The following is a 55,156-nucleotide window of genomic DNA, read 5'->3' as shown; positions in this document are numbered from 1 at the left end:
CGCCAAGGTGCACGCCGATCACTCGCACTGGTCGGGCATCCTCTACCTGAGTGCACCGGAGCACTGCGAGGGCGGCACCGAGTTCTTCCGCCACCGCCCACCGAGCGCATGGCCCTGGATGCAGCGGAGCTGGCCGCATTGGGCTATGCCAACGGCGGCGACATGCATCGTGACATCATCGAGCGCGACAGCAACGACGACAGCCAGTGGGCAATGACCATGCGCATCCCGATGCGCTTCAACCGGCTGGTGCTGCTGCGGCCCTGGTTCTGGCACACCGCCGGGCCGGCGTTCGGCGACCGCCCGGAGAATGGCCGGCTGGTGTACCTGATGTTCTTCGAGCAGGCGCGCTGAGTGGGACAGGCATCCACGCGTGAGGTGGATCCACACGCCATGCATGGATGCTCCCATCCCGCCGCGCTCCCCACGCAGGCGTCATCGCACCGTCATTCGACGAATGCCTTCGCCGCGCCGTACTCCCACTGCCATGGCACGCCGGTATCACCCAGCACGAACGCCACCAGTGCCGGGAACGCAGCCTCCGCCCGTACATCGTTGCCCAGGATCACCACGCAGCGTTTGTGCCGCTCGATGCACACCAGGGTGTTGCCGACCGCATCGTCGTGGCCGCCCTTGTAGAAGCCTGCACCCTGGGGGCCACGGAAGGTCACTACGCCCAGGCCCGCGGCCAGATCCCTGTGCTGCTGCGCAACGGGCAGCTCCGGCTGCAGCGTTGGGAACTGGCTGGCGGTGGTGATCGGCAGCTGCGGCCGCACCAGCTCCCTGCGCATTGCCGGAGACAGCCCATCGCCACGCACATAGCCGGCGGCGAAGTGCGCCATGTCGGTGATGGTGGTATCCATCGACCCTGCCGCCCGCACACGACTGCGTTCATCGTGCGGCTCTGTATTGCCTTCGGCGGTCCAGCCATCGGCCAGGTTGCCGGCGAAATCCGCGCGCCACGACATGCTGCTGTGCGCCATGCCGAAGCGATCGAACACGCGCTGCTGCATCAACGCACCCACATCCTCGCCCAGTCGCCCACGTTCGATCACGAACTGCAGCAGGATCAGGCCCTCGCCGGAATAGCCGTAGCGGCTGCCGGGCTCGAAGTGGAACTTCAACCGGCCATCCGGTTCGAGAAAGCCGAAGTTGGCGAAGCCGCTGGCGTGGTTCAGCAGCCTTCGCGGCGTGAGCTGGCGCCAACGCGCATCACTCGCCAGGACGCTGTAGTCGGCGTACTTCTTCGGTTCCGGTGGATAGTCCGGCAATGGTTTGTCCAGGGCGGTAGCGATGCTGGCATCCAGATCGATACGCGCGTCCTGCGCCAGCTGTGCGACCAGGTGGCCGAAGGCCATCTTGGTGAGCGATGCGGCGTACATCACGGTGTCGGTGCGCAGCGGCTCGCCTGCGGCGTTGCGTTCACCGTAGGCAGCCACATGCACCACCTTGCCGTCATCGATCACCGCCAGCGCCATCCCGCGCGCATGGGCTGCCTGCATCAGCCGCTGTGCTTCGGCATCGATGCGAGTGGGCGAGGGCACGGGTGGCGGCGCGGCCAGTACCGCCAGCGGGAGCAGCGTCAGCAACATCAGGGTGGCACGGCACATGCGTGGAACTCCTGGTGGGGCGCACGGTGATGCTACGCCAGGCTGCCGCTGGCGTCATTGCCAGATGTCAGCTGGCCTGCGGCCGGCGCAGGCAGACCCGGGCCGCGCCGGCACCGATGTCCACCTGGCCGCCGCGCATTGCATCGGCACCGAGGATCAGCGCCGGCCGGCCCTCCAGGCCGATCGCCTTGAACACTGGCAGTTCGCTGATGCGGACCTCGATCGACGGATGCTGCCAGCCGCTGCCGGTCATGCCGGGCAGGGTGTACAGCCAGGTTGCCTGCTTTCCGCCGCCCAGGCCTTCGGTGCCCTTTTCACGCACCCGCACCCGCGCGTCGCTGCCGTCGGTGCGCAGCCCCAGTGCGCGGGCGGCTTCGGCGTTGAGGACGGTCTGCGCGGCACCGGTGTCGACCACGGCGATGGCGTCCACCGCGGGCGCGCCCAGTGCAAGCGTGATGAAGCCGAACTGGCGCAGGCCGCCAGTGCGGCCGGGCAGCGCATTGGGCTGGCAACCCGGTCCTTCCAGATTCAATCCGCCGGGTGTCCACAGCGCCAGTTGATTGCGGCCGAAGTCCCAGCGCGTGTCCCAGCGCCCGGTCAGATCGTTGCCGATCAAGCCGTCAATGGCCGGATCATCGTCCTTCGGCAACGACGACAGATCGGCCTTCATGGCTTGGGCCTGCAGCTGCCAACTGCCCAGCTGCCAGGACGTGCTGCGCATGCGCTGCAACCGCGCGGAAGCTGCACTGGCCCCTTGGGCCTGTGATACCTCTGCATCCGCATCCTCCAGACCATAGCGTCGCACGACGCGGTCATCGACCAGAGTGGCGCCTGCCGCGCTGTCGACCACGAAGCGCAGCGGTTCGGCACGCCCGTCCAGCGACACGGCCACGGCCGGATGACCGCCCTGCATCCACATCGGCAGGATGTGTTCGGGGGGATCGGACGCCAGCGCAGGCAGCGGGGCAGCAAGCAGGAAGAATGGGATGAGGCGCAAGGGAAGTCTCCGCAGTGATCATGGGTGACCATTGGCGCGCAGCGGCGTATCGCGGGAATATCGGCGTTGATACCGTCCTGATACAGACCTGCCTGATACTGTCCTCATGACGACTCCCGCCCGTGTCCTCGTTGTCGATGACGACGCCAGCATCCGTGATGCCATCGCCGATTGCCTGCTGCTGCACGGCTACCACGTGCGAGTGGCTGCCGACGCAGCGGCGCTGGATGTGCTGCTGCAGGTCGAACGTCCGGACCTGATCGTGCTCGACTGGATGATGCCCGGTGAGGATGGCCTGTCGGTATGCCGCCGGTTGCAGGCGCGCGCCATCCCGATCCTGATGCTGTCGGCGATGGGCAGCGCACCGGACAGGGTGATCGGCCTGGAGATGGGCGCGGACGACTATCTGGCCAAACCGTTCGACCCGCGCGAGCTGCTGGCGCGGGTACGTGCGCTGCTGCGCCGGCAGGACAAGCTGCGCGCGCAGGTCGCCAGTGAACTGCGCTTTTCTGGTTGGCGGTTGCTGCCGGAACAACGTCGCCTGCTGGCGCCGGATGGGAACGAGCTGGTGCTCAGCCGTGGTGAATTCAGTCTGTTGCTGGCGCTGGCCGAACGCCCCGGGCGGGTGCTGGGGCGCGAGCAGCTGCTGCAGCTGAGCCGTGGCGAGCCCAGTGACAGCGTCGACCGCGCGGTCGACCTGGCGATCAGCCGCCTGCGCCGCAAGCTCGGGCAGGCTTCACCCGGTGCGGAATCGCTGGTGCAGACATCGCGTGGCGAAGGCTATCGCTTCGACGCCGAGGTACAGCTGCTGTGAGCAGCCGGTGGCCGACCGCGCGTTGGATCACGATGCTGGCCCTGGCCAGCCTGCTGCTGGCGACACTGGTCAGCGTGGCCGTGGTTGGCTGGATGCCTCGGCCCGCGCCGCCACCGATGCAGTTGGACCAGGCCGTGCAGGTGCTGCGAGGGGAACAGGCCGCGGCACCACTGGGCCTGCATCTGGCGACGCAGGATGCGCCACCACAGGGCAGTGCCAGTGACTGGCTCACCCAGTTGGCGGCGCTGCAGATGGGTTTGCCGGTGGAGGATGTTCGGCTGGTATGGAGCGGACAGGGCAAGGCGCCTGATGTGCAGGTCATCGAAGGCGGCGCCCTGCTCGACGCCACGGCGCGGGCCGGGGTACTGAAGGCGCAGGCTGCCGTGCTGACCGCGATGCAATGGCCGCCATTTGAACTGGGCGTGCGCCAAGCCGATGGCCGATGGCAGGTGGTCGGCAGCGATCACAGTGATCTGGCAGCTTGGCGGCGACAGGTGATACTGGCGCTGCTGGGCGGTGCCGTGTTGTTGGCGCCGCTGGCGGCGTGGGCATCGATCCGGCTGGGGCGCCCATTACGACGTTTGGCCGATGCCAGTGCACGTGTGGACCTGCAGGCCGAAACGCCCCTGCCGGATGATGGCCCACGCGAGGTACAGATGCTGGCCGCCGCGATCGGCACCGGTCGAGAGCGCCTGCGTGCGCAGGCACAGGACATGACCCATATGCTGGCTGCAGTGGCACATGACCTGCGCACGCCATTGACCGGCCTGCGACTGCGCGCCGAATTCGCGCCCACACCACAGGCGGCGCGGATGGTGGCGGACATCGAGCGCATGGACACGATGATCGAGCAGGTGCTCGACTACGCACGCGGTGAACTGCAGCCGTTGCAGATGCGCCCGCTGGATCTGGCCGCGCTGCTGGAGGAGTGCGTGCAGGCAGCGTTGCTGCACGGTGTAGAGATCTCCAGCCAGGGACCGGACAGTCTGCCCTGGCACGGCGACGCGCTGCTGCTTCGGCGTGCGTTCGACAACCTTATCGACAACGCCGATCGCTATGCCGGGGCGGTGGAGCTGCGGGTTGCCGTGGTTGAGCGAGGGGTCCAGCTGGAGGTGATGGATCGCGGCCCAGGTATCGCCGAGGGCGACCGAGTACGCCTGCTGCAGCCCTTCCAGCGCAGCGAGAGCTCGCGCAGCCGCGCCACGGGTGGGACCGGGCTGGGCTTGGCGGTCGCCGCCAACGTGGCGCGGCGGCATGCGGGCGAACTGCAGCTTCTGCACCGGGAGGGGGGTGGACTGATCGCGCGTCTGCTGCTGGGAAGGCTCCCCTGATATTCGGCTGTGGTTTACAGGTTGCGGCTATTTTTGCGTATGATTAGGCGCCTAACAATATCGCGTACCTGAGATGATGGAAGCCAAGCACCATGCCCTGATGGATGAGGCACAGCGACGCGGCCATGCCAGCACCGCGCAGCTGCGCCTGTGCTTCCAGCTGCTCTCGTTGTCCTCGTCGATCGATCGCGACTGCGCTACCCGGCTGGCACCGCACGGGCTCAGCGAGGGTCGCTTCATCGTGCTGTTCCTGCTGCATGGGGCCGGCGGCACCTTGCCGCCCCACGTGCTGGCCGAGCGCGCAGGCGTGACCCGCGCCACCATCAGTGGCCTGCTCGATGGCCTGCAGCGTGAAGGACTGCTGCAGCGTCGCAGCGATGCCGAAGATGGCCGTCGCCTGCAGATCGTATTGACCGAACCGGGAATACGCTTGGCCGAGACCTTGTTCGACCAGCACACGCAGTGGATCGGTGGCCTGTTCAATGGTCTGGACACCGATGAACAGCAGCAGCTTTCGCGGCTGCTGCACAAGGTCTGGCAGCACACCGATGCCGGACGAGAGCCTGCAGCATGAGCCCGGCGATTGCGGCGGAACGGCTGCATGCCCTCAACACCGGCCGCGTCGCCGCCACCCATCTGGCCGAATGCCTGGCAGTGGATTTCGCCGCGCTGCTGCAAGTGGTGGCGCCTGTGCTTGCACCCGAAGCGCTGCAACGCATGCAGGATGCCTCAGGCAAGGGCATCACGCTGCGCATGGCCCTGGCTGCGCAACTGCTGCGTGAGGCGGGGCAGGGCGTGCCTGCGCTCTGGCAGCATCACCGCGCCGATACCGTGCGCGGTTGGGCCTGCTACCTGATCGGCAGCGATGCCCGCGCAACGTTGGCAGAGAAGCTGCAGCAGATGCGCACGCTGGCCGATGATCCACACTTCGGTGTGCGCGAATGGGCGTGGCTGGCGCTACGCACGGACATCGTTGCCGCGCCGGTGCAGGCGCTTGAGTACCTGCAACCGTGGACACAGGAAACATCGCCGTACCTGCGCCGCTTCGCCTGCGAAGCACTGCGTCCGCGCGGTGTCTGGGCCACGCATATCGCGCTGTTCAAGCGGCACCCGGAACATGCATTGCCGCTGCTGGAAGCACTGGCTGACGACCCGGAACGCTATGTGCAGGACTCCGTGGGCAACTGGCTCAATGATGCCGGCAAGACCCAGCCGCAGTGGCTGCGCCAGCTGTGCACGCGTTGGCAGCACGAGCGCCATAGCGACGCCAATGCCTACATCCGCAAACGCGCATTGCGCTCGCTCCGGTAGTGCCGGCCGCTGGCTGGCAACTCCGTAATCTCGTCAACCTCAAGGAAGAACCACCATGTCGCACACCTTCATCGAGCTCTACACCGCCACCCCCGCCTGGACCACGCTCCAGCCCGAGCAGCGGAATGCCTTCTTCGCCCGTATCGGTGCCGGCATGCAGCAGTTCGATCCAGCCCGCATCACACCGCTGGCGATGGGCCGCATTGCCACGGGCGTACAGCGCGGCAGCGATGAGCAGTTCTATGCGGTCTGGCGCTGTGCAAGCCGCGCGGACGCCGATGTACTGGTGGCCGGCATTGCCGCCACCGGTTGGCATCAGTACTTCACCACCACCAACGCCTTGGGCGCGGACGAGGGGATGGTCCAGCACCTGGCCGATCTGGCCGCCTTGTAGCGGCACCCCGGACGCGCATGGCACATGCGCCTGTCACCCAGACGCGGTAAACAGGACATTGCCCATGTCCATCCGCAGGGAAGTCGATCATGCAGAGCACGCTCCAGGTCACGCTGTTCGGCCCGCTTGGCGACAGCCCGGCGTTGCAGTTGCCGGGGCTGGAGGGGCCGTCGGTGGCCATCCAGGAATCGGCCCTGCGGCGGTTGGTTTCCGACCTCTACACCGCGCGTTCCCTGCTCAACCCCGAGCAGCTGGACGAGGCCCGGCAGGAACTGGATCGCGTGCTGGAACGCTGGGCCGACATCCACGAGGGCCTGCTGCTGGACGTGGAAGTGCATGGCAAATGAGCGACGTTGCGTGGTTGCCGCCGTGTAGGCCGGGCGGGCGCGTATCCCGCTGAACCGCGTCCCCAGTTGCGGATGAAACATTTTGCACTGCGCAAAAGCTGTGCTATCAATAGATCCCATGAACGCAGCTGCTACCCGCTTTTACTGGTATTACTTTCCGAAGCCACTGGCGGAGGAAGGACTGCGCTCACCCTGAAGAAAGCTTCAGACGCATTCCCGAAAGCCGCCAGCGAACCTGGCGGCTTTTTTCATGCCGCCACGCTGGGGACCCCCAACGTTCCGGAGATCTCCCGCAATGCCCCCGCACACCGACGACCTGCGCATCCGCACCATCGAACCGCTGACACCGCCTGCCCAGCTGCTGGCGATGCTGCCCTGTGACGATGAAGCCTCCGACACCGTCAGCGCCTCGCGCGCGGCCCTGCACCAGATCCTGCACGGCCGCGACGACCGCCTGGCAGTGGTGGTCGGCCCGTGCTCGATCCATGACCCGAAGGCCGCCATCGAGTACGCCCAGCGCCTGAAGCCGCTGCGCGATGCGCTGGCCGGCGAACTGGAAATCGTCATGCGCGTGTACTTCGAGAAGCCGCGCACCACGGTGGGCTGGAAGGGCCTGATCAACGACCCGGACCTGGATGGCAGCTTCAGGATCGACAAGGGCCTGCGCATTGCCCGTGGCCTGCTGCGCGACATCAACAAGCTCGGCCTGCCGGCCGGTGTCGAGTTCCTCGACGTGATCTCGCCGCAGTACATCGCCGATCTGGTGGCCTGGGGCGCGATCGGAGCACGCACCACCGAAAGCCAGGTGCATCGTGAGCTGGCCTCGGGCCTGTCGTGCCCGGTCGGCTTCAAGAACGGCACCGATGGCAACGTGAAGATCGCCGCCGACGCGGTGGGTGCGGCGTCCAATCCGCATCACTTCCTGTCGGTCACCAAGCAGGGCGGCACCGCCATCGTGTCGACCACCGGCAACCCGGACTGTCATGTGATCCTGCGCGGCGGCAAGCAGCCGAACTACGACGCCGGCAGTGTTGCCGAGGCCTGCCAGGTGTTGGCCAAGGCCAAGCTGCCGACGCGCCTGATGATCGACGCCAGTCATGCCAACAGCCTGAAGAACCCGGAGAACCAGCCGAAGGTGATCGACGACATCGCCGTTCAGCTGGAAGACGGCGAACAGCGCATCGTTGGCGTGATGATCGAGAGCCATCTGGTCGGTGGCCGCCAGGAACTGGTGGAAGGCCAGCCGCTGGTCTACGGGCAGAGCATCACCGATGGCTGCATCGACTGGGACACCACCGTGACGGTGCTGGAGCGACTGGCCGCGGCCGTGCGCGCCCGTCGCGACGTAAAGGTGTCCGAAGCCGCTTGAGTGCGGCACGTGTGTGGATGGCGGCCAGCGCCTGCGGGGGTGCGGCCGCGATCAGGGCCGGTCGGAGTTGGAGACCGGCCCATCTGCACCGGCGATGCGCCTGGCGCTGCGCATGAGCGACAGCGCCAGGTACATCGCCGGGGTGGTGCGGATTGCGCCGCGCGAACCTCAATGCACTTCGTCGTGATAGACGAACTTCGGCATTTCCCAGCGGTAGTGGATCGCCAGCAGGCGCAGCGCGAAGCCGCCGCCCAGGCAGCACAGGATCGCGGTGGCGTCGGCCACGCCCCAGTGCAGCAGCAACAGGTACGCCGCGCCGGTCAGCAGCGCGATGATCGCGTAGAGCTCCTTCTGGAAGATCAGCGGCACCTCGTTGCAGAGGATGTCGCGCAGCACGCCGCCGAACGCGCCGGTCAGCATGCCGGCGATCAGCACGATCGGCATTGCATGGCCGGCCTCGCGCGCGATCGAGCAGCCGATCAGGGTGAAGGCGATCAGGCCCAGCCCGTCGAGCACCAGAAAGGTGCGCCGGAAGTGGTGCATCCAGCGTGCGACCCAGGTGGCGATCAGCGCCGCGCACACGGTGAAGCCGAGGTACTCGGGATGTTTGACCCAGCCCAGCGGATAGTGGCCAAGCAGGATGTCGCGCAGTGAACCACCACCGAGGGCGGTGACGCAGGCGATCATGACCACGCCGAACAGGTCCATGCGGCGGCGGCCGGCAGAAAGTGCGCCGGTCATGGCTTCGGCGGAAATGGCGATCAGGTAGATGACGGACAGCAGCATGGGACAGGCTCCGGGCGCGGTGGGGCCGGCCATGCGCGCATACCGCCATTGCCTGCGAAATGACGGGATGACGATGACCGGTGCCGCTCCCGCTGTCCTTTTGCCTGAGAGTTCAGCGGCATGGGCCGCGTGCCCCTTCGGCGGATCGTCCCGGGCGTGCCCGTTGACCTCTCTCCAGCTCGGCGAGTCGAATGCATGGTTGGTGGGATTCCAGCCCACCGGCCTGAGCGATCATGGGAGCCTGCGCCTTCGGCGGGCGCCAGCGCGGCGCCTCTCTCCTGCATTCGGGCGCCAGTATATCCGCTGCAGTGCAGCACGGCATAATCCGGGCATGGCCCCGTCCCTCCGCCCGTGGTTCCTGTACCTGCTCGAATGCCGCGACGGCAGCTTTTACGCCGGCATCAGCACCGACGTGGAGGCGCGTTTCGCCGCCCACCAAGCGGGCAAGGGCGCGCGCTACACCCGGGCAAGGCCGCCGCTGCGCGTGCTGGCCGTGCGCGAGTACCCGGATCGGGCCGCCGCCTCGCGGGCCGAATGGCAGCTCAAGCAGCAGCCGCGCGAACGCAAGCTGGCCTGGCTGCAGGCGTCGGATCCTGCGCTTCTGTAGAGCCGAGCCCACGCTCGGCTGTTGTTGCTGCTGCCTGATGGTGAAGCCGAGCATGGGCTCGGCTCTACAGTAGATCCACGCCATGCGTGGATGGGCGCTTCCAGCCATGCCATGATCGCCCCGCGGCCCTCAGCGCTGGAGACCCGGATGTCCACGATCGCCCTGCTGTTCGCTCTCTCCGCAGCAACGAGCCCCGCCGCCGACCCGGCCACCCTCGCGGCCATCGAAGCCACCTGCCACGACTACATCGATGGCCAGCTGGAGGCCGATCCGCAGCGCGTCGCCCGCTCTCTGCACCCGGACCTGGCCAAGCGCGCGGTCCTCGGCGATACGCCCGACGAACGCCTGGGCCTGCGCCGCATGTCGAAGGAAGAACTGGTCTCGCTGACGAAGCAGGGCGCGCTGAAAACTCCGAAGGATCAATGGGACCGCCGCTGCACGGTGCTGGACGTGACCGGCAACGCCGCCTCGGTACGGCTGGAAACCCCATGGTTCGTCGACTACTTCCACATGGGGCAATTCGACCAGCGCTGGGTCATCGTCAACGCGCTGTGGTACCCGAAACCGAAGGCGCCGTAGAGCCAAGCCCATGCTCGGCTTCTGCCAATCCGCGCGAAGTGCAGCCGGGCATGGCTCGGCTCCACAGGAACATGCGTGCAGCCCTACCGCCTCGGCCGACGGTCTTCCTGGTCATCACCGAAGATGATGCGTGCGCTGCGCTGGTAGCTCCAGTACGCCACGGCCCAGTTCAGCAGCACCACGATGCGGTTGCGGAAACCGATCAGGAAGAACACGTGCGCGGCCAGCCAGAACCACCAGGCCAGCACGCCGGACAGCTGCAGCTTGCCCAGGTGCACGATCGCGGCCATGCGGCCGATGGTGGCCAGGTTGCCGAAGTCGGCGTACTTGAACGGACCGGGCTCGGTCTTGCCGTGCAGGCGCGCGCGGATCACCTCGGCCACGTACTTGCCCATCTGCTTGGCGGCAGGGGCAACGCCAGGCACCGGCTTGCCGTTGGCCTGGTTCAGCGCGGCCAGATCGCCGGCCACGAACAGTTCCGGGTGGCCAGGCAGGGTGAGGTCGGGTTGCACCTGCACGCGTCCGGCGCGGTCCAGCGGCACGTCCAGCGTGCGCGCCAGCGGTGAAGCGGCCACACCGGCGGCCCACACCACCGTGCGTGCCGGCACGAACTGATCGCCGAGCCTGAAGCCCTGGCTGTCGATGTCGCTCACCGGGGTGCCGGTCAGCACTTCCACGCCCAGTTTTTCCAGTTGCCGGCGCGCCTTCAACGAAAGCACTTCCGGGAACGAAGACAGTACGCGCGGCCCGGCCTCGACCAGCCGCACTTTCGCACTGGCCGGATCAATGTGGCGGAACTCATTGCGCAGCGTATGGCGCGCGATCTCGGCCAGGGTGCCCGCCAGTTCGACGCCGGTAGGTCCACCGCCAACCACGGCGAAGCTCAGCCATGCGGCCTTCTTCTCAGGGTCCGGTTCCGCCTCGGCGCGTTCGAACGCCAGCAGCAGCTTGCGGCGCAGCGCAATGGCATCGTCCAGTGTCTTCAGGCCAGGCGCATCATCGGCCCATTGGTCGTTGCCGAAATAGGCGTGGGTGGCGCCGGTGGCCAGCAGCAGGCTGTCGTAGTCCAGCGTACTGCCATCGGCCATGCGGATCTGCCGGGCCTGCTTGTCGATGGTCACCACTTCGCCGAGGCGGACTTCCACATTGCGCTGGTGGCCGAGGATGTGGCGCAGCGGTGCGGCGATATCCGGAGCGGACAGACCGGCGGTGGCCACCTGGTACAGCAGCGGCTGGAACAGGTGATGGTTGCGGCGGTCGACCAGGGTGATGCGTATGCGCTCGCGGGCCAGGGCACGGGTGGCCCAGAGGCCGGCAAAACCGCCGCCGACAACAACCAGGTGGGGAACGCGCTCGCGACTCATCGACTCACTCCAGTGGGGGCATTGGGGGAAGCGCCTGGCATCTTCGCATGATGGCCCCCTGTCACGTCAGCGCCCGTGTGGATCGGCGATACTCGGGTTCAGGCAACGGCCCGTGAGGAGCCCATGAGCGAACCGGAAAAGCGCATCGCCCTGTTGATCGACGCCGACAATGCGCCGGCATCGAAGATCGACGAGGTCCTGGCCGAAGTCGCCCGCTACGGCGTGGCGAACGTACGCCGCGCCTATGGCAACTGGAAGAGCCCGCGGTTGAAGGGCTGGGAGGCGGTTCTGCACGAATATGCGATCCGCCCGATCCAGCAGTTCGCCTACAGCAAGGGCAAGAATGCCTCGGACATGGCGATGGTGATCGACGCCATGGACCTGCTGTACGCGCGCAATCTCGATGGCTTCGCCATCGTGTCCAGCGATGCCGATTTCACCCCGATGGTGATGCGCCTGCTGACCGATGGTGTGAAGGTGTATGGCTTCGGCGAGAAGAAAACCCCGGAGCCGTTCGTCAACGCGTGCTCGAAGTTCACCTACCTGGAAGCGCTGGGCCAGACCCATGCCAGCGTGCCGGATACCGAACAGGCTTCCAGCGAACAGGCATCGAACGAGCCTGTGGCCAACGACGATGCCCGGCCACGCAAGAGCGGTGCGGAAATGCGTAGCGATACCCGGCTGGTGAAGATGCTGCGCCGCGCGGTGTCCTCGGCCGAGGGCGAGGACGGCTGGTCGCACCTCGGCCCGGTTGGCAGCCAGATCGGCAACCAGGCGTCGTTTGATCCGCGCAACTACGGTTACGGCAAGCTCAGTGACCTGCTGGCCGCGATCGGTCTGTTCGAGCTGAAGAAGGACGGCAAGTCATCCTACGTGCGCACGCTGCCGAAAAAGAACCGGTAGTGCCGGCCGCTGGCCGGCAATGCCCGGATGCCAGATCCGCATCCGCCACCCACACTCCCCACCCGATCAGGCGTATCGTTGCCGCTCGCATTGCCAGCAAGGAAAAACCCGCATGTTGAAGATCTGGGGCCGCCGCAATTCCAGTAACGTCCGCAAGGTGCTGTGGTGCGCCGAGGAAATTGGCCTGTCGTACGAATCCATCGAGGTTGGTGGCAGCCATGGCGGCACGCAGACGCCGGAGTACCTGGCGATGAATCCCAACAGCCTGGTGCCGGTGATCGAAGACCACGGCCTGCCGCTGTGGGAGTCGAATGCCATCGTGCGTTACCTGAGCGCACGCTACGCGCTGGGCACGCTGTACGCCGAAGACCCGATGGAACGTGCCCAGGCCGAGAAGTGGATGGACTGGAGTACCTCGCGGATGGCGCCGCTGTACACCGACCTGATCTGGGGCATCATGCGCACCGCCCCGGCCGACCGTGACGAAGCGCGGATCAATGCCGCCATCGTGCGCGCCGGCGACTATCTGGCGATGGCCGATGCCACGCTGGCCAGGCAGCCGTGGCTGTCGGGCGAGACATTCGCGATGGGTGACATTCCGCTGGGCTCGCTGATCTATGCCTGGTTCGAACTGCCGATCCAGCGCCCGGAACTGCCGCACCTGGCCGACTGGTACGCGCGCCTGCGCGAGCGGCCGGCCTACCAGCGCGGCGTGATGTCGCCGCTGACGTAAGCGGCAGGGCCGTTGGTAGAGTCGAGCTTGCTCGACTGCTTCTGCATGAGGCAGTCGAGCAAGCTCGACTCTACGCAGCATCGACCGGATCAATACAGGTCCATCGGATCCACATCCAGCGACCAGCGTACCTTGCGTGCTTCCGGCAGCGCGTACAGCTGCGGTACCAACTGCGAAAGCACCCCATGCAACGGCGGCCGCTGCAGCGCCGACAGCAGCAGCTGGGTGCGCTGGTAGCCGGCACGCCGCGGCATCGGCGCCGGCATCGGCCCATAGGCCTCGACTACATTCTGTTCCCCCAGCAGTTGCCGCGCCGCCAGCAGGAACGCATTGGCATGCTCCACCTGCTGTGCCTCGGCGCGCATCAGCGCCAGATGCGCGAAGGGCGGGAATCCGGCGGCCTGGCGCTGGTTCAACTCGGCCTGCGCGAACGGGTGGTAGCCACCGCTCACCAGGGTTTCCAGCAGCGGGTGCCCGGGATGATGGGTCTGCAGCCAGACCTCACCAGGATCACGTGCACGTCCCGCGCGTCCTGCGACCTGGATCAGCTGCTGCGCCAGTTTTTCGCTGGCGCGGAAGTCGGCTGAGAACAGGCCCTCATCGATGCCAACCACCACCACCAGGGTCAGCTTGGGCAGGTCGTGGCCTTTGGCCAGGATCTGCGTGCCGACCAGGATGCCGGGCTGGTCGCCCAGTTTCGCCAGCTGCTGTTCCAGCGCGTCACGTCGCGACGTGGTGCCGCGGTCGATGCGCACCACCGGGAAATCTGCGAAGGCACTGACCAGATGTTCTTCCAGTCGTTCGGTGCCGATACCCTGCGGCTGCAGCGCAAGGCTGCCACAGGCCGGGCAGGCCAACGGTGCCGGTTGCCGCGCGCCGCAGTGATGGCACTGCAGGCGACGGCCGCCGCCATGCACGGTCATCGGTGCATCGCAGCGGTTGCACGGTGCGGTCCAGCCACAGTCGTGGCACAGCAGCACCGGCGCGTAACCGCGGCGGTTCTTGAACACCAGCACCTGCTGGCCACGCTGCAGGTGTTCGCCGATACCGGCCAGCACGTCGGCCGAAAGGCCATCGTGCAGCGGCCGCTTGCGCACATCGAGGATGCGCACGCGTGGCGGCCGTGCATCACCGGCACGCTGCTTCAGGCGCAGGTGGGTGTAGCGCCCGGCATAGGCGTTGTGCAGCGTCTCCAGTGAAGGCGTAGCGCTGCCCAGCAGCACCGGGATGCCGAGTGCCTTGGCGCGCACCAGAGCGAAATCGCGCGCGTGATAGCGGATGCCGTCCTGCTGCTTGTAGCTGCCGTCGTGTTCCTCGTCGACGATCAGCAGGCCGGCTTGCGGCAATGGCGTGAACACCGCCGAGCGGGTGCCGACGATGACCCGTGCCTCGCCACGTGAGGCCGCCGCCCAGACGCGCGCGCGCTCGTTGTCGTTCAACCCCGAGTGCAGTGCATGCACGGCGATGCCGAGGCGGCCGCGGAAGCGTGCCAGGGTCTGCGGGGTCAGGCCGATTTCCGGCACCAGCACCAGCGCCTGCTTGCCTTGGGCCAGGCAGTGGATGATGGCCTGCAGGTAGACCTCGGTCTTGCCGCTGCCGGTCACGCCATCCAGCAGGAAGGGCTGGAAGCCTTCGGCGGCGTTGATCGCGGCCACGGCCTCGGCCTGGTCCGGGTTGAGCGTTGGACCGGGCAGTGGCTGCGCATGTTGGGGCGCCACGCTCAGCGCCACGCGCTCGGCCAGATCACGCTTGGCCAGGCTGCGCGCGGCGGTGCGCCAGTCCTGCATGCGTTCGCCCAGCACATCCTCATCCACCACGGCCTCGGCCAGCAGTTCTGCCAACTGCCGGGGGCGGCTGCCGGCGCGCAGCTTCCCGCGCTGCAGGCGTCCTTCGGCGGTCAGCTGCCAGCCCCAGTGGTGGGTGTCGGGCAGGGTCTCGCCATGGCGCAGCGGGCCGGGCAGGGCGGTGCTCAGCACCTCGCCCAGCGGTGCGTGGGTGTAGCGCGCCAGCCACTGCAGGCTCTGCCACAGCTCACCCTGCAGCAGCGGCTGCGGATCGCACCAGGCCAGCGCCTGGCGCAGGCCCTGACCGTCGTCGGCCTGGCCGTGGCCGACCACCACGCCGACCAGTTCGCGGTTGCCGAACGGCACCTTCACACGGCAGCCGACCGCCGCCGTGGGGGCCTCGCCCTCCGGCGACAGGTAGTCGAACAGGCGGGGCAGGGGGACGGGGAGGGCGACCTGCAGGGTCGGAATCGGTGAAAGCATCGGGCCAGTGTAACGGCCCATGCGCGCGCGAATGGCAGGAGCGGGCGTGGCCGGGCGATGCCCGTTGAAGCATAAATGTCACCTAAATATCGGAGTCCATTGGAGATTCAGTCTTATCCACATGTTCTGTGGATAACGTTGTGTGTTAACCGCCAGCGGAAACGCAGAAGGCCGATAGCGACGGCCTCATGCTCGGGTTGGTCAAAAAATAGCCACATGGTAAAAGCATTCAAAATCAACAATTTAAGTGTGAAACAAAGCTGAAACAGAGTGAATTCAGCTGGATGCCCCAGTTTTCCGCAGTCGGGTCTTGGTGCTGTGCACAACCTGCAGCACGAAGTGCCTGCTGACGCAAGTCCTACGGGCGCCGATGGCCTGCCGCTATCATGCGGGCAGACCTTTGGAGTGACCGATGACGGCTGTGCCCGCCCCTGTTTCCTCGACCGCGGCCGGCGCGCTGTCGGCGTTCCTGCGAGGCGTTGAACGCCGCGCCTTGGTGGTGGCTGAACTGCAGTGCGGCGATGCTGCCCGCGCCGAGCAGACCCTGGTGGCGGTGATGCGCGCGTTTGCGGCGGTCGCCAGTGACCTGCCGATGGCGCAGTGGCCGACCCGCTTCTGGACCCTGCTGGGCCAGCGCCAGGTATTGCGCGAGCCGGTGGGCGGTCAGTGGGCGCCGCCGTTGGCTGCGCTGGGCGAGATGGGATCGCTGCCGCGCCTGGCGCTGCTGCTGCGGGTGGGCGGCAGCCTGGATGAAGGCATCGCGATGCGCGTGCTCGACCAGGATGAGGCCGGCTACCAGCAACTGCTGGCCGACGCCTGCCCGCGCGATGTGCACGGCCAGCCCGATGCCTCGGCTTGGCGCCAGCTGGCCGAACAGGTGCAGGCGCGTATCCGCGACCTGCCGGCCAAGCGCCTGCAGCAGCTGCAGCAACCCGCCGCGCCGGCTGCCAACAATGAAACCCCGACCGCCAGCTGGCGTGCACCACAGCGCGATGAGCGTGCGCCCGCCAGCGGCAAGCGCCGTCGTGCGAATGCCAAGCCGCGCTGGCGCGGCCCACTGATCCTGCTGGTCACGGTGGCGGTACTGCTGGCCGCCGCGCTGGGCTGGCGCTACTGGCAGGGGCATTCGTTCGGCAGCGATGCCCCGTTGCCGGAAGGCGTGGTGGGTGAAGCGGGGCCGGTCACGGTGGAAGCACTGCCGCCAAGCAAGGTCAACGCCACGCCGGACGCGACCCCTGCGCAGGCCGCGGACGACGCCACGATGCTGGCCGACCGCGATTATCCGCTGGTGGCCGATGCCGATCTGTATGCGTGGACGGCGGCCGGTGGCCCACTGCCGGTGGACGAATCGCAATCCAAGCCGAGCCGGCCCGAGCCGGCCAGCGCCACGCTGGAAACCGCTGCTGCCGATGAATAAGACCCTGTTCGCCAGCCTGCTGCTGGCCCTGCCGTTGTCGCTTTCCGCCGCGCCGCAGACCTTGAACGTACCGCTGCCGCCGCCAGTGCCGGGGAGTTCGCCGGCGGCCCCGGTCCCGGCCTCCACAAGCACGACGCCGGCTGCGTTCACCCAGCTCGACGCCCCGCAGCAACGCCAGCGTCGCGCCGACTACGCGGCCTGGCGCGCCCTGCCCGAGAGCGAACGCGAGCGGATCCGTCAGGCCGCTGCGCGATTCAACGCACTGCCGGCCGAGCAGCAGCAACGGCTGCGTCAGCAGTTCCAGGCGCAGGACCAGGCATTCCGCGAAGGCTGGCGGCTGGGCCCGCAGCTGGGCCTGGAATTCCCCAAGCTGCACGGCCTGTTCGGCTTCGTGCCGCCGGAACAGCGCGAGGCCGCGCTGGCCGTGCTGCGCCAGCTCAGCCCGGCGCAGCTGGCCCAGCTCACCCTGGTCGCGCAACGCACACCACCGCAGGAACGCGACACCGTGCGCAGCGCGTTCCTCGCCGTGCCGCCCGCCGAGCGCGACACCTGGCTCAAGCGCCAGGCGGGGCAGTAAACCGGAAGGCGTAGCGTCCAGGGGTAACGTCGACGGGGTAGCGTCGACTGTTGGTCGACTGCTCTTCATACAGAACCGCGAAAACCTCGCGCTGCGCGCGGAAGTCGACTGACAGTTGACTCTACAGGGCGGGCGTTTTCCCCCGGTAACGCGATCGCAACGCGTGATGCCGGGGCCCGCTGAAACCCAGCATTCACGCCATGTCATGGGAATGCGCGCGCCGCACGCGTAAGATGGCGGCCCGCAACCCGGTGCCTGTGCCCTTCGCGCGCAACCGCAGTTCGCGTCAAGCACCTTATGTCTACTGCAACCTCCACGCCGCGCTTCAGCAAGGAAGTCGGCGCCACCGGTCTGCTCGCCCTGCCGCTTGTGCTCGGGCATGTGTCCACCGGTCTGATCTCCTTCGTCGACAACGTCATTGCCGGCCACCATGCCACCGCGACCCTGGCCGCGGTGACCATCGGCACGGCGCTGTTGTGGCTGCCGATGCTGATCCCGATCGGCACCCTGATCTCGCTCACCGCTTCGGTGTCGCAGCTGCATGGCGCCGGCCGCGAGCGCGAGATCGGCCCGCTGTTCCGCCAGGCACTGTGGCTGGCGTTGGGCCTTGGCCTGATCATGTTCACCTTCCTCACCGTGGTGCCGCCGCTGCTGCCGGCATTCGGCATCGCACCGGACATCGTGCCGGGGGCGACCGCGTTCCTGCATGCGGTGCGTTGGGGCGGCCCGGCGCTGACCCTGTACTTCTGCATGCGCTATCTGAGCGAGGGCATGCACTGGACGCTGCCGACCATGCTGCTCGGCTTCGGCGGCCTGCTGGTGCTGGCGCCGATGGGCTACGTGCTGGCCAACGGCAAGCTGGGCTTCCCGGAAATGGGTGCCGAGGGCCTGGGCATCGCCTCGGCGGTGATGATGTGGCTGCAGGCGATCGCCTTCGCCACCTACCTGTGGTTCACCAAGCGCTTCGCCCACCTGCAGCTGTTCTCGCACTTCGAAGGACCGCGCTGGTCGGCGATCTGGGATCTGCTGCGCACCGGCCTGCCGATCGGCATTACCGTGCTGATGGAGGGCGGCCTGTTCATCGTCACCGCGCTGCTGATCGGGCGCCTCGGTGCCAACGAAGCGGCCGCGCACCAGATCGCGATCAACGTCGCCCAGCTGTGCTTCATGATTCCGATGGGCGTGGCCGAGGCCACCACCGTGCGCGTCGGCCATGCGGTCGGCCGTGGCGATGGCTTCGGTGTACGGCGTGCGGCCTGGGCCGGCTACGCGATCATCATGGGCACGCAGACGCTCTCGGCGGCGGTACTGCTGTTCGGCCACGATGCCATCGTCGGTGTCTACACCAACGACCTGGCGGTGGCCGGCCTGGCCTCGACCCTGCTGCTGTACGCGGCCACCTTCCAGTTCCCGGATGGCATCCAGGTGCTGTCGGCCGGCGCGCTGCGCGGCCTGAAGGACACCCGGGTGCCAATGTTCATCGCCATGTTCGCGTACTGGGGCCTGGGCATGCCGCTCGGCGCCGGGCTCGGCCTGGGGTTGGGCATGGGCCCGCAGGGCATGTGGATCGGCCTGATCGTCGGCCTGACCGCCGCCGCCATCCTGATGGGCTGGCGCCTGCGCCGCAGCAGCCTGCGCGTCGGCCAGTCGATGTTGTCCTGATCCGTCCCGCCCGCCATGCCGACCCATGGCGGGCGATCCCCTGACTTGTGTCCGATGCTGCATCACGCGGCACCGGCTATGCTGGCACCACGGCAAGAAGCCATCCGGAGCGTTCCATGAATCAACCCGTGCCCCCGCTGCCCCCGGCGCGTCGCAACCCCGTCGCCAGTTTCTTCATCGGGCTGTGGGACGTCATGAACTTCACCCGCAGGTTGATCCTCAACCTGGTGTTCTTCGGCCTGCTGTTCCTGCTGCTGGTGATGTTCGTCATCGCTGCCGGCATGGGCGCCGGTGCCAGCAAGTCGCTGCAGGACCGCACCACCCTGGTGATCGCACCGGAAGGCCGCCTGGTCGAGCAGTTCAGTGCCGATCCGGTCAGCCGCGCGCTGGCCAAGGCGGTAGGTGACAACGGCGCCGAAGAGATACAGCTGCGTGACCTGCTGCGGGTGATCGAGTCGGCCAAGGAAGACAAGAAGATCGAGCGCGTGGTGCTGGAGCTGGACAAACTGCAGCCGTCCGGCTTCGCCTCGCTGCGTGAAGTGGCCGCCGCGCTGCAGGATCTGCGCGCCTCCGGCAAGCAGCTGGTGGCCTACAGCGAGAGCATGGGCCAGTCGCAGTACCTGCTGGCCGCGCAGGCCGACGAGGTCTACCTGGACCCGATGGGTTCGGTCGTGCTCGAAGGCCTGGGCCGCTATCGCCAGTACTTCCGCACCGGCCTGCAGGACAAGCTGGGCGTGGACGTGCACCTGTTCAAGGTAGGCGAGTACAAGTCCGCGGCCGAGCCGTACGTGCTTGACGCTGCGTCGCCGGCCTCCAAGGAAGCCGACCTGTTCTGGATGAACGACGTGTGGCAGCGCTACCTGGGCGACATCGCCAAGGCCCGTCGCCTGGACCCGGCACAGCTGGCCGCCGGCATCGACACGCTGCCGGAAGGCATCGCCGCCGCCGGTGGCGACCTGGCCAAGTTCGCCCTGCAGCAGAAGCTGGTGACGTCACTGAAGACTCGCGAGGAGTTCGAGGATCTGATGATCGAGCGCGGCGTGGCCGATGACGATGCCGACGGTGGTTTCCGCAACGTCGACTTCGGCACCTACCTGGGCCAGCTCGATGCGCGCCGCAATCCGGTCGACAACCGTCCGCAGGTGGCGGTAGTGGTGGCCGCCGGCGAAATCAGCGGCGGCGATCTCCCGGCCGGCCGCATCGGTGGCGAATCGACCTCGGCGCTGCTGCGTGCCGCGCGTGACGACGAGAACGTGAAGTCGGTGGTGCTGCGCGTCAATTCGCCGGGTGGTGAAGTGTTCGCCTCCGAGCAGATCCGTCGCGAAGTGGTGGCCCTGCAGGCCGCCGGCAAGCCGGTGGTGGTGTCGATGGGCGACCTGGCGGCCTCCGGTGGCTACTGGATCAGTATGAATGCCGATCGCATCTATGCCGATCCGTCGACCATCACCGGTTCGATCGGCATCTTCGGCATGGTGCCGAACTTCAGCCGCGCGCTGGACAAGATCGGCGTGCATACCGATGGTGTCGGCACCACCCGTTTCGCGGGTGCCTTCGATGTCACCCGTCCGATGGATCCGGCGGTGGGCCAGGTCATCCAGACGGTGATCAACAAGGGATACGCCGACTTCACCGGTCGCGTCGCCGACGCCCGCAAGAAGCCAGTCGAGGCTGTCGACGAAGTGGCCCGTGGCCGCGTGTGGAGCGGTGCACAGGCCAAGGAACGTGGCCTGGTTGACGCCTTCGGTGGCCTGAAGGATGCCGTGGCCGACGCCGCCAGTCGCGCCAAGCTCGGCAAGGCCGATGCCTACCGCGTGCGCTACATCGAGAAGGCAGCCACGCCGTTCGCGCAGTTCGTCAGCGGGTTCGCTGGCAGCCGCGCCGGTGCCTGGATGCTGTCCGATTCGGGCATGGCGCGGATGATGCTGGCACGCACGATGCCGGAAGTGGACACTCAGTTGCGCTTCGTCGAGAACGCGGCCCGCGAAAAGGGCAATGGCGCACCGGTGAAGGCGTTGGCGTACTGCTTCTGCGGGTTCTGATCGGCAACGGTAACGAATGAAAACGCCCGGCCTTGGCCGGGCGTTTTCGTTCATGGGGCCGGATCCCTCTGCAGCGCAATGGGCTCTGACCCCACAGGTCACTGCGTCGCTTCGGCCTCGGCCTTGCGCTCACGCGCGGCGGCATCGTCCACGGTTTTCTGCACGCCCTTGGCGCGGTCCAGCGGCTCATGCATCGCGCGTGCCATCGCCTGAGGTGCCGGTGGCTTCTCCGGGTTTGGCGTCGGTGGCCGCTGGCAGGCCGCCAGCAGCAGGCTGGCCAGCACGGATGTGGACAGGATCAGGATGCGCATGGCGGCTCTCCGCGGTGGGCGTACGGGCAGTGTCGCATCACCGGCAGGGCGCCGCCGTGAGCGCGTATCCTTGCGGCATCGAAATGCAGTGGGCACGGCCCCGGAGGACACATGACCCAGCAACGGTGGCGCCTGGACGGCCAGACGGCACTGATCACCGGCGCCAGCGCCGGCATCGGCCTGGCCATCGCGCATGAACTGGCGGGGCTCGGTGCCGACCTGATGATCGTTGGCCGCGATATCGACATGCTGGAGACCGCGCGCGACGAACTGCTGGATGTGTATCCGCAGATGCAGGTGAATGCGCTGGCCGCCGATGTTTCCGACGACGAGGACCGCCGCCAGATCCTGGACTGGGTGGAGGACTACAGCGATGGCCTGCACATCCTGGTCAACAATGCCGGCGGCAACGTCACCAAGGCGGCCACGGAGTACTCCGAGGACGAATGGCGGAAGATCTTCGAGACCAACCTGTTCTCGGCGTTCGAGCTGTCGCGCTACGCGCATCCGCTGCTGGCCCGCCACGCGTCGTCGTCCATCGTCAACGTCGGCAGCGTGTCCGGCCTGACCCACGTGCGCAGCGGTGTGGTCTACGGCATGACCAAGGCGGCGATGCATCAGATGACCCGCAACCTGGCAGTGGAGTGGGCCGAGGATGGCATCCGGGTCAATGCGGTGGCGCCGTGGTACATCCGCACGCGGCGCACGTCCGGCCCGTTGTCGGACCCGGATTACTACGAGGAAGTGATCAACCGCACGCCGATGCGCCGCATTGGCGAGCCGGAGGAAGTGGCCGCAGCCGTGGGCTTCCTGTGCCTGCCGGCGGCCAGCTATGTCACCGGCGAGTGCATCGCGGTGGATGGGGGTTTCCTGCGCTACGGGTTCTGATCTTTCAGCGGGTAGTGCCGGCCGCTGGCCGGCAACTGCAATCATCTGAAGATCCTGTGGTTGCCGGCCAGCGGCCGGCACTACCGGGTGGCTGTCACCCCGGCACCGGGCAGCTGCTGGCTTCCAGCACGCCCTGCAGCCGCTCGCGTTCACCGCGCGCGGTACTGCGGTTCTCCGGCGCGGCAAAGCGCTCACGGCCGCGGGCATCGCGGAAGCGCTGCTGCCAACCACCGCAACGCTGCGCTTCGGGAAGCGCTTCGCAGTGGTCGCGCACCACTTCACAGCTGGCAGCATTCACCGGCGTCACTCCACCCAGGCCCTGTACCGTCATCAGCTCGCAGCGGCCGGGCGCGGCCTCGTACTCGTACAGGTAGCCGCCACCCTGGCTGTCGGTGCACTGGAAGATCGGAGGAAGCGGCGGCTTCGGTGGACCGTCACCAGCGGCGGCGCGGGCCTCGGCATCGCGGCGCAGCGTCGCGCTGTCGAGGATCTGGTCGTCGCCTTCGTGTTCGACCATGCCTGCCTCCATGATCGTGCGTCCTTCGTCCGCGCGTCGTGGTTTCGCTGGGGCACTCGGGGTAACGGCCGGTCCGGCCGGCACCGGCGCGGGTGTTTCGACGGGGGCGGGTGCAGGGTCGGCGGTCACCGGTGCAGCGGCCGCCGGCTGCGTGTTGGCCGGGTCGGGTATGCGCAGCACCTGCTGCTTGCTGCCGGTGGGGCACGGCGTGCGCTGCAGGGTAGGGACGTCACTGCTGCTGGAGGTACAGCGGTAGATCACGCCCTCTTCGGCCAACGTGCTTGCGGGCAACAGCACCAGGAGCAGCCAGATCACTCGGTTCATGCGCACAGCGTACAGGCTGCGACGGCGTGCTGCGCTCAGCGTTCGCAATCGCGCGACAGGCGCGCATCGATGCCGCGCTGTTCGTTGCTGATGGCGGTGCGTTCGCTCTGCAGTGCGCTGTTGTAGCGCCGGTCAAGTTCCCAGCGACGGTCGCGCAGGCGCGCGCAGACTTCCTGCGGCGGCAACGCATGGCAGCTGTCGCGGACCAGCACGCTGCCGGCCGGAACCTGCACGCCCATGCTGATCGAAGGGGGGCGATAACCTGCGCCTTCGCCGATCGGCGTGCCGATGGCCGGGCGTGGTCCAGGGTAGGCCGGGCCACGATGACCGTGTGGCAGCCAGACGCTGGTCCACAACGGTACCCAACGCGGATTGCCTTCGTTGTTGTCGCTGGTATAGCGCTGGCCGTCTTCGCTCACGCACTCGTACATCGGCTGCGGCGGCTGGATGTAGACGTGGCGGACTTCGCGCTCGCGGATGACCGGGGTTTCGCTGGGCGGCGGGGGCGTGGCATCACTGCGCACCACCCGTGGAGCGGGATCGCGCGGGCGCTGCAGGTCGCGCACCTGCTGGCGGCCGCTGTTGCAGGGCGTGTCCTGCAGGGCAACGGCCCCGTTGCTGGCAACGCAGCGGTACACCCGCACGTCGTCGGCGGCGGGCGCCGTCCACGGCAGCAGCAGGCACAGGCTGAGGGTGGCGCGCAGCAGGGTCATGGCGGCAGGGTGCGTGATTGTCCGCAGCAGCGCAATCGCCGGCTCAGGAACGCAGCACGTTGCCGCTGAGCGCGTCGCGGATCGGGGTGGGTTGGGCCAGGCCACCGGTCTGCCCATCGAGGATGCCATCGAGCAGGCGCAGCAGGCGCGGGTCCAGCTCTTCGCGACTGCGTGCCGGTGGTTCTCCGGCCAGGTTGGCGCTGGTGGAGACCAGCGGGCCGCCCCAGGCGCGGCAGAGTTCGGCCACCAGCGGGTGCGCGCTGATGCGCACCGCGATACCACTGTGTTCACCGGTGACCCAGGGCTGCGCGCGCGGGCCGGCGGGAAGGATCCAGGTGTTGGCGCCGGGCCAGCTGGCCAGCACGGCGCGTTGGCGGGCGTCGGGCAGCGCCTGCAGGCGCACCCAGCCTTCCAGCTGCGCCAGTTCGGCCGCGACCAGGATCATGCCTTTCTCGATCGGGCGCTGCTTCAGCCGCAGCACCATGTGCACTGCCGCTTCGTGCGAGGGATCACAGCCCAGGCCCCAGACCGCTTCGGTGGGGTAGGCGATCACGCCGCCCGCGCGGAGCGTGGCGACAGCAGAGTCCAGGGTGAGTTCTTTCATGGCGGCGACCGGCCCGGCGTGGGCCTCCATTATCTCCCTGCTGCGTGCAGAAGGGGTGGTGGGTGCGGATGGTAGGTGCGGACCGTTGGTCCGCACACCTTGCAACCTCACCCACGCATGGCGTGGAGCTACTTCGCGGCCTTCTTGACGGTCTTCTTGGCCGGTGCCTTCTTCGCGGCCGCCTTCTTCACCGCTTTCTTGGCCGGGGCCTTCTTGGCAGGCGCTTTCTTTGCAGCGGCCTTCTTCGGCGCGGCTTCCTTCTTCACCGCCGCCTTCTTGGCCGGTGCCTTCTTCGCAGCGGCCTTCTTGGCGCCGAAGCCCTTGCGCACAGGCTTGCCAGTTTCTTCCATCAGCTGCTGCACTTCGGCCAGGGTCAGCGATGCCGGTTCGCGATCCTTGGGGATCTTGCCGTTCATCTTGCCATCGCTGATGTACGGGCCGAAGCGGCCGTTCAGCACCTGGATGTCGCTGCCCTCGAACTCCTTGATGATCCGGTTGCGCGCGATCTCTTCCTTCTCTTCGATCAGGAACACGGCGCGGGCCAGGTCGATGGTGTACGGGTCGTCTTCCTTCTTCAGCGAGGCATAGGTGCTGCCACGCTTGGCGAACGGGCCGAAGCGACCAATGCCGACGCTGACCGGCTCGCCGTTGTCCTCGCCCAGCGCGCGCGGCATCAGGAACAGTTCCAGCGCGTCTTCCAGCGAGATGGTGTGCATCGACTGCCCAGGGCGCAGCGAAGCGAACTTGGGCTTCTCCTCGGCGTCCTCGGCGGTGCTGCCGATGGCCGCGTAGGGCCCGAAGCGGCCCAGCCGCACGCTGACCGGCTTGCCGGTCTTCGGGTCGGTGCCGAGCTCACGCGCGCCACTGGCCTCGGCACGGTCGACCGATTCCTTCTTGTCTTCCACCAGCTCCTTGAACGGCTCCCAGAAGCGGGCCATCAGCGGGATCCACTCTTCTTCGCCACGCGAGACGGCATCGAGCTCGTCTTCGAGCTTGGCGGTGAAGTCGTAGTCCACGTACCGGGTGAAGTGGCTGGACAGGAACTTGGACACCGCACGGCCGACGTCGGACGGGCGGAAGCTGCGGCCTTCCATTTCCACGTACTTGCGGAACAGCAGGGTCTGGATGATCGAGGCGTAGGTCGAGGGACGGCCGATGCCGTACTCTTCCAGCGCCTTCACCAGCGCCGCTTCGGTGTAGCGCGGCGGCGGCTGGGTGAAATGCTGTTCGGCCTGGATGCGTTCCAGCGGCACGCGGTCGCCGGGCTTCATCGCCGGCAGCTTGCGGCCTTCGTCCTCGTCCTCGGCGCTCTTGTTGTCCTTGCCTTCTTCGTACACGGCCAGGAAGCCGGGCACCACCACGGTAGTGCCACTGGCACGGAACACGTGTTCGCTGCCGGCGGACAGGTCGACGCTGACGGTGTTGAGCGTGGCCGGAATCATCTGGCAGGCCACCGCGCGCTTCCAGATCAGCTCGTACAGCTTGCGCTCGTCATCGGTCAGGTAGCGCGCGACCTGCGCAGGCGTGCGCAGCGCCGAGGTCGGGCGCACCGCTTCGTGCGCTTCCTGGGCGTTCTTCGACTTGGTCTGGTAGGTGTTCGGCTGGTCCGGCAGCGAGGCGATGCCGTAGTCGCGGGCGATCACATCGCGGATCTCGGCCAGCGCGTCCTGCGACAGGTTCACCGAGTCGGTACGCATGTACGAGATCAGGCCGACGGTGCCTTCGTCGCCAATCGCCACGCCTTCATACAGCTTCTGTGCCACCTGCATGGTCTTGCGGGTGGTGAAGCCGAGCTTGCGCGAGGCTTCCTGCTGCAGGGTGGAAGTGGTGAACGGCGGCGCCGGGCGGCGCTTGCGCTCCTTGCTGGCCACGTCGGTGACGTGCAGCGAACCCTGCGCGGCCTGCTGGATGCGCATGCGCGCCGCTTCAGCGGTGTCGCCATCGGTGATGGTGAACTGCTCGAACTTCTGCCCGTCCAGCTTGATCAGCTTGGCGTTGAAGTGCTGCGACGGGTGCGCGCACTCGGCGGCGATCGACCAGTACTCGCGGGCGATGAAGGCTTCGATCTCTTCCTCGCGCTCGACGATCATGCGCAGCGCCGGGCTCTGCACGCGGCCGGCGGACAGGCCGCGCTGGACCTTGCGCCACAACACCGGCGACAGGTTGAAGCCGACCAGGTAGTCCAGCGCGCGGCGCGCCTGCTGGGCATCGACCAGGTCACTGGCGATCGCGCGCGGCTGGCTGATCGCTTCCTTGATGGCGCGCGGGGTGATCTCGGTGAACACCACGCGCTGCATCGGCTTGTCCTTGACCAGCCCGCGTTCCTTCAGGATCTCGGCGATATGCCAGCTGATCGCCTCACCCTCGCGATCCGGGTCGGTCGCCAGCAGGATGTCGTCGGCGCCCTTGGCGGCCTTGGCGATCGCATCGACATGCTTTTCGTTCTTCTCGATCACGTCGTAGTGCATGGCGAACCCGTTGTCCGGGTCGACCGCGCCTTCCTTCGGAATCAGGTCGCGCACGTGCCCATACGAGGCCAGGACCGTGTAGTCCTTGCCGAGGTATTTGTTGATCGTCTTGGCCTTGGCCGGCGATTCGACGATGAGCAGGTGCTTGGGCATGGCAGAGGTGTCTGTGGGGCGAGCCGCAGGGGAGGGGCCGCTAGGGTGGAGCAAACGGCCGCATTAGTGAAGCGGCCACGGGCAAATCCATAAACTGAACGCCCGGTAATGTGCCGGGCGTTCAGTTTCACCTTATTAGAGGAATCACGCCCGGACAGCCCGTGTCAAGCAGCGAGGCGTGAGGATGGCCGTTCAGGAGGCCATCTTGGCGATGAAGCCGACTGCGAATACCAGCAGGGCCAGGCCCACCAGCGACAGCAGGCCGGTCAGCACCAGCACCAGCACGGTGACCGTCCCCAGCTCCCGGCGCTGCAGCTGCGGCTGGTCGGTGTAGGCCCAGCGGTCGACCACCAGGGTGTCGCAGATCATGTCGTGCAGGCCCTGCTTGCGCTCGGTGAACGCCGCCATCAGGAAGCCGATGCCGAGGGTGAAACTGCTCAGCAGCATGGCCCAGTAGCGACCAAATGCGCGCGCCTTGGTCAGGCGTTCGCCATTGCTGCGCACGACCTTGATGCCGACCGCCATCTTGCCCAGCGTGGCACCGCCCTTCGAGGCATGGAACCAGGTGTAGTACGCCATGCCGATGGCGAAGTTGATCAGCGCGCTGGACAGCTGGGCGACCACTTCGATGGCCGATTCGCCGCTGCCTATCGCGCCCATGCTGGCGCCGAGCACCACGCCGAGGATGGCGCCGATGATGCTGCCGGGGATGACCAGCACGAAGTAGTCGATCATGTAGGCGGCCACGCGCTTCCAGAAGCCCGCGTAGACCACTTCGCCACCCATCACCGGCTGGGCATGGCCAGCGGCACCGGCCGCTGCCGGGGCGCTGTAGGGCGAGCTGCTGAGCGCGCCGGTGCCCGGCAGGGGGGCGCTGCCGTTGTCGATGGCAGCATAGTCGCCACGCAGGTCGAAGCCGCCGCTGCTGGTGGCCGTGCTGGCGTCGGCCAGCGTCTGCAGTCCGAGTTCGTCGACCACCTGGCGCAGCGCAGCCCACTGCGCCATGCCTTCGCGCCAGACCAGGGTGTCCAGGTTCAGTTGGCCGCGCTGGAAGCGCTGGCGGATCTCCTGGACCGGTAGCGGGCCCTGGCGTTGCTGTCCTTCGGCGTAGTACCACTCAGTCATTGCATGTTCCCTGTTGGGTCGTCCTTGGAGGTGCCGGTGCGCGCGCGGTTCAGCCGCGGCACGACGGCGGCAGGTACTTGTCGTCGCTTTCGCCGCTGCATTCCCAGCGGCCGCTGTCGCGATCGTATTCCAGCCACAGCAGGTCGCCATCGGGTTTCTTGCCGGGTACGGCCAGGGTGGCCTCGATGCCGCAGTGGCCGTTGTTGAAGCGGCCGATGTTCACCGCCGACAGGCCGGCCTGGGTGAAGTCGCCCGGGGCCGGGAAGCCGGCGTCGTTGGCACCGGGGCACCGGCCTTCGTCATCGGCGAAGTGCTGCACCTGGTCCTTCAACGGCTGCAGCGCGGTCACGGCGCCGGCGACCTTGGCGCGCACGGTGTAGTCGTTGTAGGCAGGCAGCGCGATGGCGGCCAGGATGGCCACGATCGGTACCAGCACCAACAGCAGGCCGCCGCCGATGATGGCGGTCAGGGCACAGCCGGACAGCTTCTTCTTCGGGGGCGGCAGGGCGGTGGCCGATGCACTGGTGGTGTAGGGCGTGGATGGCGGCAGCACCGGTGGCTGCGGCGGAGGCGGTGCCACCGGTTCCGGTTCGGGCTCCACGGGGGGCGCGGAAGCGTCCAGCGCCGGCACGATCAGGCCGAGTTCGTCGACCACGGTGCGCAACGGCTGCCATTGCGGCAGTCCGTCGCGCCAGACCAGGGTGTCCAGGGAGATCTGGTTGTTGCGGAACAATTCGACCAACTGTTCCGCCGGCAGCGGACCCTGCTGCCGGTTGCCTTCTGCATGGAACCACTCGCTCACGGGGACGCTCCTGAATGCGCTATGCCCCCAAGTGTACGGTCAGTGCAGGGGTTCTGGCTCGTCCATGAACATCTGCGTCTCCATCCAGGCATACGCCGCCTCGGAGCCGGGCTGGTTGAACAGCACCATCAGGACGACCCACTTCAGATCGTCCAGGTCCAGTTCGTCCTGGTCCAGGGCCATCGCCCGGTCCAGCACCAGTTCACGCTGGTCGGCGTCGAGGATGCCGTGCTGTTCCAGGTACAGCAGGAAACCGCGGCATTCCACGTCCAGCTTGTCCAGCTCGGGGCCGTGGTAGACGCGCACGGGGCCATCGACCCGCGCCTGGGCCACGCTCGGTCGCTGCGCGGCCAGGGCATCGAGCCAGTCGAATGCCTTGTTGATCTCGGTTGGGCTGAAACCGGCCTGGATCAGGCCGTTCTGGAGCGAATCGCGGTCACGGATCAGGTCCGCATCTTCGCTGAAATAGTGTTCAAACAGGTACAGCAGTACATCCAGGATGCTCTCTTTCATTGCCCCTCGGCCTGCGTCGCGCGACGCTGTGGAGGTGAAGAAACTAGGGAGTTCGACAGTAGCGGCCGTGTACGCACACCACGATTCCCGCCAGTTCCATGGCCAGCAGCATGGAGGACACCTGGGGCGCCGTCAATCCACAGCGCGTGATCAGTGAATCCATACCGCTTGGGTTGTGGTCCAGGGCCCGCCACAAGCACTGGTAGTCAGGGTCGTCGGCCCAGCGCGCCGGCAGGAGTACCGGCGGTGCCTGTTCAGTGGGGGTGGCCAACCGTGATTGCAAGCCCGGCAGCTGCTGGCGAAGGGCGGGGGCCAGCAGTTCAAGGACCTCCTCCGGGCGCTCGACCAGTGCGGCACCCTCACGGATCAGCCGATGGCAGCCCGCCGCGCGTGGATTGAGTACCGAGCCGGGCAGGGCGCAGACCTCGCGGCCGCCTCGGCAGCCAGGCGTGCGGTGATCAGGGCACCCGAGCGCTGGGCGGCCTCGACCACCACCGTCGCCAGCGCCAACCCGGCCACCAGCCGGTTGCGGGCGGGGAAGTGGCCGGGGCGTGCCGGCGTTCCGGGCAGGTACTCGCTGAGCACCGCGCCATCGGTGGCGATCCGGGCTTGCAGCCGTGCGTGGCCGTCCGGGTAGGCACGGTCCGGGCCGGTGCCGATGACCGCCACGGTGCATCCACCGGCGTCCAGCGTGGCCTGATGCGCGGCCGCGTCGATGCCCGCCGCCAGGCCGCTGGTCACCGCCAGCCCGGCTTCGACGAAGCAGCCGGCAAACCGGGCTGCCAACGCGCGTCCGCCCGGTGTCGGCGAGCGGCTGCCGACCAGCGCCACCGACGGGCGCCAGGCCAGACTGGGATCGCCGGCGATGAACAGCGCCAGGGGTGGGTTGGGGACATCCTGCAGGGGCGGAGGGAATGCCGGATCGGTAAAGGCCAGCAGGTGCTGGTTGTCGTCTTCCAGCCAGCGCCGTGCCACCGCCCAGGCCCGGGCATCCGGGCGTTCCAGTGCGGCGCACTGCTCTGGCGTACAGCCGTGCGCGCGCCAGTTCGCGGCGCCCTGCGCGATGGCAATCTCCGCGCTGCCTGCGGCCTGCAGCAGGGCCCGCCGGGGCGCCAGCGCGCCGCCTGCCATCAACAGGCGCAGCAGCGCCTCGTCAGCTTGGTTGGTCATCCCCCCACTATCGGGCGCATACAACAAAGGCGCCCTAGGGCGCCTTCGCATGCGGCTGTCAGACTTTGCCGGAGATGCCTGCCGGCCAGCGGCCGGCACGACCTGCGGTGGTCGGGGCAGCCCGGCAACCGTTACTTCGCGTCCGGATGCAGTGCGTTGTAACCCACGCGCACCGGCTTCACGCCCTGCATCACCAGTGCGTAGCTGACGTTGTCGAAGGTACGGAACACCATCGCGTGCGCGGCGTACTCATCCGGCAGCGCAACCCGGCCCACGTTGCCGCTGAGGGCATCGTCCATGCGCGACGAGGTCGGGTACTTCATGCGGTCCGTCACATGGCGGCCCGGCCGCCACAGCGAGAACACGGTGCCGTTGTCCACGCCCTGGGTGCGCCCTGCCGAGATCGCGATCACGTCGCGCGGGCCACCGGCAGTGAACATGTCGGTCACCGCCAGCACGCGCACGTCGACGCCCTCGACGCTGGCCGCCGGTACATGCGGCACGAACTGCAGGTCGTACGGACGGGCCTCGACCGGCACCAGGCGGTCGCCGGCACGCACTTCACGGCCGCCCAGGTCCTTGTCCAGCGCCAGCGTGGAGGCCTCGACCTTGCCGCCAGCGACCCGGGTGATGGTGCCTGTTGCGACCTGGGCCAGCTCGTAGCCGAGCACGCCGCGGCGCGCGTTGGGCGCGTTGTAGGCTTTCCAGAGGTTGCCACTGCCCGGCGTGACATCGCCGTTGGCGGTCAGGTCTTCGGTCGGCTTGGGCTGGGCATAGCGCACGGTCGGGCGCACCACGGCCCAGCGCTGGCCCAGCTGGGCATCGGCCAGGCGCACATAGGCGGTGTTGCCGCCGGTAACGCGCAGGCGTTCCTCTTCCAGGCCGACAACGGCGGGCAGCTGCTCGATGCTGTCGACCACGCTCAGCTGCTTCAGGAACGGCTCGACCTGGGCCAGCGGAATGGCGTCGATCGGGGCCTCCTGGCGCGGGCCGGGCTGGGCCGCCACGGTGACCCGGTCCAGATAGGCCAGGCTGAGCACGTCACCGGGATAGATCAGGTGCGGATTGGCGATCTGCGGATTGGCCTGCCAGATCTCCGGCCACAGCCACGGCTTCTGCAGGAAACGTGCGGCGATATCCCACAACGTATCCCCTTTTCGGACCACATAGGTGTCCGGGTGCCCGCCATTCACTTCCACGGCGGTAGCATAGGCAGCCACGGTCAGCATCGCCGCGGCGACGACCGTACGAAAACGAAGCAACATAGGTGTGAAGCCCTGATTCCCCAACAGGTCCGCGCACTATAGTCCAGAAACCGGGGCGCAAGGCAAGCGTTGGAGCTAGAATCTGCGACGTATGCCGGCGTGCCGGCCCCCTATCCGGAAACAGCCATGGCCCTTCTCCCCATTCTCGAGTTCCCCGATCCGCGCCTGCGTACCAAGGCTGCGTTGATCGAAGCTGCCGAAGTCACCACGCCGGCCTTCCAGGAACTGATCGACAACATGTTCCTGACCATGTACGACGCCCCGGGCATCGGCCTGGCCGCCACCCAGGTGGATGTGCACAAGCGCTTCATGGTCATCGACGTCAGCGAAGAAAAGAATGAACCGCATGTGTTCATCAACCCGGAAATCGTCGCCAGGGACGGGGGCCGGGTGTACCAGGAAGGCTGCCTGTCGGTTCCGGGCATCTTCGCCGACGTGACCCGTGCCGATACCATCACCGTGAAGTACCTGGACCGCAATGGCCAGGAACAGCAGCTGGAAGCCGGCGAAGTGCTGGCCACCTGCATCCAGCACGAGATGGATCACCTGGACGGCAAGCTGTTCATCGACTATCTGTCGCCGCTCAAGCGCGAGATGGTGCGCAAGAAGCTGGCCAAGCAGCGCAAGCACGTGGCGTGATCGCCAATCCGGGCCGCCTTCGGGTGGCCCGCGCCTGCGCGGCACGCGCGGGCTGTACGGCGCCGGCCGACGGCGCCGTTTTCTTTCCTGCACGAATCCATCCTGCAAGTGGGGTAGCCATGAGGATTGTCTTTGCCGGTACGCCGGAATTCGCGGTGTCATCGCTGCGCGCGGCTGCGCGCCATCATGAGGTCGTGGCCGTCTACACCCAGCCTGATCGTCCGGCCGGGCGTGGCCGTGGCCTGGCGCCGTCGCCGGTCAAGCTCGAAGCGGTGGCCCGTGGCATTCCGGTCTACCAGCCCGAGTCGCTGAAGGACGAGGCGGCCCAGCAGCAGCTTCGCGACCTGCAGCCGGACCTGATGGTGGTGGTGGCCTACGGCCTGATCCTGCCCAAGGCGGTGCTGGCCATTCCGACCCACGGCTGCTGGAACGTGCACGCCTCGCTGCTGCCGCGCTGGCGCGGTGCCGCGCCGATCCAGCGTGCGATCCAGGCCGGTGACGCAAAGACCGGTGTGTGCCTGATGCAGATGGAGGCCGGCCTGGATACCGGCCCGGTGCTGCTGCACCAGGAGCTGCCGATCGCCGCCACCGATACCGGTGGCCAGCTGCACGACAAGCTGGCGGAACTGGGCGCGCAGGTGCTGTCCGATGGTCTGGGCCTGCTGCGGGCCGGCATCAAGCCGATCGCGCGGCCGCAGCCGGAACAGGGCGTGACCTACGCGCACAAGCTGGACAAGGCCGAAGCGAAGCTGGACTGGGCGCAGGACGCGGGCGCGCTGGCGCGCACCGTGCGCGCGTTCAATCCGTGGCCGATCGCCGAGGCGACGCTGGCCGGCGAACGCGTGCGCATCCATGGCGCGGTGGCGCTGGAGGCGGACCACGGCCAGGCACCGGGTACGGTGCTGGCCGCCAGCCGTGATGGCATCGACATCGCCTGTGGCCAAGGCGCATTGCGCCTGCGCGTGCTGCAGCGTGAAGGCGGCAAGGCGATCACCGCCGCCGATTACCTCAACGCTCGCCGCGACCTGCGCGTGGGAGCGTAAGCGGTGTCGAAGCAGAACGATTTCTCCGTCGCCAAGGCGGCACCGGGCGCGGCCACACGCATGCTGGCCGCACGTGTACTGGCACAGGTGTTCACCCGTGGCCGTTCGTTGAAGGCTGAACTGGCCTGGGCGCTGCCGAAGCTGGCCGACAGCCGCGACCGCGCGCTGCTGGAAGCCCTGTGTTTTGCCGTCCTGCGCCGTCGCAGCACCTACGACGCCGCGCTGCAGTCGTGGATGCAGAAGCCGTTGTCGGAGCGTGACGCCGATCTGCGCACGCTGCTGATGGTCGGCTTCGCGCAGCTGGACGTGCTGGAGCTGCCGGCGCATGCGGCGTTGTCGGCCACGGTCGATGCGGCGCGCGCGCTGGGTCGTGAGCGCCAGGCAGGCCTGGTCAACGCGATCCTGCGCCGTGCGCAGCGCGAAGGTTTCCCCGAGCAGCCCGCACGCGACGCCTTCCCGGAATGGCTGGCCGATGCGATTGAGCGCGATTGGCCGGCGCAGGCCGAGGCGATCTTCAACGCCAGCCTTCAGCCGGCACCGTTGTGGCTGCGTGCGAACCGCCAGCACGGTGGCCGTGACAAGGCACTGGCCGCGCTGGCCGAGGCGGGTATTGCCGCCGAAGCCAGTGCGCTCTGCGCCGATGCGTTGCGCCTGGCGGCTCCCGTTGCCGTGAACCAGCTGCCCGGCTTTGCCGACGGTGCGCTGTCGGTGCAGGACCTCTCGGCGCAATGCGCGGCCGATGCGCTGGCACCGGCGGCCGGTGCACGCGTGCTGGATGCCTGTGCGGCGCCTGGCGGCAAGTCGGCGCACCTGCTTGAGCGTGACCCCAGCCTGCGCTTGCTGGCGCTGGATATCGACGCGCGACGGCTGGCCCGTGCACGCGACACCTACACGCGTACCGGGGTGGGGGAGCATGCACAGACGCTGGTTGCTGATGCCAGTGACCCCGGGTCATGGTGGGATGGCGTGCCGTTCGACGCGATCCTGCTGGATGCACCTTGTTCAGCCACCGGTGTGATCCGTCGTCAGCCGGATGTGATGTTCCACCGCCGTGCCGAAGACATCGATGCGCTGGTCGGTGTGCAGGCGCGCCTGCTGGAAGCCTGCTGGTCGATGCTGCGCCCAGGCGGCGTGCTGCTGTATGCGACCTGCTCGATCCTGCGTGCCGAGAACATCGATCAGGTACGCGCGTTCCTGAAGTGGCATCCGGACGCCGTGGCGCAGCCGTTGGGCGACGCATTCGGCGTGGATTGCGAAGGTGTGGCACGCCAGCGACTGCCGGGCGACAACGATGCTGACGGTTTCTTCTATGCGCGTCTGATAAAAGCAGCCTGACCTCTGCTGCCGTTTCGAGTCCCATGCTGAAAACCCACGCGTCGCGCCAGACGTGGTTGTTCGTGGTGATGGCCCTGCTGGTGCTGGGGGCCGGTCTGGGCCTCCGTGATCCATGGCCTTCGGACGAGCCGCGTTTCGCGCTGGTGGCCAAGCAGATGGTCGACAGCGGTTACTGGTTGTTCCCGCATCGCGGCACCGAGCTGTATTCGGACAAGCCGCCGATGCTGATGTGGTGGCAGGCCACGCTGTACGGCGTGATCGGCCACTGGCGGGTGGCCTTCCTGCTGCCGTCGCTGCTGGCGGCGCTGGGTACGCTGTGGTGCGTGGTCGATCTCGGCCGCCGGTTGTGGACGCGGCAGGTAGGGCTGTACGCGGGATGGGCGCTGCTGTTCGCGTTGCAGTTCACTTTCCAGGCGAAGAAGGCGCAGATCGACCCGCTGCTGGTGTTGTTCATCACCCTGGCCAACTATGGCCTGCTGCGCCACCTGCTGCTTGGGCCAGCCTGGCGCTGGTGGTGGCTGGGTTGGTTCTTCGCCGGAATCGGGGTGATCACCAAGGGTGTGGGCATGCTCGCCCTGCTGATGATCGTGCCGGCGGCCATCGCCTCGGCCCTGCACTGGCCGCGTGTGTCCCTGCATGCGCGCGATGGGCGTTTCTGGCTGGCGCCACTGGCGTTCCTGCTGGCGGTATCGTTGTGGCTGGTACCGATGCTGCTGGCCGGACTGGGCACCGGCTCGGACGAGTACCGTGCCTACATCAGCGACATCCTGTTCCGGCAGACGGCGCGCCGCTATACGCATTCCTGGGATCATCACCAGCCGTGGTGGTACTTCTTCGGCGTAATGCCGTCGATGTGGATCCCGGCGTTCCTGGCCTTGCCGTGGGCTATTCCAGCTTGGCGCAGGCGCCTGCGCCGACGTGACCCACGCTACCTGCTGCCGCTGGCCTGGTGTTTGCTGCTCGTGCTGTTCTTCTCCATTCCCGATGGCAAGCGCGACGTCTACATCCTGCCAGCGTTGCCGATGTTCTGCCTGGCACTTGCGCCCCTGTTGCCTGGATTGATGAAGCGGCGCGACGTGCAGGGCCTGCTGTGGGGTTTCACCGCAGTGCTGGCGTCGGCCCTGACCCTGGTCGGGGCGCTTGCGCTGCTGGGTGATCCGCACTTCGAAGTGAATCTCACCCGTGGTCGTGGGTTGCCACCTGGCGCGACCGACGCGCTGGCCTGGGCGATCCTGGCGATGGGACTCTGGGGTGGGCTGGGCCTGATGGTGGCAGGACGCTGTCGCAGCCACCTGGCGTTGGTCTCGACCCTGACCGCAGCCTGGGTGTTGTACGGCCTGGTCGGCTACCCGCTGCTGAATGATTCAAGCTCCGCGCGTGGATTGATGCGCGACGTCGGCGCACGCCTCGCGCCGGATGCGGAGCTGGGGCTGGTGGCCTGGAAGGAGCAGAACCTGCTGATGGCCGACAGGCCGGCGGCCACGTTTGGATTCGAGAACCGCTGGCATGAGCAGCTGCAGGCGGCCGTGCGCTGGCAGCGGCTGGACCCCGGACGACGTTGGCTGCTGGTGAACGACGATGCCATGCAGGGCTGCATTGATCGTTCACGGGCGGAGATGGCAGGCATTTCCAACCGGCGGCGCTGGTGGCTGGTTCCTGCGGCGGTCGTAAGGGGCACCTGCGCGCCCACGGTGGCGGAACTGGAACGCGAGTACCTGCTGCAGGGGCCACCGGATGAGGACTGAACGAATGAGCGACGAACATGACGGCTCTGCGACAATCGAAGGCTCGCTCTGCCCTAGAATGAGCGCCGCTCCCGGCACCGTGCCGGTCTCCCGCCACCGACCCGCCGACCGTACCACGTGATCCCGCTTTCTCCGTCTACTTCCCGCACGTCGGGCTTCCTGGCCGGTGCCTATACGGTGGCGCTGGGGGCATTGCCGACGCTGTTGATGCTCACCATGGAAGGCGGCAGCGCAGGCTTCTATCTGGTGATCCTGTTGTCGCTGATCCTGCTGCTGATGCCCTCGGCATCGCCGGCCCTGCTGCCGGGCGCCGTTCGTCGCTATGCGTGGATGGGCATCGGCATGGGCGTGATGCTGGTGGGTGTTCTGGTCAGCCTGGGTGTGCATGGCATCTGGAAAGGGTCGGAGGTCGAAAAAGCGGCGCGCCTGCTGTCGATGCTGTTGATCCTGTTCGCGGCGCTGCGGGTGCCACGCAGGATCCTTGGGCGCGCCCTGTTGGGAACCCTGCCCGCAGTGTGGTCGGCAGCGGTGATCATTGGCTGGCTGGCGCTGGAAACCGGCGCGCGGCCTGCCACCCAGCAGTTCAACGCGGTGACCTACGGTGACCTGACCCTGTTGTTTGGTGTGTTGAGCCTGGTGTCACTGGGTCTGCCGGTGACCCGCTTTACCCGCATCGAGGCGACGCTGAAGCTGCTGACCGGCATCCTGGGCCTGGTTGCCTTCCTGTGGACGCAGACCCGCGGTGGCCTGCTGGCGATTCCCTGTTTCCTGCTGATCGGCCTGCTGGTGATGGGGCGTCGGCTTGGCCGCATGAAGATCCTGCTGGGCCTGGTACTTGCAGCGGGCGTAGGCATTGTCGCCACCCATGATGGCGCGCTGCGCGACCGCATCGATGCCGGCGTGAACGAGTATGGTGATTGCAGTGCGGACCACCTGGCCGATACGTCGGTCTGCATCCGCCTGCAGTTGTGGAGCGCGGCGGGCCACATGATCCGTGAGCAACCAGTGTTCGGTGTCGGCGGCGGCAACCGCTTCCGCCAGGAACTGGAACGGCTTGCCGAACAGGGCAAGGTCTCGACGATGGTCGCGCGTGATTTCGGCGAGACCCACAACGACCTGCTGTACTTCCTGGCCACCTACGGTGTGCTGGGCGGGCTGGGGCTGGTGCTGGTGTACCTGGCGCCCGCGCTGGTGTTCCTGCCACGCCTGTGGCGTGGCGACGAGCGATCGCGGTTGCATGCCGCTGCAGGGTTGAGCATCTGCGTGGCCTTCGCCGTCTTCGGCGTTACCGAAATGATGCTGCGTGACATGCGCACCGCGTCGTTCTATGCCGCCTGGGTCGCGCTGCTGCTGGCGCTGTCCGAGCCTCGCCGCCCCGATCAGCGCGAGCCCAGCGCCGCTTCGTAGCTGGCCAGGGTCGCATCGGCGAAGGTCTGCAGGCCGAACGCGGCTTCTGCATGGCGGCGGGCGGCCATGCCCATTGCCGCCAGGGCCTGGCGCTGTTCGTACATCGCCTGCAACTGCGCCGCGATGGCGGCCACGTCACGGGTGGGTACGACCCAGCCGTCGACGCCCTGCTGGATGTTCTCCGGAAGACCGGCATAGTCGCTGACCAGCATCGGCCTGGCGCTGGCCATCATTTCGCGGCAGGCGAAGGAGATCGTTTCGATGTCGTTGGACAGCACGAAGCCGACGTCGCCGGCGGCGATCAGCGGGCGCGTATCGGCCAGCAGGCCGGTGAAGTGCACCTGCGCTGCGGCCTCGCCGAGCGCCTGCACCTGTTCGCGCTGCTGTGCGTTGGGCAGGTGGCCGGCCACCGCCATGTGCACGTGTGGGCGGATGGCATCGGGCAGCAGGGCGATGGCCTGCGCCAGGTCGATCCAGCCCTTGTAGTCGTCAGTGCCGGCATTGCTGACCAGCACCAGGTCATCCGGATCCTGGGTCCATTGCTGCCGCATTGCCTGCCCCGCGTCGGCGGCCATCGGTGCAAAACGGGCCAGGTCGACGCCGTTGCGGACCACGTCGATCGGACAGCGGCGGTATGGGCCCTGCTCCAGCAGCCGCCCGGTATGGGCCGATACCGCGATCACGCGATCGGTGGCCCAGCGCGCACGGAAGGCATTGCCCAGGGTGTTGGTCGGCTTGCTGTTGTGCTTGGTGAGGATGATCGGCGGCCGGCGCATGCCGAGCAGGCTCTGCATCACGAAGCGGTGATCGCGTGCGCCGTTGACGTGGACCAGGTCGATGCCCTCGTCCCGCACCAGGCGGCGCAACGCGCGCTGTTCGGCCAGCTGCTGCGGCAAGGTCGGCAGGCCACTGCCGAAGGCCATCGGCAGGGCGGTCGCGATGCCCTCTTCGGCAACGGTGCGCAGCAGGCGGCTGTCGGCGGGGGCAGCGACATGGAGCGTGTGCTGGCCATGCAGGGCCAGCGCCAGGGACACGATGTACGTGGTGTGGCCGCCACCGTCGCCGTAGTGGAAGTTGGTGTACAGGATTTTCATGGGGGATCTTCGGGCAACGCGTGGTCAGTGTGACACAGCCGGCTCAGGACCGTTCCGCAGGTGCGACCGGGTCGGCCACTGCCTGGCCGTTGCCCAGCATCCACAGCATGATGGTCTTCTGCCGCACGTAGTTGGCGCGCACATAGGCGTAGACCAGGCCGTGCCAGCCATCGCGGAAGCCGCCGCGGAACAGGAAGCCGCGCCAGAACCGCCAGGCCGGGGCCAGCACCAGCTTGCCCAGCGTGGCCCGCTTGCCGCGCGCGAACTCGTGCTCGGCCATCATCCGCGCGTACTTCTCGGTCTTGGCCAGCTGCTGCTGCAATGACCGGTACGGGTAATGGATCAGGTCGCCGCGGAGGGTGCCCACACTGCCGTCGACACTGGCCGCCTCGTGGATCTCGCGCTTGCCGCGCCAGCCGCCCTGGCGGCGGTCGAACAGGCGCATTACCCGGTCCGGGTAGGCATTGCCGTGGCGCAGGAACTTGCCGAAATACTCCGACAGGCGGGCGAAGCGGAAGCCAGCGTGGCCGCTGAAGCCGCCGTCACGGGCCTGTTCGATGGCCGTGCGCAGCTCCGGGCTGATGCGCTCGTCGGCATCCAGGCACAGCACCCAATCGTGGCTGGCCTGCTCGACGCAGAATGCCTTCTGGCTGCGGAAACCCTCGAACGCGCGCTGGAGCACCCGGGCGCCGGCGGCCTCGGCGATGGCCACCGTGGCATCGGTGGAATACGAGTCCACCACCACGATCTCATCGCAGAAGGCCAGCGAGGCCAGGCAGTCGCCGATGCGCCCAGCCTCGTTGAACGCGATAATGCACGCCGAGATGCGAGGCCGTTCGATGGGAGCGGTCGTGGAGGACATGATGGCCGGGTACCTGTTGTTTGCGACGGAGCGCTATGCGCTGCCTATTCTCGCCCCGTTGGCGCAGGCCTTGCACGCCTCCGGGCAGGACGTCGCTGCCTGGTTCGAGGATGGCGCGGCCGGCAGCAGCCTGCCGGGGGTGCCCAACGTCGGCCTGAAGCAGGCCCTGGCGATGCGCCCGCGGGCCGTGTTCAGCGCCGCCAACTGGGTGCCGACCTTCCTGTCCGGGGCCAAGGTGCAGCTGTTCCATGGCTTCAATGTGGAGAAGCGGGACAGTGCGCGCGGCCACTTCCGGGTGCGTGGCATGTTCGACCTGTACTGCACGCAGGGGCCGGCCACGACCGCACCATTCCGCGAGATCGCTGCCCTGCAGGGCCATTTCGCGGTGGCCGAGACCGGCTGGCCGAAGCTGGACCCGCTGTTCCGCGACGATGGTGGCGAGAGCGCCGCGCTGCGAGCGGCGGCAGGTGGGCGTCCGGTGATCCTGTTTGGCTCGACCTTCACCGAGCGGCTCAGCGCCGCTCCGCACCTGCATGCGCAGATCGCCGCCGATATCGCCGCAGGTGGCCACTACTGGCTGCTGACCCTGCACCCCAAGTGCCCGCCCGAACTGTTCGAGCGCTACCGCGCGCTGGCCGGTGCCAATGCCCGTTTCATCGAGCCGGAACAGGTCATGGCCGCGCAGCGTTCCGCCGACGTGCTGGTCTCGGATACCTCATCGATCGTCTCGGAGTTCATCGTCCAGCACAAGCCGGTGGTGACCTTCCGCAACCGCGTGCCGAAGGCGCACATGATCGACTTCGACGACCCGGCGCAGCTGCCGGCGATGCTGCAGCGCGCGTTGCATCCGGACGCCGCGCTGCAGGCGGAGATCGTGCGCTATGCCGATGCCATCCACCCCTACCGTGATGGCCGTTCCAGCGAACGGGTGATCGCCGCGACCGAGGATTTCCTGTCCGGTGAAATGGGCGCGCTGCGGCGCAAGCCGTTCGGCAGCTGGGTGCGCGATCTGCAGATCCGCAAGGACCTCGGCTACTGGGGGCCGTCGCAGCGGTGACGTAGGTCCTGTAGAGCCGAGCCCATGCTCGGCTGCGGCAAGCCGAGCATGGGCTCGGCTCTACGGTAGATCCACGCCATGCGTGGATGGCGGTTCAATGATCGGCCGCGCTACCAGCGCAGCTTGCGCCGTGCCAGCGCTGCGGCCAGCTGCTCCATCACCTGCTGGGCCTGTGCCTGCGGCAGATGGTGCAGGGTCAGTGCCACATCGCCATGCGCGCCGGCGGTATCCAGCTGCAGGCTGCTGGTGCCGAGCAGCTTGTCCAGCGGTGAGCGCTGCAGGCGCAGGCCCTGCACCTTGTCCAGCTCGGCCCAGCGCCACCAACGCTTCCACCAGCCGCCGCGCACCGCCACGTAGTGGTCGTCCAGGTACCAGCCCATGCGTGCCATCTGCCGGTGCGCGACCAGCAACGCTACCGGCAACCAGGCCAATACCACCAACCCCCACGTTTCCCAGCGCCAGTACGCGGCTGCCGCCAACAGCGGTACCACCACCAGTGCGCCCAGGCACAGCCGCCACCAGCCGCGCTGCGGAATGGACTGCCACTGCGCCGGTGGCCATTGCAACTGTGGCAGCAGGTGCCGCACCAGCTGCTCGCAACGCGTACTTGACGCCAGGGGTGCCAGTTCGCGCAGGGCACGGTCCTCATCGCGCGAGGGCCCGCCAGCGGCGCTGTCGATGCGCAGCTGGCGCAGCCCGAACCAGCGCTGCAAAGTACTTTCGCGCAGCGTCCAGGCCTGGATGCGGCGGCGCGCCACGCTGCTGCGGGTGCGGCTGAGCAGACCGGCCGAAACGGTCAGGCGGCGATCCTGCTCGCTGAGGGTGAAGCCGTGGTAGCGCAGCAGGGTCAGCACCACCGACAGCATGCGCAGTGCCAGCCAGCCCAGCAGCAGTGCGGCAGCCAGCAGCAGGAACGCGCCGGCCATGCCGGGGTGCAGATGGCTGGCGTAGCCGAAGGCTTCTCGGCCACCACGCTGGATGGCATCGTCCATCACCGGCCGTGGCACGGTCTGGAACAGCACGCCGAATGCGGCCACCGCCAGCGCCCAACCGCGGTTGGAGAGCAGGCCCATGCGCACCACATCCCAACCGGACAGGCGCAGCAGCACATGTTCGCGGTCGGCGTTGGCAATGGGCGGCGCATCAACGGCGTCAGCGGCCTGAGGCGCCTGCCCACGCTGGCGCACCAGCCGTTCCAGCGCCAGTGCCTGATCCAGCTTCAGTACCCGCATCTCGGCTTCCGGACGCACGCCGCCGGCCGATTCCAGGCGCAGTTCGGCCACGCCGAACAGGCGGTGCAGCGGGTTCTGCCGCACTTCCACGTTGTGGATGCGGGCGAACGGGATCTCGCGGCGGTTGCGTGCCAGCAGGCCACTGCGCACGGTGATCGCATCGCTGCCGATGCGGTAGCGGTAGCTGAGGTACTGCAGCACCGATACCAGCACCAGTGCTGCGATCGCCGACAGCGGGATCAGCTGCGCCCACATCGGGTCGCGGTCGCCGCGCTGGCCGAACACCAGCAGCGCAACCAGCGGCAGGAAGTAGTGGCGCAGCTGCATCAGCAGCACGAACAGCCATGACCAGGGGTGCAGGCGGTGATCCTCGCCACCGGCGGGCAGCGATGCAGGCAGGGGCGGCGGCAGGCTCACAGGGCGTCGGCGTCCTGGTCGAGCTGATGGGACAGGGTGTCGCGCAGGCGCTCGGCGTCGGCCTCGTCCAGGCCGCTCACGGTCACTGCGCTCATGCGGGTACCGGCGGTGTGCACGATCAGTGTGGCCAGGCCAGCGCGTCGCTCCAACGGGCCCCGACGCAGGTCCAGGTGCTGTACGCGCGAAATGGGAATGCGCGTCTCCAGTTGCCACATCAGGTCGCGGCGCAGGCCCAGGCCCTGTGCGTCCAGCCGCCAGCGGGTGCGGGTCAGGCGCCGGCGGCCCAGCCACGCACCGAAAACGATGCCGATCAGCAGCCCAAGGGCGGCAGTCCACAGGCCGCCGGGCAGATCAAAGAACCATGCGGCCGCGGCCAGTGGCAGCCCCGGCACGAAAAGACCACCGAAAGCGCCTTCCAGTGCAGCGAGACGGGCGGCGCGTTGCGGCAGCGACTGCCAGGCATCGGTGGGCGGAGAGGTCAGGGGAACGTCGGTCACGCGGGCTCCGTCAGGCGGCAGGGCAGGCGGTGGCGGCCGTGGCCGCACCGCGCAGACGGTAGCAGGTCGGCTGCGTTACTGGGCAGCCTGGATCAGCGCGTCCACATCCAGCATGTGGCCGGCACGATCGGCCTTGGTGCGCAGGTAGTGTTCGTTCTCGGCGGTGATCTCGCCGGTGACCGGAATGCAGTCCAGTACCTCGATGCCGGCATTGCGCAGCCGCTGTGCCTTGGTCGGGTTGTTGCTGAGCAGGGCCACGCGCGAAATGCCCAGGCCATGCAGCATCGCCACCGCGCTGCCGTAGCGGCGCTCGTCGGCGCCGAAGCCCAGCTGTGCGTCGGCGTCGATGGTGTCCAGGCCGTCATGCTGGTAGCCATAGGCGCGCATCTTTGCGGCAATGCCGGTGCCGCGGCCTTCCTGGTCCAGGTACAGCAGCACGCCGCCGCCCAGTTCCTTCAGCTTGCGCAGGCCACGCCGCAGCTGGTCGCCGCAGTCGCACTTGAGCGAGCCGAACAGGTCACCGGTCAGGCACGAGGAGTGCACGCGCACCGGCACCACGGCCGACAGGTCCGGGTCACCGACGATGATCGCGACCTGGTCGCGCTGGGCCACGCCACCGCGGAACACCGCGAAGGTGGTCATGCCGACATCGCGCAGCGGTACTGGCGAACGTGCCACCAGTTCGTAATCGTGGGCCGCATGGGCCGCGCCTTCGGCGAGGTCGCACAGGGCCACTTCGGCAGCACCGTCGAAGGTGCGGTCATCGGCGTCCAGGCGCACCGCCACCATCGCCGGCAGCAACAGGCCGAGGCGGGCCAGTTCCACGGCGCCGGCATCGAAGGCGTCACCGGCGCTCCAGCCGTCCGGCATCGGGCCGGGTTCGCGCAGGTAGCCCAGCGAGGGCAGGGCATCGAAGGCAACGCCGGCCAGCGGCAGGCGCGCGCCCTCAGGTGCCTCCACGCCGAGTACGCGGGCGCGGGTGGCGGTCAGGAACAGGTAGTGGCGTTCGCACGCGGCGCTGGCGAAGGCGGCGAAGCTGCTGGCGGTGGCGCTGTCCAGCGCGATTACCGCCAGGCGCTGGCCCTGGCCATCGTGGAGCAGGACCGGGCGACCGGCGCGCAGTTCGGCAACCGCGCGTTCGCAGCGGATCGCGGCCGGATCGCCGAACAGGGAAGAAGCAGCAGGCATGGCAGGACCGGGGGAGGCGGACATCGCAGTCTCTATGGGGGCGCCGGCGTCGTATTCAACGTGCTGCGGCCGCCGGTCGCAGGGACCCGGCGGGCGTCAGTGCGGGTGTTCCTCAGTCGCGTACGGGTCTTCCTCGCCGCTGCCCGGTGGCCGCAGCGTATAGCGCTTGTAGGTCCACTGGTACTGCGCCGGATCACGGCGGGCGATGCGCTCGATGCCGGCATTGAGGGCGGTGGCGGCTACCTGCGGGTCCGGGTCGGCCACGGCCGGGTCGGTCGGCTCGATGTGCAGGGCGAATTCCATGTCCGGTCCGATGCGCTCGCACCAGCCATACAGCACGGTGGCGCCGGTGCGCTCGGCCAGGCGGTTGACCAGGGTCATGGTCAGCGCCTGCACGCCGAAGAACGGCACGAACACGCCGTCGCCGGCCTTGGGCTGCTGGTCGGGCAGGATGCCGGTGGCACCGCCGTCCTTGAGCACCTTGAACAGCTGGCGCACGGCCGGACCTTCGGCGCGCACCTGCTGCACGTTCTGGCCGCCCCGCACCAGCTGCAGGAAGGCATCGCTGGCCTCGTCCTCCGGCGGTTTGTAGACGATGGCGATCTGCCCGCGCGAGGCCAGCCACTGGTTCAGCAGCTCCCAGTTGCCGAAGTGCGGCGCGGCCACGATCACGCCCTTGCCGCTGGCCAGGGCTGCGTCGTACAGGGCCTCGCCATGGCGCTGCTTCAGATGCAGGCGCAGGTTGTCGGCCGGCCTCTGGCTCCACAGGCGCAGGGTCTCGATGGCCTGCAGCGCGGTGGAGCGCAGCAGATCGCGGTGCAGGCGGTCGCGTGCAGCGCCGTCCAGCTCCGGGTAGGCCAGTTCCAGGTTGCGCCGGGTGACGCGGCTCTCACGGGCGTTGAGATTGATCCACGCCCACGCCAGGGCGCGCGCGAACCCCCGCAGCAGTGGCCAGGGCAGGCGAGCGAACAGGGTGGTGGCGCGATAGACCAGCCGGGCTTTGCGTTGCGGATTCATCGGCGCCAGTTTAGCCAAGGGCGCTGCTATCGTGGCCGGCCCCGTTCATTGGAAGCCCACGATGCTCGTCCTGATCCAGCGTGTCAGCCAGGCCGCCGTCCATGTCGATGACGAGGCGGTGGGGCAGATCGGCCCGGGCCTGCTGGCGCTGGTGGGCATGGAGCCGGGCGATACCGAGGCCCAGCTGCACCGCATGGCCGAGCGCCTGCTGGGCTACCGGGTGTTCGCCGACGAGGCCGGAAAAATGAACCGGTCGCTGCGCGACACCGGTGGTGGGCTGCTGCTGGTCAGCCAGTTCACTCTGGCGGCCGACACCCGATCGGGCATGCGGCCCAGCTTCACCAGCGCCGCGCCGCCGGACGAGGCTGAACGCGGGTTCAATCGTTTTGTCGAGATCTGTCGTGAAAATCACGCGCCAGGGGTGGAAACGGGTCGATTTGGTGCCCATATGGTCGTCAGCCTGGTCAATGACGGTCCCGTGACCTTCCTTCTCAGGCCCTAGGCCGCCGGGACCACCGCCCGGCAGGCCGGGCCCCGGGCTGGTATAATGCTACGTTCCCTATTTCTCCCTAGCCGGTGGCGCGAGCACTACATGGCCAACGAACGTCCTGCCCAATCCGAAATCAAGCAACTGATCAGCAAGGGCCTGGAACAGGGCTACCTGACCTACGCCGAAGTCAATGACCATCTGCCGGACGACATGGTCGACCCGGAACAGATCGAAGACATCATCGGCATGATCAACGGCATGGGCATTGATGTCCATGAAGTTGCGCCGGATGTGGAAACCCTGCTTCTCAACGACGGCAACACCGGCAACCGCGAAGTCGATGACACCGCGGCCGAAGAAGCCGCCGCCGCGCTGAGCGCGCTCGACACCGAAGGTGGCCGTACCACCGACCCGGTGCGCATGTACATGCGCGAAATGGGCACCGTCGAGCTGCTGACCCGCGAAGGCGAAATCGCCATCGCCAAGCGCATCGAGGAAGGCCTTTCGCAGGTCCAGGCTGCCCTGGGCCAGTTCCCGGTCTCGGTCGAGTCGCTGCTGACCGACTACGAAGCCCACAAGGAAGGCAAGAAGCGCCTGGCCGAAGTGATCGTCGGCTTCAACGACCTGGCCGACGAAGTGCCTGCGCCCGCCGCTGTCGTTTCCGATGATGGCGATGATGCCGACGCCGAAGCCGACGAGGACGAGGACGATGATGTCGAGGGTGGCGAGGAAGAAGCCGCACCGACCGGTCCGGACCCGGAGGAGGTCGCTGCGCGCATGCAGGCGCTGAGCGATGCCTTCAATGCCTTCAAGAAGGCGGCGACCAAGGGCGACAAGAAGAACCTGCCGCGCCTGCGCGAAGAGATGTCGGCGGTGTTCGTCACCCTGAAGCTGCCGCTGCCGCTGACCGATGTGCTGACCAAGCAGCTGCGCGACACCATGGCGTCGATCAAGGCCCATGAGCGCCGCGTGCTGAACCTGGCCACCGTCACCGCCCGCATGCCGCGCAAGGACTTCATCCGCTCCTGGGAAGGCAACCAGACCAACCTGGAGTGGGTGGAAGACGCACTGAAGCGCAAGCAGAAGTGGTCGTCGGCCCTGCGCGAAGTGAAGGACCAGATCATCGCCGAACAGCAGGCGACGATCGACATCGAGAAGCTGACCCAGCTGGACCTGGAAGAGCTGAAGGAAATCAGCCGTGCCATGGCCTACGGTGAAGCCAAGGCGCGCAAGGCCAAGAAGGAAATGGTCGAGGCCAACCTGCGCCTGGTGATCTCGATCGCCAAGAAGTACACCAACCGCGGCCTGCAGTTCCTCGACCTGATCCAGGAAGGCAACATCGGCCTGATGAAGGCCGTGGATAAGTTCGAGTACCGCCGTGGTTACAAGTTCTCGACCTATGCCACCTGGTGGATCCGCCAGGCGATCACCCGCTCGATTGCCGACCAGGCACGCACCATCCGTATTCCGGTGCACATGATCGAGACGATCAACAAGTTGAACCGCATTTCCCGCCAGATGCTCCAGCAGTACGGCCGCGAGGCTACGCCGGAGGAGCTGGCCAAGGAAATGGACATGCCGGAAGACAAGATCCGCAAGGTGATGAAGATCGCCAAGGAGCCGATCTCGATGGAAACCCCGATCGGCGACGACGAGGATTCCCATCTGGGCGACTTCATCGAGGACACCAACGTGGAGTCCCCGATCGAGAACACCACCAACATCAACTTGTCTGAAACCGTGCGCGACGTGCTGGCCGGCCTCACCCCGAGGGAAGCCAAGGTGCTGCGCATGCGCTTCGGCATCGACATGAACACCGACCACACGCTGGAAGAGGTCGGCAAGCAGTTCGACGTGACCCGCGAGCGCATCCGCCAGATCGAAGCGAAGGCCCTGCGCAAGCTGCGTCACCCGAGCCGCTCGGAGCAGCTGCGCAGCTTCCTGGATATCGATTGACGGGTATCCGCTGCATATGAAGCATCCGACAGACCCCGCGGAAGCGGGGTCTGTTTTTTTTTGCCTGCGGTCTCGTCCGCGTTGCACGCGACGGGATAGGATGCGTGTCCTGTTTTCGCACTGGTCAATGGAATGCCGATGAAACTGCCGATCTTGCTGCTCTCGCTGTCACCGCTGGTTGCCTGGGCGGATATTCCACAACCACCGGCATGCAATGCCGAGAGTTTCTTCAGCAGCCAGTTCGACTATGCCGTGGGTCGCGTGGTCGACGCCGGGCAGGTGCTGCTGCTGGGCGAGGCAGAAGGCTGCCTGGACGAGGAACGGGAGGGGTGCCGCAGTGGCGAGGAGATGGAACCGGGGACCGGCCTGGTGATCGGCGACAGCTGGAACAACTACTACTGCGTGAAAGCACGTTCGCCGAGCAAGGAAGTGGTGGGCTGGGCGCCGGAGTCGCGCGTGATGAAAACGAGCAACTACTACGAGACCAGCTTGACCAGCTGGGTCGCCCATTGGGAACGCAGTGACGGAAATGCCATCGACATCGCGGCCAAGGGGGACGCATTCGAGCTGAGCACGCAGGAGGGCGGCGAGGGGGCGGCACCGCGGGTCCTGGGCCGCGCTGCACCGGAGGAGGACGAAGACGTACTGCATCTGCGCCAGGGTGACTGCACGACACGCGTACTGCTGCGCGGCGCCGACCTGGTGGTGGCTGACAACGGACAGTGTGGCGAGCACGAGCGCCGCCTGCGCGGTGAGTACCACAACCGTGCGCCGTTGGATCGGTTGATGCAGCGCCTGGGGCAGTAGTGGCGCGCAGTGGAAACCCTTTGCCGGCCTCACTACACTGTGAGGCTGCGCCGGGCCTATAGCTCAACGGTTAGAGCAGGGGACTCATAATCCCTTGGTTTCAGGTTCGAATCCTGATGGGCCCACCACATCGCTGTCCAACGAAGTCCAGTGACGAAGCCCCGATGGCGTCTGGCTGGTGCATCAGGGGGCGCCAGGGGCAGCACCTTGCGGCGATGCCCCTTCATTGAAGGGCCCTCAGGATCGCGGCAGATTCTCGATGGGACCAACGCGACCGGGCGGGGGCGGCTGACAGTTGCCGAAGCACCCGCCACCACCGGGGAACCAGCCGCCGATCCCGCCACCACCGCCAGTGCCACCTCCGCCACCGCCACCGCCAGACGGCGGTGTCGAGGCGAAGCTGTCTTCAGTGCCGCCTGACTCTTCTGCCGACTTCCCGCACGGCTTGCTGACGGTGATCATGCTTGAGCCGGTCATCATCATGATTTTCGTCTTGTACATGACGTTGCCGACGAAGGACGTGTTGCGCCATGCATCGGCACCGAAGGTCCTTTCAGCGGTCTCATCCAGTTTCTTCAGGAATGCCCGGTTGGGTGCCTCTGCGGACGAGGCACCGGCTTGCTTGGCCGCCGCAATATCCGTCAGGTCGACCGATATCGAGAACGGGAGCATTGGAAGAACGGTGCAGGCCAGAGCAACACCGGTAATGGTGAAAGCTGCGGTGGCCAGGGCGAATTTACTTACAGGTTTCATTGCCATCCTTGCGAGTTGTCAACGGGGAACGGGCGGTAATCGGGAACGAACGGGTTGCCCGTTCTTCCCTGGTAGAGCTGGTTGAAGGTAGCGTTCAGGCGAAGCGCTTCGGCCTCCCCCTGCATCCGCTCCTCGATGGTGAGTGGCGCAGAGAACATGATTTCCCTGCCAAGCGCAGCGGAAGGGTCTGCGCGCATCTCCAGGACACGCGAAACCGCGTATGCGTTGATGTTTCCCGCTCGACCGGTGGATGCGAAATGTGTCGCAAGCAACTGCAACGCAAAGTAGTTGCCGTCCACGGCGGACGACATCATCTGGTCCAGGGCCGCTCGATCGGGGAGCCTTCTCGAGTCCAGGATCGTGCGGGCAAGCTTGTCGCCGTTATTGGCGGCCTGTTCCAGCAACGCATCCGGCGCGCTGGAGTAGGAAGCCCACTGCGCGGTATTCGGATAGCCGTGTTCGTCCAGCCAGCGTTGCTCCTCGCGGCTACGCCCATCAAAGGGATCATCGTCCTTGGGCTCCATGGCATCGCGATTCTGCGGAACACCGGGAAACAGCATGCTCGTGCTGTTGGCAGGCCGTAACGCGGGTGACGCCGCCGAAGGTGTCGGCGCGGCGGGATTCTCGCGCGGTCCTCCCGCCTGTCCAACCTTCGGTGCTGCTTGCGAGGCCTGTGGCGTGGGGCGAAGGAGGAGAAAGGCGGCTACTGCTCCCGTGGCGAGTACGGCAACGATGAGTGCTGCAGCGAATTTCTGCGATGAACTTCTGTATTCCATGAGGGTGGTGCAGTTTCCTTGCGATGAACACTGAGTCTGGTACGCGACGCAACAACGTTGGAGTTGCTCGCGCAACTGAAACGGAGTGCACGCAGGTCGCCGGTGATGGATTCGATCCCGTGTGCACATCTGCATCGCCCGCATAGAACGGAAAAGTGGTGCGGCCTCCCCCAGTCCTCTGTGGTCTGTATTCATTTCTTGTTTACGTTCTGGTCCGGCACACGCTTCGGGCCCGGTGCCGGGCGACCCGTTGCACATCAACGACTACGGGTCACTAACAGAGCTGCGGGAACCGCCACAAGCCTATTGGAAGGAGTCCCGCGCCTTTGTTTCGGCGCAGGGACTCCGCTTGCTGGAACCTCCCGGCTGAGGCCCGCTCAGCCGCAGACAGCGCAACACCGTCCATCGCCGCCCCCTGTGTCGAATGACACATGCCCAACCATTTCTGCTGGCGAGAAGATGACGGCATCCCGAAGTGGAGTGATCTGATGCCTGGGACGCTCAGTCGTCGCACCTTCCTGGCCAGTGCCGCTGCCGTTCCAGCGGCCGCGCTCATGCCGGCGGGCATTGCTACCGGGAAGACATATGCAGTCCTTACTGAGAGCTTGATCGAGACGGAACGGGATGCAATCCGCTCCGCCATGAAAGGCAGCGACATCGGTGCCGCTGCCGTCTGCCTGGTCGAAGACGGGCAGGTGCGCTGGGCCGAGGGCTTCGGGTACGCATCGGGCGACGGTAGTGCAGCAGTAGACGCCAGTACGATGTTCAGCATCCAGTCCACCTCGAAGAATTTCGCGGCGGTGGCGGTGCTGTTGGCCGTGCAGGACGGCATCCTTGAGCTGGACGCGCCCATTACCCACCATCTGCCGTCGTTCACGGTGCGCAGCCGCTTTGAGCATTCACCGCAGGAGCACATCACGCTGCGCCTGCTGCTCGCCAACCGTGCTGGATTCACGCACGAGGCGCCGCTGGGCAACAACTACGAACCGGCGTCACCGGGCTTTGATGCGCATGTCCGAAGCATCTCCCAGACATGGCTGCGCTTTCCGGTAGGTACGCGCTACCGCTATTCCAACCTGGGCTTCGACCTTTCAGGCCATGTCCTTGAACAGGCTGCGGGTGTCGATTACCCGCAGTGGCTGCGGCGTCGGATCTTCGAGCCGCTGGGAATGCGCGACAGTACGGCCGATGCGTCGGTCTACCTGGCAAGCAAGGGTCGGGCACTGGGAACCCAGGAGGGCTATGCGCAGGTGCCGTCAGTGACACCGCTGGTGGTGTCGGGAGGCGTCTGGACCAGTGCTGCCGACATGGCGAAGTATCTTGGCTTCATGCTTGCTGGCGGTAAGGCAGGCACGCAGCAACTGCTCGCACCTCATCTCTGGGACGAGATGCATGGCTTCGGCCTGGGTGGCGACTACGGGCTAGGTGTGATGCGCAGCGAGCGCCGCTACGGCAGCACACCGGTACGGCTGCTGCACCACCGCGGTGGCGGCTTCGGATTCGGTTGCGTTTTCACGTACTGCCCGCAGGCGCAGGTGGGTTTCGCTGCAATGTTCAACCGTGCGACGTCCGCAGGGTACGGCTTCGGCGAGCGTCTGCTCGATCGACTGTTGTCGGCGCGTTTCGGACCACGGCAGCCCCGCGTGCCGGTATCGTCGCTGGCGCCGATCCGATTGAACCAGAGCCAGCTGCAGCGGATGGCGGGAAACTGGATTGGTCGCAGCGCCAAAGCGAAGATTGTGGCTGCCGAAAATGGTGAATTGCTGTTGCGTCGAGAGGCCAGTGAAGCGGGTACCCGGCTTGCGGCCATCGACGGCGATCAACTGTTTACCGAAGGCGCCGATGGAGAGGTTGCGACGTACCGTTACCATGCGGCAACGGACATGCTGCCTGCGCATCTGGAATGTACGAACGGGGAAGATGGCCTGGACCAGAACGACACCATGGAGATGCCTGCCGGGCCGAATACCCTCCATTGGCACCCCTGGTTGGGTCGCTATCGCATCGACCAATGGGGCAAGCCGTCAATGTCCGTTGTGCTGGAGCAACGACAGGGCTGGCTGTACATCGATGGCATCCGCCTGGTTGCTGAAGTGGAGCCTGGCCTGTTGTTCACCAGCGATGGCGAAGCCGTGGACTTCCGTGGCCTCCAGCCGACGTGGCGCAACCTGCGCTTGCAGCGCGTCCGCAATGCGGACGCTGGCTGATGCCTGCGTGGCGTTGGGTCAGGCGCGCCGCCCCCGGCCGTCAATGCTGTAGCGCCCGGCGCCTGTGCAGGCCAGCAGCAGGAAGCCACCGGCCAGCCCAAGGTTCTTCAGGAACATGATCTGCTGGGTCTGGTCGGCGAAGTTGTGGTGGAAGATGAAGGCGGTGACCAGGCTGAAACCCACCAGCACCACCGACACCAGCCGGGTCTGGAAGCCGAGCAGGATGCATAGTCCGCTGCCGATCTCGAAGGCGATGGTGGGCCAGAGCAGGAGGCCGGGCACGCCCATGGCTTCCATGTAGCCCTGGGTGCCGTTGAGATCACCGAGCTTGCCCAGGCCGGAGACCAGGAACAGCGCCATCAGCAGGATGCGTGCAAGCAGGTAAGCGAGCGAGTGGGATGCGTGGCTCACGTCGGTGTCCTCGGAGATGGCCGTCGAGGGTGATCGGAGCCCACCGGCGGTGAAGCCTGTGTCTACGCGAGGCGCAAGGCGCCTTGACAGCTGGCGGTTCGCAGGAGACCTTTCTCCCATGACGATTGATATTGAATCGCTCAGCCTTCGGGAGCTGGGCGCCTTGGTGGTTGCCGCTGAACAGCGGAAACAGCTGATTTCCAGCCGCCGTCCGGCCAGTGCGGTGCGACGGATGCTGAAAGCCGCCGCGGCCGAAGCCGGCTACACCCTCGAAGAACTCTTCGGTGGGGAAGCCTCGGAAACACCTGCGCCTGCCCGCAAATCCGCCCGCCGTAAATCCGGCAAAGTCGCGCCCAAGTATCGCGACCCGGAATACAAGCGCCTGACCTGGACCGGTCGCGGGCGCATGCCGCGCTGGTTGGCGTCCAAGGTGTCGATGGGCCACAAGGCCACCGATTTCCTGATTCCTGGCTTGGCCAGGCCGACCGCTGGCAAGACCAGCACCATCGGCAAGCGGACCGTCATCAAGAAGGGATGAGGCTGCGGCACTGCTACCCTGCCCGGGTCTTTCAACCGAGGAGCACGGGATGGCACACGAGGGTGGCATGACGATCACGCCGAAAGTCCTGTACACAGCTGCAGGCGCGGCCGTGCTGGTCAGCCTGCTGGCCTGGGCGGTGGAATGGAGCGGAATGGCCTATGTCTGCCCATACTGCCGCGTGCAGCGCACGGTCATCGGCGTGCTGGGTGTGCTGACGCTGTTCGCGCGACCGGGCGGGCTCATCGTGCCGTGGTTGTCGTACACCGCGGGCGGCTTCGCGTTCGTGGTCGCGGCGATGCAGCACTTCAACGGCTGGAAGCGTATTTCCGCCGGAGATTTCAGCTTCAACGCGCAGTGGTACATCGATCCATGGCTGCTGTCAGGCTGCGCGATGCTGATCCTGGTGGCACAGCTGATGCTGGTGCAGGCTGCGTGTCGGCGCAGTCTGCGCTGATGCCTCTGCCCACGGGGCGTAGCCTCAGGCGTTCTGGAATACCGCCAGCTGCGCGGCGAACGCGCGCTGGTACGCCGGTCGTTGCGTTGCGCGTGCCACATAGGCGACCACCTGCGGGTGCTCGTCTAGGAGGCCGCTGCTTTTCAGGCGTAGCAGCACCGAGACCATCATCAGGTCGCCGGCGCTGAATTCGCCCTCCAGCCACGACGCCGAGCCCAACCAGGCGGACAGTTGTGACAGCCGCGTACGCACGCGCTCTTCAAGCATCGGCAGACGCTGCGCATACCAGGGCTGCTCGCGCTCCAGTACCCAGGCCATGGAGCGTTCGACGATGGGCGGCTCCACCGTGTTCAGCGCGGCAAACATCCACATGATCGCGCGCATGCGTGCAGCCGGATCGGCTGGCAGCAGGCCGGGGTGTTGCTCGGCCAGGTGCAGCACGATCGCGCCGGATTCGAACAGGAGCCGGCCGCCGTCCTGCCAGGTGGGAATCTGCCCGAAGGGACTGCGCGCCAGGTGCGCGGGCTGCTTCATCTCGGTGAAGCTGAGCAGCTGCACATCATAGGGCACAGCCAGTTCCTCCAGCGCCCAGCGTACGCGCATGTCGCGGGCCAGGCCTTGGCCACGGTCGGGGGAGGTGGCGAAGGCGGTGAGGATGGGAGGCATGGGAACAGTCCGCGCGGTCAAGGAAGGTTTGATGATCTGACGAGCGAGTGTGCCGAAAATCGACAGGGGCGGTGCCCTCCACGTCGCCTGCACGTGATCTGCACGCAGGCACTGTCCTGGATCGATCAGTCTGCCGGGGTCATCCGCAGAGACAGGTAGCAGGAATGAATACCCCGGGAAACCGAAGCCTAGTTGGCGCCAGAGAAACGTGCTGATGGGAGTGCTCGCCGCAGTCCTGGTGATCGTGGTGATCATCCTCTTCATACCTTGGTGAGTTGCCCAGGATCGCTCGATGTGATCCACGCGCCACTGTGACGTGAAGCAGTCAGTGCGGGTTGGGTGAAGTGATGTGCGTATCAATCGTTGCTCACCTGCGAACTACACGAGCATGTCCAGAGTGGATCCGCAGGCAGCGCAGTCGAGGCTGCTTTTCTCCCCCGAAACGACGATACAGGAGCAACGCCATGAGCACCCAGTCCACCATCGAACATCGCCTCAACGACCTGATCGAGATCGCCCGTGACGGCAAGTCGTTCTATGAAGAAGCCGCGACCAAGGTGAAGGACGCCGAGCTTTCGGCCCTGTTCACTCGCATTGCCGGC

Annotated in this window: 55 protein-coding genes, 1 tRNA gene, 1 pseudogene and 2 riboswitches (2 of these 59 running past the window's edge); of the genes and pseudogenes, 32 read left to right on the top strand and 25 right to left on the bottom strand. The window is 67.0% G+C overall.

Annotation, left to right across the window (positions count from 1 at the left end):
- Together FQS62_RS19860 and FQS62_RS19855 are read left to right on the top strand one after the other, a co-directional pair.
- Window positions 1–217 carry the 3' end of a hypothetical protein gene (locus FQS62_RS19860; protein WP_226053606.1) on the top strand. Its footprint begins 251 nt before the window's first position, so 217 of the gene's 468 nt are visible here — the last part of the coding sequence; its start codon lies off the left edge, out of view; it ends in the stop codon at window positions 215–217.
- Entirely contained in the window at window positions 163–354 is a 192-nt protein-coding gene (locus tag FQS62_RS19855) for a hypothetical protein (RefSeq protein WP_226053607.1), read from the top strand. The genes FQS62_RS19860 and FQS62_RS19855 overlap by 55 nt, the downstream gene beginning before the upstream one ends.
- Window positions 355–446: 92 nt before the next feature.
- Here the strand turns inward: FQS62_RS19855 and FQS62_RS19850 are convergent, their stop codons facing one another.
- Together FQS62_RS19850 and FQS62_RS19845 are read right to left on the bottom strand one after the other, a co-directional pair.
- On the bottom strand, window positions 447–1,610 hold the full coding sequence (locus FQS62_RS19850) for a serine hydrolase domain-containing protein (protein ID WP_088480073.1): 1,164 nt from the start codon (window positions 1,608–1,610) through the stop codon (window positions 447–449).
- 67 nt (window positions 1,611–1,677) lie between these two features.
- Window positions 1,678–2,607 carry a pepsin/retropepsin-like aspartic protease family protein gene (locus tag FQS62_RS19845; RefSeq protein WP_049448996.1) on the bottom strand — a complete coding sequence of 310 codons (930 nt, stop codon included), beginning with the start codon at window positions 2,605–2,607 and terminating at the stop codon, window positions 1,678–1,680.
- A gap of 106 nt (window positions 2,608–2,713) precedes the next feature.
- Between FQS62_RS19845 and FQS62_RS19840 the strand changes: the two genes are divergently transcribed.
- The 7 genes from FQS62_RS19840 (at window position 2,714) to FQS62_RS19810 (ending at window position 8,173) form a co-directional block, all read left to right on the top strand.
- The gene (locus FQS62_RS19840; protein ID WP_049448998.1) at window positions 2,714–3,421 is read left to right on the top strand and encodes a response regulator transcription factor; all 708 of its coding nucleotides are present in this window, start codon (window positions 2,714–2,716) and stop codon (window positions 3,419–3,421) included.
- Window positions 3,422–3,453: 32 nt separating this feature from the next.
- On the top strand, window positions 3,454–4,752 hold the full coding sequence (locus tag FQS62_RS19835) for a sensor histidine kinase (protein WP_208043206.1): 1,299 nt from the start codon (window positions 3,454–3,456) through the stop codon (window positions 4,750–4,752).
- Window positions 4,753–4,825: 73 nt separating this feature from the next.
- The gene (locus FQS62_RS19830) at window positions 4,826–5,326 is read left to right on the top strand and encodes a MarR family winged helix-turn-helix transcriptional regulator (RefSeq protein WP_049449001.1); all 501 of its coding nucleotides are present in this window, start codon (window positions 4,826–4,828) and stop codon (window positions 5,324–5,326) included.
- Window positions 5,323–6,063, top strand: coding sequence for a DNA alkylation repair protein (locus tag FQS62_RS19825; RefSeq protein ID WP_049449003.1), 741 nt, complete (start codon window positions 5,323–5,325; stop codon window positions 6,061–6,063). Before FQS62_RS19830 ends, FQS62_RS19825 begins: the two co-directional genes overlap by 4 nt.
- Before the next feature lie 55 nt (window positions 6,064–6,118).
- Window positions 6,119–6,457 carry a DUF6616 family protein gene (locus tag FQS62_RS19820; RefSeq protein WP_049449004.1) on the top strand — a complete coding sequence of 113 codons (339 nt, stop codon included), beginning with the start codon at window positions 6,119–6,121 and terminating at the stop codon, window positions 6,455–6,457.
- 89 nt (window positions 6,458–6,546) lie between these two features.
- A complete protein-coding gene (locus FQS62_RS19815) occupies window positions 6,547–6,804 on the top strand; it encodes a hypothetical protein (RefSeq protein WP_005411217.1) in 258 nt (85 codons plus the stop codon).
- A 295-nt stretch (window positions 6,805–7,099) separates the two neighbouring features.
- On the top strand, window positions 7,100–8,173 hold the full coding sequence (locus FQS62_RS19810) for a 3-deoxy-7-phosphoheptulonate synthase (RefSeq protein ID WP_049449006.1): 1,074 nt from the start codon (window positions 7,100–7,102) through the stop codon (window positions 8,171–8,173).
- A 168-nt stretch (window positions 8,174–8,341) separates the two neighbouring features.
- Here FQS62_RS19810 and FQS62_RS19805 read toward each other — a convergent pair whose 3' ends face one another.
- Window positions 8,342–8,959 (bottom strand): trimeric intracellular cation channel family protein, encoded by a 618-nt coding sequence (locus FQS62_RS19805; RefSeq protein WP_019338935.1) that lies wholly within the window; start codon window positions 8,957–8,959, stop codon window positions 8,342–8,344.
- A gap of 84 nt (window positions 8,960–9,043) precedes the next feature.
- Window positions 9,044–9,147: riboswitch (glycine riboswitch) on the bottom strand.
- A 13-nt stretch (window positions 9,148–9,160) separates the two neighbouring features.
- A riboswitch (glycine riboswitch) is annotated at window positions 9,161–9,250 on the bottom strand.
- Window positions 9,251–9,290: 40 nt separating this feature from the next.
- Between FQS62_RS19805 and FQS62_RS19800 the strand changes: the two genes are divergently transcribed.
- Together FQS62_RS19800 and FQS62_RS19795 are read left to right on the top strand one after the other, a co-directional pair.
- Window positions 9,291–9,566 carry a GIY-YIG nuclease family protein gene (locus FQS62_RS19800; RefSeq protein WP_049449010.1) on the top strand — a complete coding sequence of 92 codons (276 nt, stop codon included), beginning with the start codon at window positions 9,291–9,293 and terminating at the stop codon, window positions 9,564–9,566.
- A gap of 147 nt (window positions 9,567–9,713) precedes the next feature.
- On the top strand, window positions 9,714–10,145 hold the full coding sequence (locus FQS62_RS19795) for a nuclear transport factor 2 family protein (RefSeq protein ID WP_049449011.1): 432 nt from the start codon (window positions 9,714–9,716) through the stop codon (window positions 10,143–10,145).
- Window positions 10,146–10,228: 83 nt separating this feature from the next.
- Here the strand turns inward: FQS62_RS19795 and FQS62_RS19790 are convergent, their stop codons facing one another.
- Window positions 10,229–11,509, bottom strand: coding sequence for an NAD(P)/FAD-dependent oxidoreductase (locus tag FQS62_RS19790; protein ID WP_049449012.1), 1,281 nt, complete (start codon window positions 11,507–11,509; stop codon window positions 10,229–10,231).
- Window positions 11,510–11,632: 123 nt separating this feature from the next.
- Here FQS62_RS19790 and FQS62_RS19785 point away from each other — a divergent pair, with 123 nt between their 5' ends.
- Window positions 11,633–12,412: an NYN domain-containing protein gene (locus tag FQS62_RS19785; protein ID WP_208043205.1), complete on the top strand. Its 780-nt coding sequence runs from the start codon at window positions 11,633–11,635 to the stop codon at window positions 12,410–12,412.
- A gap of 112 nt (window positions 12,413–12,524) precedes the next feature.
- The gene (locus tag FQS62_RS19780) at window positions 12,525–13,145 is read left to right on the top strand and encodes a glutathione S-transferase family protein (protein WP_208042956.1); all 621 of its coding nucleotides are present in this window, start codon (window positions 12,525–12,527) and stop codon (window positions 13,143–13,145) included.
- 89 nt (window positions 13,146–13,234) lie between these two features.
- Here FQS62_RS19780 and FQS62_RS19775 read toward each other — a convergent pair whose 3' ends face one another.
- Window positions 13,235–15,412: a primosomal protein N' gene (locus FQS62_RS19775; RefSeq protein ID WP_208042963.1), complete on the bottom strand. Its 2,178-nt coding sequence runs from the start codon at window positions 15,410–15,412 to the stop codon at window positions 13,235–13,237.
- A 412-nt stretch (window positions 15,413–15,824) separates the two neighbouring features.
- Between FQS62_RS19775 and FQS62_RS19770 the strand changes: the two genes are divergently transcribed.
- From FQS62_RS19770 to sppA, 4 genes are all read left to right on the top strand, one after another.
- Window positions 15,825–16,829 carry a hypothetical protein gene (locus tag FQS62_RS19770; RefSeq protein WP_099590176.1) on the top strand — a complete coding sequence of 335 codons (1,005 nt, stop codon included), beginning with the start codon at window positions 15,825–15,827 and terminating at the stop codon, window positions 16,827–16,829.
- Window positions 16,822–17,406, top strand: coding sequence for a DUF3106 domain-containing protein (locus FQS62_RS19765; RefSeq protein WP_208042957.1), 585 nt, complete (start codon window positions 16,822–16,824; stop codon window positions 17,404–17,406). The genes FQS62_RS19770 and FQS62_RS19765 overlap by 8 nt, the downstream gene beginning before the upstream one ends.
- Window positions 17,407–17,703: 297 nt before the next feature.
- The gene (locus FQS62_RS19760) at window positions 17,704–19,068 is read left to right on the top strand and encodes an MATE family efflux transporter (RefSeq protein WP_049449018.1); all 1,365 of its coding nucleotides are present in this window, start codon (window positions 17,704–17,706) and stop codon (window positions 19,066–19,068) included.
- Window positions 19,069–19,184: 116 nt separating this feature from the next.
- Complete coding sequence (gene sppA / locus FQS62_RS19755) at window positions 19,185–21,107, top strand: signal peptide peptidase SppA (protein ID WP_049449020.1); 1,923 nt, start codon at window positions 19,185–19,187, stop codon at window positions 21,105–21,107.
- Window positions 21,108–21,205: 98 nt separating this feature from the next.
- Here the strand turns inward: sppA and FQS62_RS19750 are convergent, their stop codons facing one another.
- Complete coding sequence (locus FQS62_RS19750; RefSeq protein WP_208042958.1) at window positions 21,206–21,418, bottom strand: hypothetical protein; 213 nt, start codon at window positions 21,416–21,418, stop codon at window positions 21,206–21,208.
- A gap of 111 nt (window positions 21,419–21,529) precedes the next feature.
- Between FQS62_RS19750 and FQS62_RS19745 the strand changes: the two genes are divergently transcribed.
- Window positions 21,530–22,306, top strand: a complete 777-nt coding sequence (locus FQS62_RS19745) for an SDR family oxidoreductase (RefSeq protein WP_049449024.1) — start codon at window positions 21,530–21,532, stop codon at window positions 22,304–22,306.
- A gap of 94 nt (window positions 22,307–22,400) precedes the next feature.
- On the opposite strand, the gene FQS62_RS19740 is transcribed toward FQS62_RS19745, so the two are convergent.
- The 9 genes and pseudogenes from FQS62_RS19740 to FQS62_RS19700 all read right to left on the bottom strand — a co-directional run bounded on the left by FQS62_RS19740 (window position 22,401) and on the right by FQS62_RS19700 (window position 31,960).
- Window positions 22,401–23,147, bottom strand: coding sequence for a hypothetical protein (locus tag FQS62_RS19740; protein ID WP_208042959.1), 747 nt, complete (start codon window positions 23,145–23,147; stop codon window positions 22,401–22,403).
- 35 nt (window positions 23,148–23,182) lie between these two features.
- Complete coding sequence (locus FQS62_RS19735) at window positions 23,183–23,860, bottom strand: DUF4124 domain-containing protein (RefSeq protein ID WP_049449029.1); 678 nt, start codon at window positions 23,858–23,860, stop codon at window positions 23,183–23,185.
- Between the two features lie 43 nt (window positions 23,861–23,903).
- The gene (locus tag FQS62_RS19730) at window positions 23,904–24,494 is read right to left on the bottom strand and encodes an L-threonylcarbamoyladenylate synthase type 1 TsaC (RefSeq protein ID WP_080354943.1); all 591 of its coding nucleotides are present in this window, start codon (window positions 24,492–24,494) and stop codon (window positions 23,904–23,906) included.
- Between the two features lie 98 nt (window positions 24,495–24,592).
- Entirely contained in the window at window positions 24,593–27,085 is a 2,493-nt protein-coding gene (locus FQS62_RS19725; protein WP_208042960.1) for a DNA topoisomerase I, read from the bottom strand.
- Window positions 27,086–27,277: 192 nt separating this feature from the next.
- Window positions 27,278–28,210, bottom strand: coding sequence for an RDD family protein (locus FQS62_RS19720; RefSeq protein ID WP_049449036.1), 933 nt, complete (start codon window positions 28,208–28,210; stop codon window positions 27,278–27,280).
- Between the two features lie 49 nt (window positions 28,211–28,259).
- On the bottom strand, window positions 28,260–29,012 hold the full coding sequence (locus FQS62_RS19715; protein ID WP_049449038.1) for a pilin: 753 nt from the start codon (window positions 29,010–29,012) through the stop codon (window positions 28,260–28,262).
- Window positions 29,013–29,051: 39 nt separating this feature from the next.
- Entirely contained in the window at window positions 29,052–29,525 is a 474-nt protein-coding gene (locus FQS62_RS19710) for a DUF494 family protein (protein ID WP_005411195.1), read from the bottom strand.
- 43 nt (window positions 29,526–29,568) lie between these two features.
- A pseudogene (gene dprA, locus FQS62_RS19705) lies at window positions 29,569–30,695 on the bottom strand (DNA-processing protein DprA).
- Window positions 30,696–30,826: 131 nt separating this feature from the next.
- Window positions 30,827–31,960: a LysM peptidoglycan-binding domain-containing protein gene (locus FQS62_RS19700; protein ID WP_049449042.1), complete on the bottom strand. Its 1,134-nt coding sequence runs from the start codon at window positions 31,958–31,960 to the stop codon at window positions 30,827–30,829.
- A 126-nt stretch (window positions 31,961–32,086) separates the two neighbouring features.
- Here FQS62_RS19700 and def point away from each other — a divergent pair, with 126 nt between their 5' ends.
- From def to FQS62_RS19675, 5 genes are all read left to right on the top strand, one after another.
- Complete coding sequence (gene def / locus FQS62_RS19695) at window positions 32,087–32,599, top strand: peptide deformylase (RefSeq protein WP_049449044.1); 513 nt, start codon at window positions 32,087–32,089, stop codon at window positions 32,597–32,599.
- Between the two features lie 119 nt (window positions 32,600–32,718).
- Window positions 32,719–33,642 carry a methionyl-tRNA formyltransferase gene (gene fmt / locus FQS62_RS19690; protein WP_049451463.1) on the top strand — a complete coding sequence of 308 codons (924 nt, stop codon included), beginning with the start codon at window positions 32,719–32,721 and terminating at the stop codon, window positions 33,640–33,642.
- 3 nt (window positions 33,643–33,645) lie between these two features.
- Complete coding sequence (gene rsmB / locus FQS62_RS19685) at window positions 33,646–34,977, top strand: 16S rRNA (cytosine(967)-C(5))-methyltransferase RsmB (RefSeq protein ID WP_208042961.1); 1,332 nt, start codon at window positions 33,646–33,648, stop codon at window positions 34,975–34,977.
- A 23-nt stretch (window positions 34,978–35,000) separates the two neighbouring features.
- Window positions 35,001–36,722 carry an ArnT family glycosyltransferase gene (locus tag FQS62_RS19680; protein ID WP_099589671.1) on the top strand — a complete coding sequence of 574 codons (1,722 nt, stop codon included), beginning with the start codon at window positions 35,001–35,003 and terminating at the stop codon, window positions 36,720–36,722.
- Window positions 36,723–36,839: 117 nt separating this feature from the next.
- A complete protein-coding gene (locus FQS62_RS19675; RefSeq protein ID WP_049449051.1) occupies window positions 36,840–38,129 on the top strand; it encodes an O-antigen ligase family protein in 1,290 nt (429 codons plus the stop codon).
- Here the strand turns inward: FQS62_RS19675 and FQS62_RS19670 are convergent.
- Together FQS62_RS19670 and FQS62_RS19665 are read right to left on the bottom strand one after the other, a co-directional pair.
- Window positions 38,102–39,223, bottom strand: coding sequence for a glycosyltransferase family 4 protein (locus FQS62_RS19670; RefSeq protein ID WP_208043881.1), 1,122 nt, complete (start codon window positions 39,221–39,223; stop codon window positions 38,102–38,104). The two genes, FQS62_RS19675 and FQS62_RS19670, sit on opposite strands and share 28 nt — an antisense overlap.
- 43 nt (window positions 39,224–39,266) lie before the next feature.
- Window positions 39,267–40,085, bottom strand: a complete 819-nt coding sequence (locus FQS62_RS19665) for a glycosyltransferase family 2 protein (RefSeq protein WP_049449054.1) — start codon at window positions 40,083–40,085, stop codon at window positions 39,267–39,269.
- Here FQS62_RS19665 and FQS62_RS19660 point away from each other — a divergent pair.
- Window positions 40,084–41,142 carry a CDP-glycerol glycerophosphotransferase family protein gene (locus tag FQS62_RS19660; protein WP_164158454.1) on the top strand — a complete coding sequence of 353 codons (1,059 nt, stop codon included), beginning with the start codon at window positions 40,084–40,086 and terminating at the stop codon, window positions 41,140–41,142. The genes FQS62_RS19665 and FQS62_RS19660 overlap by 2 nt on opposite strands.
- 110 nt (window positions 41,143–41,252) lie before the next feature.
- On the opposite strand, the gene FQS62_RS19655 is transcribed toward FQS62_RS19660, so the two are convergent.
- The 4 genes from FQS62_RS19655 to FQS62_RS19640 form a co-directional block, all read right to left on the bottom strand.
- Window positions 41,253–42,791 (bottom strand): PH domain-containing protein, encoded by a 1,539-nt coding sequence (locus tag FQS62_RS19655; protein WP_208043880.1) that lies wholly within the window; start codon window positions 42,789–42,791, stop codon window positions 41,253–41,255.
- On the bottom strand, window positions 42,788–43,288 hold the full coding sequence (locus FQS62_RS19650; protein ID WP_088480054.1) for a PH domain-containing protein: 501 nt from the start codon (window positions 43,286–43,288) through the stop codon (window positions 42,788–42,790). Before FQS62_RS19650 ends, FQS62_RS19655 begins: the two co-directional genes overlap by 4 nt.
- Window positions 43,289–43,363: 75 nt before the next feature.
- Window positions 43,364–44,500, bottom strand: coding sequence for a GTP cyclohydrolase II RibA (gene ribA, locus FQS62_RS19645; RefSeq protein WP_100442894.1), 1,137 nt, complete (start codon window positions 44,498–44,500; stop codon window positions 43,364–43,366).
- A gap of 72 nt (window positions 44,501–44,572) precedes the next feature.
- A complete protein-coding gene (locus tag FQS62_RS19640) occupies window positions 44,573–45,493 on the bottom strand; it encodes a lauroyl acyltransferase (protein ID WP_049449060.1) in 921 nt (306 codons plus the stop codon).
- 61 nt (window positions 45,494–45,554) lie between these two features.
- Here FQS62_RS19640 and dtd point away from each other — a divergent pair, with 61 nt between their 5' ends.
- The 4 genes from dtd to FQS62_RS19620 all read left to right on the top strand — a co-directional run bounded on the left by dtd (window position 45,555) and on the right by FQS62_RS19620 (window position 48,874).
- Window positions 45,555–45,995 (top strand): D-aminoacyl-tRNA deacylase, encoded by a 441-nt coding sequence (gene dtd, locus FQS62_RS19635; RefSeq protein WP_049449062.1) that lies wholly within the window; start codon window positions 45,555–45,557, stop codon window positions 45,993–45,995.
- Window positions 45,996–46,085: 90 nt separating this feature from the next.
- Window positions 46,086–47,939 (top strand): RNA polymerase sigma factor RpoD, encoded by a 1,854-nt coding sequence (rpoD, locus tag FQS62_RS19630; RefSeq protein WP_049449065.1) that lies wholly within the window; start codon window positions 46,086–46,088, stop codon window positions 47,937–47,939.
- Window positions 47,940–48,077: 138 nt separating this feature from the next.
- Window positions 48,078–48,746: a hypothetical protein gene (locus tag FQS62_RS19625; protein WP_099589675.1), complete on the top strand. Its 669-nt coding sequence runs from the start codon at window positions 48,078–48,080 to the stop codon at window positions 48,744–48,746.
- A gap of 52 nt (window positions 48,747–48,798) precedes the next feature.
- A tRNA-Ile gene (locus FQS62_RS19620) sits at window positions 48,799–48,874 on the top strand.
- 109 nt (window positions 48,875–48,983) lie between these two features.
- Here FQS62_RS19620 and FQS62_RS19615 read toward each other — a convergent pair.
- Window positions 48,984–49,499: a hypothetical protein gene (locus FQS62_RS19615; RefSeq protein ID WP_208043879.1), complete on the bottom strand. Its 516-nt coding sequence runs from the start codon at window positions 49,497–49,499 to the stop codon at window positions 48,984–48,986.
- A complete protein-coding gene (locus tag FQS62_RS19610; protein WP_049451464.1) occupies window positions 49,496–50,059 on the bottom strand; it encodes a hypothetical protein in 564 nt (187 codons plus the stop codon). Before FQS62_RS19610 ends, FQS62_RS19615 begins: the two co-directional genes overlap by 4 nt.
- Before the next feature lie 647 nt (window positions 50,060–50,706).
- On the opposite strand from FQS62_RS19610, the gene FQS62_RS19605 reads away from it, so the two are divergent.
- Window positions 50,707–52,482: a serine hydrolase domain-containing protein gene (locus tag FQS62_RS19605; protein ID WP_226053608.1), complete on the top strand. Its 1,776-nt coding sequence runs from the start codon at window positions 50,707–50,709 to the stop codon at window positions 52,480–52,482.
- An 18-nt stretch (window positions 52,483–52,500) separates the two neighbouring features.
- Here the strand turns inward: FQS62_RS19605 and FQS62_RS19600 are convergent, their stop codons facing one another.
- A complete protein-coding gene (locus FQS62_RS19600; RefSeq protein ID WP_049449072.1) occupies window positions 52,501–52,893 on the bottom strand; it encodes a DoxX family protein in 393 nt (130 codons plus the stop codon).
- Window positions 52,894–53,011: 118 nt separating this feature from the next.
- Between FQS62_RS19600 and FQS62_RS19595 the strand changes: the two genes are divergently transcribed.
- Both FQS62_RS19595 and FQS62_RS19590 read left to right on the top strand, forming a co-directional pair.
- Complete coding sequence (locus FQS62_RS19595; RefSeq protein WP_006395620.1) at window positions 53,012–53,431, top strand: H-NS histone family protein; 420 nt, start codon at window positions 53,012–53,014, stop codon at window positions 53,429–53,431.
- A gap of 49 nt (window positions 53,432–53,480) precedes the next feature.
- Window positions 53,481–53,888, top strand: a complete 408-nt coding sequence (locus FQS62_RS19590; RefSeq protein WP_049449077.1) for a hypothetical protein — start codon at window positions 53,481–53,483, stop codon at window positions 53,886–53,888.
- Between the two features lie 24 nt (window positions 53,889–53,912).
- Here the strand turns inward: FQS62_RS19590 and FQS62_RS19585 are convergent, their stop codons facing one another.
- A complete protein-coding gene (locus FQS62_RS19585; protein ID WP_049449079.1) occupies window positions 53,913–54,554 on the bottom strand; it encodes a glutathione S-transferase family protein in 642 nt (213 codons plus the stop codon).
- 464 nt (window positions 54,555–55,018) lie between these two features.
- Between FQS62_RS19585 and FQS62_RS19580 the strand changes: the two genes are divergently transcribed.
- Window positions 55,019–55,156: the 5' end (the start) of a PA2169 family four-helix-bundle protein gene (locus FQS62_RS19580; protein ID WP_208043878.1), read on the top strand. It continues 315 nt past the right edge of the window; the window shows 138 of its 453 coding nt (coding positions 1–138); the start codon lies at window positions 55,019–55,021; its stop codon lies off the right edge, out of view.

Origin of the sequence: Stenotrophomonas sp. SBJS02 (assembly GCF_020428325.2) — a bacterium.
Lineage (GTDB): Bacteria > Pseudomonadota > Gammaproteobacteria > Xanthomonadales > Xanthomonadaceae > Stenotrophomonas > Stenotrophomonas africana.
The sequence above is the reverse complement of the archived record's forward strand: the minus strand, read 5'-3'. Positions and strand labels throughout refer to the sequence as shown.

Coding starts and splice junctions, on each gene's coding strand:
- FQS62_RS19855 (WP_226053607.1), top strand. CDS start 163: ATGCATCGTGACATCATCGAGCGCGACAGCAACGACGACAGCCAGTGG.
- FQS62_RS19850 (WP_088480073.1), bottom strand. CDS start 1,610: ATGTGCCGTGCCACCCTGATGTTGCTGACGCTGCTCCCGCTGGCGGTA.
- FQS62_RS19840 (WP_049448998.1), top strand. CDS start 2,714: ATGACGACTCCCGCCCGTGTCCTCGTTGTCGATGACGACGCCAGCATC.
- FQS62_RS19835 (WP_208043206.1), top strand. CDS start 3,454: ATGCTGGCCCTGGCCAGCCTGCTGCTGGCGACACTGGTCAGCGTGGCC.
- FQS62_RS19830 (WP_049449001.1), top strand. CDS start 4,826: ATGATGGAAGCCAAGCACCATGCCCTGATGGATGAGGCACAGCGACGC.
- FQS62_RS19825 (WP_049449003.1), top strand. CDS start 5,323: ATGAGCCCGGCGATTGCGGCGGAACGGCTGCATGCCCTCAACACCGGC.
- FQS62_RS19820 (WP_049449004.1), top strand. CDS start 6,119: ATGTCGCACACCTTCATCGAGCTCTACACCGCCACCCCCGCCTGGACC.
- FQS62_RS19815 (WP_005411217.1), top strand. CDS start 6,547: ATGCAGAGCACGCTCCAGGTCACGCTGTTCGGCCCGCTTGGCGACAGC.
- FQS62_RS19810 (WP_049449006.1), top strand. CDS start 7,100: ATGCCCCCGCACACCGACGACCTGCGCATCCGCACCATCGAACCGCTG.
- FQS62_RS19805 (WP_019338935.1), bottom strand. CDS start 8,959: ATGCTGCTGTCCGTCATCTACCTGATCGCCATTTCCGCCGAAGCCATG.
- FQS62_RS19800 (WP_049449010.1), top strand. CDS start 9,291: ATGGCCCCGTCCCTCCGCCCGTGGTTCCTGTACCTGCTCGAATGCCGC.
- FQS62_RS19795 (WP_049449011.1), top strand. CDS start 9,714: ATGTCCACGATCGCCCTGCTGTTCGCTCTCTCCGCAGCAACGAGCCCC.
- FQS62_RS19790 (WP_049449012.1), bottom strand. CDS start 11,509: ATGAGTCGCGAGCGCGTTCCCCACCTGGTTGTTGTCGGCGGCGGTTTT.
- FQS62_RS19785 (WP_208043205.1), top strand. CDS start 11,633: ATGAGCGAACCGGAAAAGCGCATCGCCCTGTTGATCGACGCCGACAAT.
- FQS62_RS19780 (WP_208042956.1), top strand. CDS start 12,525: ATGTTGAAGATCTGGGGCCGCCGCAATTCCAGTAACGTCCGCAAGGTG.
- FQS62_RS19775 (WP_208042963.1), bottom strand. CDS start 15,412: ATGCTTTCACCGATTCCGACCCTGCAGGTCGCCCTCCCCGTCCCCCTG.
- FQS62_RS19770 (WP_099590176.1), top strand. CDS start 15,825: ATGACGGCTGTGCCCGCCCCTGTTTCCTCGACCGCGGCCGGCGCGCTG.
- FQS62_RS19765 (WP_208042957.1), top strand. CDS start 16,822: ATGAATAAGACCCTGTTCGCCAGCCTGCTGCTGGCCCTGCCGTTGTCG.
- FQS62_RS19760 (WP_049449018.1), top strand. CDS start 17,704: ATGTCTACTGCAACCTCCACGCCGCGCTTCAGCAAGGAAGTCGGCGCC.
- sppA (WP_049449020.1), top strand. CDS start 19,185: ATGAATCAACCCGTGCCCCCGCTGCCCCCGGCGCGTCGCAACCCCGTC.
- FQS62_RS19750 (WP_208042958.1), bottom strand. CDS start 21,418: ATGCGCATCCTGATCCTGTCCACATCCGTGCTGGCCAGCCTGCTGCTG.
- FQS62_RS19745 (WP_049449024.1), top strand. CDS start 21,530: ATGACCCAGCAACGGTGGCGCCTGGACGGCCAGACGGCACTGATCACC.
- FQS62_RS19740 (WP_208042959.1), bottom strand. CDS start 23,147: ATGAACCGAGTGATCTGGCTGCTCCTGGTGCTGTTGCCCGCAAGCACG.
- FQS62_RS19735 (WP_049449029.1), bottom strand. CDS start 23,860: ATGACCCTGCTGCGCGCCACCCTCAGCCTGTGCCTGCTGCTGCCGTGG.
- FQS62_RS19730 (WP_080354943.1), bottom strand. CDS start 24,494: ATGGAGGCCCACGCCGGGCCGGTCGCCGCCATGAAAGAACTCACCCTG.
- FQS62_RS19725 (WP_208042960.1), bottom strand. CDS start 27,085: ATGCCCAAGCACCTGCTCATCGTCGAATCGCCGGCCAAGGCCAAGACG.
- FQS62_RS19720 (WP_049449036.1), bottom strand. CDS start 28,210: ATGACTGAGTGGTACTACGCCGAAGGACAGCAACGCCAGGGCCCGCTA.
- FQS62_RS19710 (WP_005411195.1), bottom strand. CDS start 29,525: ATGAAAGAGAGCATCCTGGATGTACTGCTGTACCTGTTTGAACACTAT.
- FQS62_RS19700 (WP_049449042.1), bottom strand. CDS start 31,960: ATGTTGCTTCGTTTTCGTACGGTCGTCGCCGCGGCGATGCTGACCGTG.
- def (WP_049449044.1), top strand. CDS start 32,087: ATGGCCCTTCTCCCCATTCTCGAGTTCCCCGATCCGCGCCTGCGTACC.
- fmt (WP_049451463.1), top strand. CDS start 32,719: ATGAGGATTGTCTTTGCCGGTACGCCGGAATTCGCGGTGTCATCGCTG.
- FQS62_RS19680 (WP_099589671.1), top strand. CDS start 35,001: ATGCTGAAAACCCACGCGTCGCGCCAGACGTGGTTGTTCGTGGTGATG.
- FQS62_RS19670 (WP_208043881.1), bottom strand. CDS start 39,223: ATGAAAATCCTGTACACCAACTTCCACTACGGCGACGGTGGCGGCCAC.
- FQS62_RS19660 (WP_164158454.1), top strand. CDS start 40,084: ATGATGGCCGGGTACCTGTTGTTTGCGACGGAGCGCTATGCGCTGCCT.
- FQS62_RS19665 (WP_049449054.1), bottom strand. CDS start 40,085: ATGTCCTCCACGACCGCTCCCATCGAACGGCCTCGCATCTCGGCGTGC.
- ribA (WP_100442894.1), bottom strand. CDS start 44,500: ATGTCCGCCTCCCCCGGTCCTGCCATGCCTGCTGCTTCTTCCCTGTTC.
- FQS62_RS19640 (WP_049449060.1), bottom strand. CDS start 45,493: ATGAATCCGCAACGCAAAGCCCGGCTGGTCTATCGCGCCACCACCCTG.
- dtd (WP_049449062.1), top strand. CDS start 45,555: ATGCTCGTCCTGATCCAGCGTGTCAGCCAGGCCGCCGTCCATGTCGAT.
- rpoD (WP_049449065.1), top strand. CDS start 46,086: ATGGCCAACGAACGTCCTGCCCAATCCGAAATCAAGCAACTGATCAGC.
- FQS62_RS19625 (WP_099589675.1), top strand. CDS start 48,078: ATGAAACTGCCGATCTTGCTGCTCTCGCTGTCACCGCTGGTTGCCTGG.
- FQS62_RS19615 (WP_208043879.1), bottom strand. CDS start 49,499: ATGAAACCTGTAAGTAAATTCGCCCTGGCCACCGCAGCTTTCACCATT.
- FQS62_RS19610 (WP_049451464.1), bottom strand. CDS start 50,059: ATGCTGTTTCCCGGTGTTCCGCAGAATCGCGATGCCATGGAGCCCAAG.
- FQS62_RS19605 (WP_226053608.1), top strand. CDS start 50,707: ATGCCCAACCATTTCTGCTGGCGAGAAGATGACGGCATCCCGAAGTGG.
- FQS62_RS19595 (WP_006395620.1), top strand. CDS start 53,012: ATGACGATTGATATTGAATCGCTCAGCCTTCGGGAGCTGGGCGCCTTG.
- FQS62_RS19590 (WP_049449077.1), top strand. CDS start 53,481: ATGGCACACGAGGGTGGCATGACGATCACGCCGAAAGTCCTGTACACA.
- FQS62_RS19585 (WP_049449079.1), bottom strand. CDS start 54,554: ATGCCTCCCATCCTCACCGCCTTCGCCACCTCCCCCGACCGTGGCCAA.